Raw genomic sequence first — 56,588 nt, forward strand, 5'->3', positions numbered from 1 at the left:
CGGAATAAACTCCTGTTGCAGGGTGCGGCTACGGTCTTTGCCATACCAGCCATGCAGTTTTTCAGCCATTTCTTTAAAGTCCATTTGCTGGGCTTTAGCGTCTAACACCAGTTGCTGGGCAGGTTCCGGGCGCGGCCCCCAGGTACCTAACTCTTGCAATGTTTCAGCATCCAGGGCAATCAGTTTTGGTATAGAGCGGCCACCGTTGGTCAGGTAAGCATCCATTACGTCCAGGTGTTCGTCGCGCAGCAGTAGTTTAACTTCTATCATCGGGCTGGCTTCGGCTATTTTAACTATAGCCGGCACATTCTGGGCGGCATCGCCACACCATGCTTCTGTCAGCACTACCCATATCATTTTGCGGTTTACGCGTTGCAGCACGGCCTGCATTTCCTCGCTCAGTACAGTCGATTTCTCCATGCGGCGCATGCGGTGCAGGTTCATACGCGTATAGTCAACCAGATCGGTAGCCTGGTTTGTGCCTGTGGTTTTATTTTCTGCCAGCAGTTTTTCGGTAAGCGTAATATATTGGCTATAGGTCAACGCCTGCGCTAAGTGCGCGTTGGTAATAATCTGTTCTTTCTTCATTTCTAATTTCTAAAAAATGCACGCTATACTATAGGTGTATAGTTAAGCCATGTAGTTACAGAACACACTACCTGCTGAAATGTTTCCGGGTTAGCCTACAGGCTGTTAATGGCCTCCTTCAAACGCTTTTTCGCCGGCCGGTACAGGTATCGGCAAAAAGTTCTGCTTAGGTGGCAACGGGCAGGTAGCATAGGTTACAAAAGCGCAGGGCGGGTTATAGGCTTTATTAAAATCTATAGTTACGTTGCCGTTGGCATCGGGCAGGTTGGTGTACAGGTAGCGACCGGCGCCGTAAGTTTCGTTTCCGTTGGTTTTATCGGCAAACAGTACAAACAGTTCGTTGCCTTCTTTCATTACATCCAGTTTATACTCTTTTCCGTCAACCTTAAAAACAAGTGCGCCCGGTGTGTCTTCGTTACTGGTCTGGCCCAGCACGTTGGTTATAGCAATTTTACGGCCTGTGGTGTTAGGTTCCAGTTTGGCTTGCAGTTGCCAGTCGGGGTTTACCTCGTATCGGTCTATGCCTGTAAAGTTTTTGCGTACTTCGCTTTCCGTATCGCGTAAGCGTATGCCATACTTGTCGCCGCGCTGTATTACAAACCAGGTAAGTGAACCATGGGTCAGTTTCGGAGAATCATCCGACCCCGCAGTATACACTACAGCGTCCTGCACAGGCTTGCCGTCCAGTTTCACTTCTGCGCCGTCGTTCAGTTTAATTTTTACCTTGTCGCCTTCCAGTATAAAAGCGCCCGCTTCAGCAGCTATTTTGCCTTCCGGAAAAACCAGGTCATTATCAGGGCCACTGCCAAACGTATTTATGCCAGGCTCCAGCCAGAATAAACCCGCCAGGGCAAGCCAGCCATCTTCTTTTTTAAGGTTCGTGATGCGCTCTTTGTGCCACTCCTCTATGCTTACTTTGTAGGCAGCCGGGTTGGTCTGGGCAGTTTCAACGGTATCGGGGGTGCTGTTGCAGGCTGATATAAACAGGGTGGCCAGGCTTAGGGCCATGCCTGTAACTATAGTTCTTTTCATCATACTCAAAGCTATACTTTATGAACGAAGATGACGCCATGCGGCACTATTTTTTAACGTATACTTTTACGCACTCCTCAAACAACAGGTCTTTCAATCACCTCACCATCAACCTAATAGCACATTTAAATCAGTAATTACTTGCATTCATGATTTTATATTTAGATATTTGTCTAAATACCTAACAAAAACAGTGAATAAAGTATTTAAAGCCCTGAACGATACTACCCGCCGCGAGATCCTGGATCTGCTAAAGGAGAAAGACCTGACTGCGGGCGAAATTGCCGAGGCTTTTAACATTACCAAACCCAGCATATCGCACCACCTCGACATCCTGAGCCAGGCCGACCTGGTTACTTCGGAAAAGCGGGGCCAGTTTGTGATCTACTCCCTTAACACGACCGTGCTGGATGATATTTTATCGTGGATGATGACTCTTAGAAAATAATACGATGCAAAAGAAAAGCAGCTTTTTAGAGATTCTGATCTGGGGCATGGCGCTGGTGCCGCTCGCTTACTTGTTTATAGTTTGGGAGCAACTCCCCGACCGCGTACCCATCCATTTTAACTACAAAGGCGAGGCTGACGATTGGGGAAGCAAAAACTTTCTGGCAGGTCTTATCCTGTTCATAACTGTTGGCCTAAACCTATTGTTGCTGGCCATACCCACCATAGACCCGAAAGATAAAATTGCACACATGGGCAGCAAATACCACCAGTTGCGGTTTATGATGGCACTTTTTATGGCGGCGCTGGCAGTGTTTATAGTTTACAGCGCTAAAGCCGGAAGCCTGGAAAGCAGCAACTTTGTAAATGTACTGGTGGGCGCGCTGTTCATCTCGTTTGGCAATTATTTTCAAGCACTTAAGCCAAATTACTTTATCGGGATACGCACCCCCTGGACCTTGGAAAGTGAAACCGTATGGCGCAAAACACACCGTATGGGCGGCAGATTATGGATAGCAGGTGGCGTGGTGATGTGCCTTTCTGCACTGCTGCAGAACCCGCTGGTGCGGCTGGTTATATTTTTAGCTACAGTAGCTATAGTAGTGCTTATCCCGGCTATTTATTCTTTTTTAGAACAACGTAAAGAACGCCAGCAGGCAGCTCGTTAAATATCTCAAACTATAACAACTATGAAAAAATACCTGCTACTTATACTTGTAACGCTACTTGCCGGAGCCAACTGCCTGGCCCAACACCCAGCCCAAACTATAGCCGGAAGCTGGAACGGTGCCTTAACCATAGGCGGTACCAAACTCAGGCTGGTCTTTCATATACAGGATAACAAAGGCGCACTTACTGCCACCATGGACAGCCCGGACCAGGGCGCAAAAGGTATTCCGGTAACTTCGGTAAAGCTGGTGCAGGATAGTTTATTTCTGGATATACAGGCCATACGCGGAACCTATGCCGGCAAACTAACCGGCCCTGCAACTATAAACGGCTACCTGAAACAAGGCGGCCAAACCATGCACATACCCCTCGCCAAAGGCGAAACCGAAGTTGCCCATCGCCCACAGGAACCCATAAAACCTTACCCGTACCAGGAAACCGAAGTAACTATAGAAAACAAAACAGCCGGCATAAAACTGGCTGGCACCCTTACCTTGCCTATAAAAAACGCCAAGGCACCGGCAGTTATACTTGTTAACGGCTCAGGCCCTCACGACCGCGACCAGCCCATAATGGGACATAAACCCTTTCTGGTGCTAGCCGATTACCTTACCCGGCAAGGTTTTGCTGTACTAAGGCTGGATGACCGTGGAGTAGGAAAATCAGAAGGTAACTTTGCAACCGCCACAACCGATGATTTTGCTACTGATATAGAAGCTGCTTACACCTACCTGAAAAACAATAACGTAATTGAGCCGCAGAAAATTGGATTGATAGGCCATTCCGAAGGCGCATTGGTGGCAGCCAAAGTAGCCGCAAAACACCCCGATGTAGCTTTTGTAGTGTTAATGGCCGGAACCGCCGTACCCGGAACTGAATTGCTGATTGCCCAGAACAAAGCCCTACTAAAAGCCGCTGGTGTACCGCAGGCCCCACTGCAAAAGTACCTGCAACTCCGCAAAGCCCAGTTTGAGGTAGCCGCCACCGAAACCGATTTATTTAAAGCTTCCGATAAAATAAAACAACTGGAGCAAACCGCTAAAACTAACCTGACCGAGCAGGAACAGAAACAACTGGGCCTTACCCCACAAAGCCAGCAAGCTATAGTTGCCCAGCTCAGCTCGCCTTGGATGCGCTATTTTTTAAAGTATAATCCTGCCCCTACCCTGCAAAAACTAAAAATGCCGGTGCTTGCGCTTAACGGAACCAAAGACCTGCAGGTGCCTTACCAGCAAAACCTGCCCGCCACCGAAAAAGCCCTGAAAGCCGCAAGCAACAAAAAATATACGATCAAAGAAATGCCCGGCCTTAACCACCTCTTTCAGACGGCGACAACTGGTATGATAAACGAGTATGGCCAGTTGGAAGAAACTATAGCCCCGGCAGCTCTGGAAACTATAAGTACCTGGATAAAGGGAGTAGTAAAGTAAGCGGCTACTTTACAAATTATAGCTATTATTACAGTAACATTAAGTTGGTTTTAATGAGCTCTAGTAAAGGTTACTATACGTCAAATAATTCCAACATCTGGTAACACAAATCAGTCCTTTAAAATCAGAATAATGAACGATAGCCTATACCCGTGTTTGTGGTTTGACGGACAAGCCAAAGCTGCTGCAGATTTCTATTGCTCTGTTTTCAAAAACTCAAAAATATTAACCAATACGCCCATGGTGGTTACATTTGAGTTAAACGGGAACAAGTTTATGGGGCTTAATGGAGGGCCAACTTACAAATTTAACGAAGCGGTGTCTTTTGTTATTACTTGCGAGACACAGGATGAAATTGACCATTACTGGAATAACCTGACAGCAGGCGGACAAGAGGGCAAGTGCGGCTGGCTTAAAGATAAATTCGGGGTGTCGTGGCAGGTTGTACCCACCATCCTGAGCAAACTGATGAGTGACCCTGAGAGATCATCGCGGGTAATGCAGGCATTCATGACAATGAAGAAATTTGATATTGAAACGTTACTGAAGGCTTAAACTCAACCAGCCTGAAAAAGATTGAGCCAGTTAACTATACATGCTTAAGTACCAGGGAAACTATAGTTTAGATAATACCTGGCCTGAGGCACTTGTAAAATACAAAGCATATCTGATCACTTTTCATAACCTACAAACATGCACCCGATTCTTAGAAACATTTTGGCCATCGTTGCCGGCTTTGTCATTGGCAGTTTTGTAAATATGGGTATTATTATGATTAGCGGTTCCATAATTCCTCCTCCGGATGGTGCCGATGTTACCACCTCTGAAGGCTTAAAAGCTTCCATGCATTTATTTCAGCCAAGGCATTTTATTTTCCCGTTTCTGGCACATGCCCTGGGTACTTTTGCAGGCGCACTGGCAGCTGCGTTAATTGCTGCAACTCATAAAATAAAGTTCGCACTGGCCATCGGCGTCTTGTTCTTAGCCGGCGGAATTGCCAGTATTTTTATGCTTCCGTCACCTGCCTGGTATACTATAACAGACTTAGTTGGTGCCTACTTACCTATGGTTTACCTTGCTATACTTGCAGCCAGAAAGCTTCAGTCAGATAACCTGCAAAAGTCAGCTTAAGCAGGCTTAATAAGCATGACACTTCCTTTTAAAAACTATGGATAGCATGACCTTAGACAAACTAAAGTTTCCGATCGGTGAGTTTGAAAAGCCAGAAACCATTACGGAAAATATTTTAACAAACTGGATCTCAGTTATAGCCCTTTTTCCGGAAAAGTTAACAAGTGAAGTGAACAACCTGACCGATTCGCAGCTTGATACACCTTACAGACCAGGCGGCTGGACCGTGAGGCAGGTGGTGCACCACTGCGCAGACAGCCACATAAATAGCTTGACCCGATTTAAATTAGCCCTTACGGAAGACAACCCAACTATAAAACCTTATTTTGAAGACCGTTGGGCAGAACTACCAGACAGCAAGACATTACCTATAGACAGCTCCCTGAAAATACTGGAAGGCATACACGCACGTTGGATTACACTACTGAATAACCTGACAAACCAGCAACTTAAGCGAACATTTGTTCATCCGGAAAAAGGCAAGGCACTTAGCCTGGACGAAGCTACAGGCTTGTATGCCTGGCATTGCAATCATCATTTAGCGCACATTACTACCTTAAAACAACGTAAAAACTGGTAGCAACCTCTAAAACAGCCAGTAAATTTCTATTGCTACCAAATCTTAACCCAACTATAAACATTTGACTTAAGCTTTGATCCGCCCCTACACTTCCTCCGACAAAACTGCACTTATTGATCTGCTAAAACTTAACACCCCGCTATATTTTGCAGAAGCCGAAGAAGCTGACTTTATTGAGTACCTGGAGCAGCACCTGGAAGACTATTTTGTAGTGGAAGAAGCCGGCGCTATAGTTGGGGCGGGCGGTATCAATTACTTCTCAGATGATAAAATTGCCCGCCTCTCCTGGGATATAGTGCACCCTGCTTACCAGGGCAAACGCATCGGCTCACAGCTTACACAGCACCGCATCAACCACATCAAAGCTAACCCAGGTATAAATACTATAGTGGTGCGCACCACGCAGTTGGCATACCCGTTTTACCAGAAAATGGGCTTTACCTTAGTAAAAACAGAAAAAGACTACTGGGCCAAAGGGTTTGATTTGTACGAGATGTACCTGTCGCTGGCAGGTAAACTATAGTTGCAGCTATAGCTTATAAATCCCGAAACGGTGCATAAGCGCTTAGCCTTTCATGGGCTCCATTTCCAGAATTATAGTTTCGGCAGGTTTCTTTTTGAGCAGGCCATTTATCAGGTTGAAGGCGGTAAGCATGTCTTCTTTGCGCTTATAACTATACAGCGAAAAAAACTCTTCGCCTTTAGTTGCTTTCTCTACAACATACAGGTTATGCGCGCTTGAGTCAAAAAAGGTAAGCGAGCAGTTTTCAACACGTTCGATATCTACCAGAGATATATAAGCTATTTTGGAGCCCTGGGGTGCAGGAATTTTGATATTCATGTTGCCTATGTCAGACTTGAGAAAAACTTAGGCGCAAACCGTGAGTACGGCTTAAAGCAAGTGCAGTTTACTATTTTGATTTCAAAAAACCGAATAAAAATTCACTTTATGCTGTGCGTAGCTGAGCCCGTATAGTTTAAAATGCAACTTTGTTTCAGGGCACCGGGTCGTAGCCGCTGCTGCCCCATGGGTGGCAACGGCCAATTCGTTTCAGGGCCAGCCATCCGCCTTTAAACGGGCCATGCTTAGTAACTGCCTGCAACGCATACGTAGAGCAGGTAGGAGTATAGCGGCAGGTAGCAGGTTTCAGTGGGGATATCATGTGCCGGTAAACCCAGATCAGGCCAAGCAGTAGTTTCTTCAGTAGCCAGGTCATGTATTAAATATTAGCCATACTTAACATCCTAACACCTGTTAGGAGCGTAAATTTTTATTAAATTGCAGCAGTTTAACTAATCTAAACAAATTTCCATGTTAAAAAGAATCCTTTCACTCCTACTTTTAGTTGGCCTGAGCACGCCCTTCGCTGCCAAAGCCGACGAAGGTATGTGGTTGCCGATGCTGATAAAGCGCCTGAACCACGCCGATATGCAGAAAAAAGGACTTCAGCTTACTGCCGAAGAGATCTACTCTGTAAACAATTCCAGCCTGAAAGATGCCATTGTGCAGTTCGGTGGTTTTTGTACAGGTGAGTTCATCTCTAAAGAAGGTTTGCTGCTTACCAACCACCACTGTGGTTACGGTGCTATCCAGTCGCACTCTACACCGCAACACGATTACCTGACAGATGGTTTCTGGGCAAAGAGCCACGCAGAAGAGCTTCCGAACGAAGGTCTTTTTGTTGATATACTGGTACGTATGGACGATGTGACCGGCAAAGTGCTGGAAGGCATTGACAACAACACACCGGAAACAGAACGTGCCCAGAAAGTTGGCCAGCGTATGCAGGCACTGGCTAAAGAAGCCAGCAACAACGGCGAATACGTAACCTATGTGCGCGATTTCTTTAACGGTAACGAATATTACCTGTTCGTTTACAACCGCTTTACCGACGTTCGTCTGGTAGGTACGCCTCCATCATCAATCGGTAAGTATGGCGGCGACACCGACAACTGGATGTGGCCACGCCATACCGGCGACTTCTCTATGTTCCGTGTATACATGGGCAAAGACGGCAAGCCGGCCAAGTATAGCAAAGACAACGTTCCTTACAAGCCAAAGCACCACCTGCCAATTAACATTGCAGATAAAGAGCCAGGCGACTTCTCGATGGTATTCGGTTTCCCGGGCCGCACCAAGCGTTTCATGACCTCGCAAGGCCTGCAGCTGGAAGTAGACCAGCTGAACAAATCGCGTATTAAACTGCGTGAGAAAAAGCTTGACCTATGGAAGCAGGATATGGACAAAGATGCAGCAACCCGTATCAAGTATGCGTCTAAATATGCATCTACTGCCAACTACTATAAATACTCTATCGGCCAGAACGAAGGCATTAAGCGTATGAAAACCCTGGAAGGTAAACGTGCTGACGAAGCAAAATACCAGACATGGGCTAATGCCGATGCACAGCGCAAAGCCCTTTACGGCAACGTACTTTCTGATATTGATGCTTCTTATAAAGAGATCGAAACGTATAACTTAGGTTCTATTTACCTGAACGAGGCTATACTTGGCACCGAATCGCTGTTGATGGCGTACCGCCTGATGCCGCTTTACACTACCCTGAAAGGAAACGACGCAGCTGCTACCCAGAAAGCTGTTGAGGACCTTTTACCACGCGTGGATGCGTTCTTTAAAGACTATAACATGCCAACAGACAAGAAAGTGTTTGCTGCCATGCTGAAGTTCTACTCTGAAGACATCGCTAAAGACCAGCAGCCAGCTGCTTTCAAAAACCTGGTAGCTAAGTATAAAGGCGACTTCAACAAACTAGCGGACCATGTATACAGCAACTCGTTTGTGGTATCAGAGCAAAAACTGAAAGACTTCCTGAAAAACCCGACTGCCAAGAAACTGGAAAACGATCCTGCTTTCGCTATCGTGCAGCCGATCATGGAGAACTTCCAGACGAACATTGCTCCTAAAATTGGTGCAGCCAATGCAAAACTGGCCACTGCTAACCGCCTATATGTTGCCGGCCTTCGCCAGATGAACCCGAACTTTGTATACTACCCGGATGCAAACTCAACTATCCGTTTAAGCTACGGTGCTGTAAAAGACTATAGCCCACAGGATGGTGTACTATACAACTACTACACGACCATGGAAGGTTTAATGGCAAAAGAAGACCCGACCAACGAAGAGTTTGAAGTACCGGCTAAGTTAAAGCAACTATACCAGGCAAAAGACTACGGCCGCTATGCCAACGACAAAGGCGAAATGGTTGTTAACTTTATCACAGACAACGACATTACAGGTGGTAACTCAGGTTCGCCAGTAATTAACGGTAAAGGTGAGCTAATTGGCCTTGCATTTGACGGTAACTGGGAAGCAATGACTGGTGACCTGGTGTATGATGCAGACTACAAGCGTTGCATTAACGTGGATGCCCGTTACGTACTGTTCATTATCGACAAGTATGCAGGCGCTAACAACCTGATCAGCGAGATGACGATTGTAGACACAGACAGCCCAGGTGCAGGCGATGCTGCCAAAGCAGAAGCTAAAACACCACAGGCCGAGCTACTGAACGCCACAATGACCGAAGCCCAGGAAAAACTGCGTGCCGGTAAAACTGAGTTCAAGATCGAAAAGAAAAAAGGCGACGCTAAAGTTAAACTACAGGTTAAAGACTAAGCACCTTTTAAACTATAAACTGAAAAGCGCTGAGAAATATCTCAGCGCTTTTTTTATTGTCTGGATCAGGATTTGCAGGATGAGTAAGGATAAACAGGATGACAGGATTAACCTCACAGTGTTTTTTAAACCTGTGAGCGTTATTGTTTGCTATGTAGCCAGACACTCACAGGTCTGGAAGACGCTGTGAGGTCTGCAGCCTAATCTTTAAATCTTAAAAATCTTAGTCAGGTTGGCATTTTACAGTAATCCTGCTTATTCTTGGTATTCAAATTTTTGCCTGATGCTGAGACCTGCCATACTTCTACTTTCTATACTTTCCATACTTATACTTCCGACAGCGGCGCAGTACAGGTCTTTTTCAACTGTCTCGCTGGTTCCACGGCCCCAGCATGTAAAGGAACAGCAGGGTCATTTTATACTGAACGCCAACACCCGCATCTACCTGAACCCCGACCAGCAGTACCTGGAGTTTACAGCACAGCAACTGGCACAGGAGATAAAAAAAATAACAGGTCAGCAACCACAAGTGCTTTTCAAAAATCCCAGAAAACGAGGTTCCAACTTTATTTACTTAACCTTAACTAACACCCCCGATACGCTTGGTCCGGAAGGCTATAGTTTAAAAGTGGAGCCGACCAAAATTATACTTGCAGCCAACCAACCGGCAGGTATAGCCATGGGTTTACAAACTATAAACCAGCTGTTGCCATTAACTCAAACCTTAGCACCTGTTACCATACCTGCTTTGGAGATTACAGATAAGCCCCGCTATAGTTGGCGGGGGTTGCATTTAGATGTGGTCCGTCATTTCTTCCCGGTTGCTGATGTAAAAAAGTATATCGATTACCTGGCCATGCACAAGCTGAACACCTTCCACTGGCACTTAACCGACGACCAGGGCTGGCGCATCGAAATAAAAAAATACCCGAAGCTGACTGAAGTCGGCGGCTGGCGCGACGGAACTATAATTGGCCATGCCCTGGAACGCCCTCAGCAGTTTGATGGCAAAAGGTATGGCGGCTTTTACACGCAGGACGAGATTCGTGAGGTGGTGCAATATGCCAAAGACCGCCACATAACTATAGTTCCGGAGATAGAAATGCCAGGCCATGCACTAGCTGCGCTGGCTGCTTACCCCGAGCTGAGCTGCACTGGTGGTCCGTTTAAAACAGAGCAGGCCTGGGGCATTTTTGAAGATGTATTTTGTGCCGGCAACGAGCAAACCTATAGTTTTCTGCAGGATGTTTTAAGTGAGGTAAGTGCCTTGTTTCCGGGCCAGGTAATACACATTGGCGGCGATGAAGTACCCAAAACCCGCTGGCAGGCCTGTCCGAAATGCCAGGCTAAAATAGCCGCCGAAAACCTGAAAAACGAACACGAACTACAAAGCTATTTTATAGAACGTATCGGTAAATTCCTGAAAACGAAAGGCAAGCGCATTATTGGTTGGGATGAAATTCTGGATGGCGGCATACCGGGCAATGCACTCATTATGTCGTGGCGCGGTACGGCCGGTGGCATAAAAGCCGCAGAGCAACAGCACGGTGTAGTAATGACGCCTACCTCGCATTTATACCTGGATTATTACCAGGGCGAGCAGCAACTGGAGCCATTGGCATTTGGCGGCTACACACCGCTCAGCAAAGTCTATAGTTTTAACCCCACTCCTGATAAACTTACCGCATCAGAGCGCAGGTTTATTTTGGGTGCCCAAGCCAACCTCTGGACCGAATACATCCCGACGTTTAAGCACGTAGAGTACATGTTGTTCCCGCGCATTGCCGCTGCCTCCGAAGTGTTCTGGACCAACCCGGAAAACAAAAACTTTACTGACTTTGCCGAGCGCATGCAGCAACAATACCAGCGCTACGAAGCTTTAGGCATAAACTATAGCACCAGTGCCTACCAGGTAAAGCAACATATAGCCATCGATACTGCCCAACGCCAGGCAACTATAGCTTTTACATCAGATGCTACAGGCGCGCAACTTTTCTATACTACGGATGGCTCTTCGCCTACCCAAGCGTCACAACTATATACTGCGCCATTTACAGTTAACAAAACAGCAACTATAAAAGCAGCATCTTTTATGGATGGCCGGCTGATGGACGAACCAACCACCACAAAACTAACGCTACACCAGGCTTTTGCCAGACCAGTAAAATTACAGAACAAACCCAGTCGCTACTTTCCGGGGCAGGGCGCTGCAACTATAACTAATGGGCTAAACGGCTCGCTTAACCAGAACGACGGCCAGTGGCTAGGTTTTGCTACCGATAATCTGGAAGCCATAATTGACCTGGGAAAATCCACGACTATAAGCCGCATCAGTAGTTCGCATTTACAAAATATGTTGGCTAATATTTTCCTGCCCACACAGTTGGAGTTTGCTGTTTCGGAAGACGGCAAGAAGTTTAAAACTGTTAAAACTATAGTTAACACTACCGACCCGTTGAAAGGAGGCATTTTTACACAGGCTTTTACCGCTGAGTTTGCACCAGTTAAAGTCCGATTTGTGAAGGTGATAGCCCGTAATATTAAAGTATGTCCACCCAAGCACCGCTCTGCCGGCAAAACCGCCTGGTTATTTGTGGATGAGGTGGTGGTGGATTAGTTTTCTCTTGGTGAGTTTGAGATAGATCTCTCACTTTGTTCGAGATGACATTAATACTTTAATCATCCTGTATTTCCTGATTCAGGAATTTCCAGAATGGATTTTGAAAATTGATTAAGTTTTCTTTTTTCTCCCTGCTCCATTTCTTTATCTCTTTTTCCCGCTCTATGGCATGTTGCACCTGCGTGTGACGTTCAAAATATACAAGATTGTAGCAATAGTATTTTCCAGCAAAAGTAGATGCATCTCCACAGTTCATAAAGTGCTCCTGAAGTCTTCTTGGCAGATCGTTTGTAAGACCTACATAAAGAGTCGTTCTTTTAGGGTTAGTAGTTATATAGACAAAGTAATTATGTTCCCTCATTTTTTTGTCATTTCGAGCCAAAGCGAGAAATCTATTTCAGATACTACCATTAACAATCATTCAGAGTTGCCTGAGCTGCCCTAAGCAAAATCTAACTTAATCACTCACCTCCCGTAAATCCTATTTCACTAAGTATAAAAGCCTTACGAATGGGATAACTTTACTGCGCTATACTTTATACTGCTTTATTCTTCTGATCCCTTTCCTGGCGAAGGCGCAAACTGATGTACCTTTCGGAGCGCGGGCCGCTGCACTTGGTAATGCATCTGTTACCCTCCCCGACCTCTGGGCGCTACACAATAACATAGCTGGTATTTCTTCACTAACACAACCCCAGGTTGGGGCATATGCCGAGAACCGTTTTGGTGTGCGGGCTTTTACAACTGGAGCGCTGCTGGGTGTTTACCCTACAAAAAAATATGGCGTTTACGGTATAAGCCTTAGCCGTTTTGGCGACGAACTATACAGCAGGCAACACGTTGGGTTAGGCGCGGCGCACAAAGTTGGGCAGTTTAGTTTAGGCATAAAAGCAGATATATGGCAGGTTGCGGTGCAGGGTTATGGCAGCCGGAAAGCAGTAACCTTAGCCATTGGTGGTCAGGCCGAAATTGTACCGGGTTTATACTTTGGTGCACATGCCTACAACCTCAACCAGGCCAAACTCTCCGACTTTGAAGACGAACGTTTGCCTACCATCATGAAAGCCGGCCTTAGCTACATACCTTATAAAAAGTTGTTATTATTAGCCGAAACTGAAAAGAATATAGACCATAACGCCACGTTTAAAGCTGGCATAGAGTATCAGCTCTTTCCAGATAAATTTATACTTCGCAGCGGGTTTCAGTCGCTTACAAACACGCTTACTTTTGGGGCGGGTTTTAGAGCACGGCAGTTTATAGTCGATTACGCTTTTGGCAACACCACACACTTAGGCAACAACCACCATCTTTCGTTTTCTTATAGTTTCGGAAAGCCGGCTATAGTTACCACCACCCCACCTGTAAACCCGATGTAATATGGTGCGGGCTATAGTTGTATTGTTGCTGATCCTATACTTACCATCAAAACTGAAGGCACAGGATTATCCGCGGCAAACAATAGACTTCGACCTTTTTGTGCAGGAGCTTTTTGCGCAACAGGAAGACGAAAACATTTCCTATGAAGACCTCTACGAAACACTTTTCCAGTATTATCAGCAACCTATTAATCTGAACAACACTACCCCCGAAGAGCTGGCTTCACTTTTTATACTCTCACGCCCACAGATCGCTTCTTTCTTCAAACACATACACGACAACGGCAAACTGCTCAGCATTTACGAACTACAAGCCATCCCTGATTTCGATTTGATCACTATTTACCAGCTGTTGCCTTTTGTAAAAGTTGATGATGCCGGGTTATATGCTGATTCGCGGCCGTTGTGGCAACGCATGATAGGTGAAGACAATAACGCACTTATACTTCGGTATGAACGAACCTTGCAGGAACGGCACGGCTATAGTTCAGTAGATTCCAGCAGTCGTTCACAAAGTCGTTACCTGGGCTCGCCAGACAAACTATACCTGCGTTACCGGAATAGCGTGGCGCAGGACTATAGTTTTGGAATTACCGCCGAGAAAGACCCCGGAGAAGACTTTACCTGGGACCGCAGCACGCGCCGCTATGGTTTCGATTTTTACAGTGCGCACTTTCAACTCTACAACAAAGGCAGGTTTAAAACCATAGCTATCGGCGATTACCAGTTACAGATCGGGCAGGGTTTGCAGTTGTCGTCGGGGTACAGTGTGGGCAAAGGCAGCGAAACCATAATTACACTCAGCCGCGCAAATCTAGGTATCCGGCCATACAGTTCGGTGCTAGAGTCAGCATTTTTCAGGGGTGCGGCAGTAACGTACAGGTTAACAGATGACCTGAACCTTACAGGCTTTTACTCTAACAAACGCGCCGATGCCAACCTACAGGGCGATACTATTTCGGATGATTTTACAGAAACGTTTACCGGCATCCAGACCTCAGGTTTCCATAGAACAACAACCGAACTAGCTAATAAAGGCCAGGTGCGGGAGCAGATCTTCGGGAGCAGTTTGCAGTATCATAAACAGGCTTTTACACTTGGCTTTACAGCGGTTGGTACCAACTATAGTTCTCCTATCCAGAAAACCGATGTAGCTTACCAACACTTCGAATTTAGTGGCGAAAGCAACTATACAGCCGGCGCCAACTATAGCTATACCTGGCAGAATGTGTACCTGTTCGGGGAAACGGCCATGAGCAAAAGCGGCGGCGTGGGCAGCGTTAATGGGTTGATCGCGAACCTGTCTAACAAAGCGGAAGTAGCCATGCTGTACCGCTATTATAGTCGCAGTTTCCATAGTTTGTATGGTGGAGCATTTGGGGAAGGCAGCCGGAACATAAACGAACGTGGTTTTTATACCGGCATCAAACTAAAGCCCATTGCCCGCTGGGAGCTAACCGCTTACTATGATCGCTTTACGTTTCCTTGGCTACGCTACCGCGTCGATGCTCCCTCCTATGGCGACGAATACCTGGTGCGACTATACTTTAAACCCAACCGCCAAAGTGCCCTTTACGGCCAGTTCCGTACCGAAAGCAAAGGCCTGAATGCACCCAACAACACCACAGCTATAGATTATGTAGCCCAGGCCCAGCGCCGAAGTTATTTGCTATACTATGAGTTCGCTCCTACTCCGGCCCTCAGTTTAAAAAGTCGTGTACAGTTCAGCAGTTATGACCACGAAGCACCTAAACAAACCGGTTACCTTATCGCTCAGGATATAAACTATACTTTCAAAAATATCCGACTCAGTACCCGTTACGCCCTTTTCGATACTGACAGTTACGATACCCGCCAGTATGTGTACGAGCGCGATGTGCTCTATGCATTTTCTATTCCGGCGCTAAGCGGCAAAGGGACACGTATGTATGCGCTGCTGCAGTTTCAGCTGATCCGGGATCTGGATGTGTGGGTAAAGTATGGCATCACTAACTATAGAAATGTGGACACCATTGGTTCAGGACTGGAAACTATAGCTGGCTCCACGAGATCGGATGTTAAAGCGCAGGTTAGGTATAGGTTTTAAGTCAATAGCCATCGCAATGAATTAATGGTCTTTCGTCCTGAGCGATGTAAAAATCAATTCGAACAGAATCTCCAGCCTGAAAGATAACAGGCGTAGTTTCAACATTCAAATACCCCACATATCTACTTACCAATGGATAACCAATACTATATGGTCTTGTTATTAAACTATAGTTACCCAATTGATCCCCATAGTAATTACAACCATAATTTACTACTGCACCCTCTAAAAGCTCTTTGGTAACAATATCATAAACACTACCACCGATATAAATACTATCCTGCGCTGCCAAATACTTGCTCTTGTATACTTTAAAAGTATAACCTCCCTTATTGTATGTTGGAGTCAAAGCCAACTGTTCCGTTTTGCAGCTAACAAAGAGAGCAGAAATTAACAGGTAAAATAGCAGGTTCTTCATCTTTATGCTTTAGTTTAGTTCTTACTATACTTAGATGCTAAACTTTGCCTTTTTCCATAAGTTGAATTAAAAATTTAACCCTCATGCTGCTGCAGTGGCTTACAACTGTCTTTTATACTTGCGGCAACTATACTTCCATCGTGGCTGAATTCGAGGTGGCAGCATTCTATGAAAAGGGCTTTCAGTTTTTCGCGGCCGCGCTGTACTCTTGATTTAGCTCCGGAATACGAAATACCCAATCTTTCCGCAATCTCCTTTTGGCTAACACCTTCCAGCTCGCTCAGGCGCAGGGCTTCGGCATACTCTTCAGGCAATAAGCTGATCAGGGGTTCTACCAGCGCTTCTACATCGTGGCGGGTGTCGTCAGGTAGTTCTTCCAACTCTACATCGGTTATACTTTGGTACTTACTGTTTTCCCTGAAAAAATCGTACACGGCGTTGCGGGTTATCTGGTAGAGCCAGGCTTTCATGTTCTTTACCTCGGGCAACTGCTCGCAATGTTTGTATACTTTCAGGTATAGTTGCTGCAGTATGTCGTTGGCTTCATCTTTATCCAGGATGCGCTTCTGTACAAAGCCTTTCAGTTGGGCCTCGTAAGCCAGGAAAACAGGCGCTACTGCCGCACAGGTGTCAGCAGAAAGATTGTTAAGTTTTGGGGTGTGGCAGCAGCTATCCATGTAAATATAAAGTTAAGGTTTCTGTTATCTAAGTTAAACTCCTACAACGTTGCTTCTTCTTTCCATCAGACAGATGTCGCGCCACTGGCCATGTAGCTGGCCCAATCGTTCGCGTACACCTAAAATCCGGAAGCCGCATTGTTCGTGCAGTTTTATACTTGCTTTGTTCTCGTTCAGGATGCCGGCCTGCAGTGTCCAGATGCCTTCCTGCTCTGATGCCAACACCAGCTTTTGCAGTAACAATTTACCAATACCCTGGCCTTTAAAATCCGGATGAATGTAGACACTGTCTTCGGCCACGCCGGCATAAACGCACCTACCCGATACCGCCGTAAGCGCAGCCCAGCCTGCTACCACGCCATTTTGCAAGGCAACCAGCCGACAACTTTTCATATACTTGGCATCCCACTCTTCCCAATCAGGGGCTTTGGTCTCGAGGGTGGCGTTGTTGGTAGCCATGCCCAGTTCATATATCGCTTTTACCTGCGGGTAATGCTCCGGCAGCATGTCGGTAACTATAACTGATGTTGTGATGGTAGTTTCCATTTGCGAATTAATTTACAGGAAAACAACAACAGCGGCAAGTATAAATTTATACCTGCCGCTGTTGGCTTATAGTTTTATGTTGTACTAAACGGCTGCTTCGGTTTTGCGTGCGTTGGCACCTTCGCCGTACACAGTTGCCTCTCCAAAAGTATAAAAAGCTTCCCAGTCTACGCCCTGCGGGTCAGTTATCCACGACTTTTCCGATTTGGCATAACAGCAGGTACATTTTCCTTCTTCCCGGATGGCGCCTTTTGCTTTTTTCAGGTTGCCGTATACTTCTGCCAGTTCTTCTTCGCTCTCGGCCTGTATGCCTAAGTGCTCAATGCCGGCATTCTCTGGGTGCAACGATATGGCGAAATTTATGCGCGGGTTTTCCAGCATCCATTTAGCGTAATCTTCTTTTAGCACAGTTGGCTCGGTGGCAAATAAGGCAGTATAAAAACCTACTGATTCTTCCAGGTTTATTACTCTTACATTAACGTGAAATCTTTTCATGACTTATGTTTTTTTAAGGTGTTTTATTTCGTTTACACCCTGATGACGGAGCCACTTTTAAAAAGACGCAGCCCACAGAATATATTTTTTCTGTGGGCTGTGGGTTATTTTGTTGGAGGAGGTTTAGCTGTAAGAATATGTTAAAAAATGGATTTAGGGGATACTTTAATAAAGTCAAGAAAAAATTCAAGATTATTAGAAACTCCAGCAAGCGCAATGAAAATGCCGTTATCCAATGTTTTGATAGTGACAAAGGACCTTTGAGCGTAAGCAGCACTGTAAACACTTCCTTTTGTCAGCCTTTTTACCTCGTTTCCATTGGCATCTAACACCATAATGGTTACGTTACCAATTTGGTCAAAATAAGTGCAGATGAAGTGTTTCATATCATAATTCATCACATTAATGGCTTTCAACTCCGATATAGGCCACAGTTGATCTAAAGTCTTATTCCATAATTCGTTCCCATGTTCGTCGAACCTTACAAGCTTAGGTGCAGTTGAGACGCCTGCTCGGCCCGTAACAGCTAAAAAACCATTATCTGGCAATGCTACAACTTTAATTCCTTTATAGAGTTTAGACCAAAGTTTCTTACCACCAGCATTGAGTTTAATTAGGTATTCATCATTACCGGAGTAAAACCAACCGCCTATTGCAATATAATTGCCGTCATTAAGTTTCGAGATAGAGCAAGCACTAGGGTAGTTCCAAAAAGTTTGATCCCATTGTTTTTCTCCGTTCATGCCGATTTTCCTGAACAGCATATCAGAATTACCTCTTCCGGCAATAACAAAATTGTTATTATCTTTAATGATATCAAGCCCAACAAAATCAGTATCAATCGATACTTCACTTAAAACTTCTCCAGTACTGCTGAATTTTACCATGTGTGGAGCTCTGCCACTCTCATTGCCAAAACTTTGAGTTCGAATGCCAACATACCCATTTACATCTGCGAATAGTTCCTCTATTCCTCTAGGAGTAGATGTATTTTTCATAATACTCATCCACTCTCTTTTACCAAATTTATTTAATTTGATAAGTACATTCCTATCAAAACTTCCATCGTATCGAATCCCGCCTGCAATAGCATAACTACTATCACTCAACTGAACAATGCTATTAACAGTGAAAAGTGAGTCTTTTGTGTTATTGTATTTTGTAAATGCAGAAGTGGGCTCTTTTGGAGCAGATGGTTCAGGCGCAGAATTATCTTTAGTACAAGATGTGTTGAATATAAATACAATAGCACATATTAATTGCAAATAATTGATTCGTCTCATAGAACTTAGTTTAAATTTTCAGAACTGAGTGTTAATGGAAAAAACAGAACATATGGATATCTAATTCTTGCTAACTATAGTATAAACGAAAACATACGCTTAACTGCACTATAGCTGTAATTATTAAAATCTATTATCAACCAAAACTTACTGCACATTCTTTACAAACACCAGTTGCTGGCCGTCGGCTTTTACGATGTTATTCATAAACTCGAGCATCTGTGCATAAGCTTCGGGCTTAAAGCGGCCTTTGTTCATTTGCAAGGTTCGCTCATAGGTTACTTTCTGGCCGTCTACTTTGGTAATAGTTTTAAACGTACCGAACTCAGTTTTATAGTTGGTGTCGGTGGGTTTGTATTCTAAAGTATAGCCGGCCGGCATTTCGTAGGTAACTATATCGGTGTTGGTATAAGCTGATGCGCGCATTACATCCCATTTGCGGTTCTCCACGGCATTGGGTGTGCTGTCCCATTTGTTCATCAGGTTTGGCGCCAGGAACATGCGTTTTCCGCTCAAAGTTGCCACCTGGCGCAGGCTTAATTCCAGTTTTTCGTTTACTTCCGGCAGCTTGCCCTTCTTCAGTTCAAAGGCAAAATTCTGTATCTCAAAAGCCGGGATATCGATGTTTTTATACAGCCATTTGCGCTGGTTTTCCGGGGAGGCGTTTTGCATTACATCCCGGTGGTCTTCGTGGCTCAGGCCGGTGTAGCGTGTTTGCACATTGGCGGTGCCGTTACCTTTCTCATCTAGCTTTACAGTTGCGGTGCGGTACTGGGTATTTTCGGTAGCCGTATACGTTGGCGTGCTTACCAGTTTACCACCTTCTGGGGTTACAAGCAGCGCTTTGCGGTTGCCGGTAAAACTGCCCGTGTAGCCCGCCGACTCATGCTGGCTGGTACACTCCAGCCACAGCGTATCCTTTTCCATCGGCACCGAAAGTATAACGTGGTTAAACTGTTGTCCCGGAAAGTCCGAAAGTATAGGTGCTACATCATCCCCGGCGCGTATCAGGGCATGATACGAGTCTATACCTACTGTTTTCAGCATGGCTTGTGTATAGTTGGTTAGTGCCTTGCAATCGCCGTAGCCTTTGCCATCTACAAAACTAGCCTCAAAAGGTTGCCACCCACCTATACCCAACTGTATGGAAATATACCTGGTGTTATTCTGGAGGTAATTATAGATGCGCTTGGCTTTTTCTTCGGGGGTTTTGGCATCGGCAACTATAGCTGCGATTTTGGTTTTGGTAGCTTCGGGCAATACATCGCGGCCGGCATTCAGTTTGTTTATCCACTGGCCATAATTCAGCCAGGTTTCCATGTTGCCGGCATATCCTTCTACTTCAAAATCGGTTGGGGCGGTGCGCACCATCGGTACCAGCTCAGCCATTGGCGGCATATAAGGTTCCGACTTAAAAGGTGCCAGGTTACTAACCTCCCAGGTAAAGATCTGCTGTCCTGCTTCGGTGCGCATGGCAACGGGCTGTTGCAGGTTTGCTTCGCGGTAGCGTAGTTTCAGGCCGGCAGGTATAGTTACCGTAAACACAGATTTCTCAACCGAAAGGCTTTCTTCATCTAACGGGGCCCAGGTAGGGTAAAACAGCATGTTAGTGGTTGTAACCTGGTACTCAAACTCAACTGTAAACGGGTACATGGTATGCGACAGGTTTGCGATCTTTACGCGGTTATCTGCAAACAAGGAGTTATCGGTTATAGCACTGACATCAACAATATCGCTGTTTTTCAGGGTCTTTAATTTAACGCCATACGTGTCGTAAGAGGTACCTTTTACATATACTACTTTGGTGAGCTTGTCGTAGGGCACGTATAGTTTGGCGCGGTGCAGTCCGTTTTCGTTTAGTATGGTTATGCGGGTTTTAAAAGTGGTAGTGGCACTGCCCCGCGATGCAACCGCAAACACGGTTTCTTCTTTATTAATTATTACATTGGCCCCTTTTTTCAGATCTATAGGGTTGGTTTGCTTTGCTGCAAAGGCAGCGAGCGACGAGATAGCCAGCCAAAGTATGAGAGGCAGCAACGTAGTTTTTTGTTTCATAACTATAGGTTTGGAAAGAGCAGCAGCTTACAAAGGAACACTTAATTTGCCTTTGCAAGCTGCCACCCGGAAATGCTATACTTAGTTTGCGGTGCCTTTTTTTAGCACGATCTGTTCGGCGTGTTTGGCGATTATCTGATTGTAAAATTCTTTCAGGTAGGCGTACTCCTGGGCGTAAAACACAGGTTTGTTGATGTTTATTCTGCTTAGTACCTGCAACGTATTGCCTTCCTGCTGCACCAAGTAAGTAAACTTGCCGCCGTTGTTGGGCAGCGATACCGTTACATTTTTAGGTGCTTCATCTATCACATACCCAGTTGGTATCGTGTAGTTTGTAATAATGGTCTCATCTACCGGGGTACCGAAATCGACGGGGTAAACGCGCTCGCTTACTTTAAAAGGGTTGTCGGTTTTGGCATGGCCTACCAGCGGGCTCAGGTAAATAATATGATTGTCCTGTCCGTTTCCGCTGGCACTGATGCTGTATTTTATCTTCAGGGCTTCGGTAAGTTTGTCTTTATTCTCGATCATGGGCTTGCCTACTTTATAGTTAGCTCCGCGCTTCAGGCTCTCCGAAAACTTTTCCTCGCCGTTATCGCTCAGGCTTTTGCGCACCGAAAATGCATAATACCCACCTGCTGATTCCGTTGCCTGGCCATCCATGTCTCCGTTAGCTTTCAGGGCAAGGTCGGTGGTAATAAACTTAGAGTACACAACCGGCTTTAAGGCTACCCAGCGGTGCTCTTTCTTTTTTATCAGGTAACCTTCGCCGTTCAGGGCTCTTACCGGCAACATGCCAAATGGCATCAGGGGTTCGGTGGCATCCAGCAAATACGATACACCGTCGATCTCAACATGGCAAACCACATAGTTAAACTTATTAACCAACGGCGACTGTTTGGGCGGGCGGCCATTTTCGCGGGTACTCACCAGCACCGGCGATGCCTCCAGGCCGGCTTCCTGCAGCATGGCTGTCAGCAACAGGTTAATATCGGCTACGTTGCCAGTGCGGGTTTCGTAGGCTTTGCGTGTAGTAGTGGTGGCCAGGTAGGTATACTTTCCGTTCCAGTTCATCCGGCTTTTTACCTGGTCGTAAAGCGCCTGCGCCAGTTGCAGCGGCGTTTTATGCTGGTTCATGGTATAGGCAACCTCACTTTTAAAGAAACCACTGCGGTTAAGCTGCGCCCCGAAACGCTCGCTCATCATCAGGTCGCTGGTCACGTCGTCCCAGTTGCCGCTCATCTGGCGGGCAGCCTGCCCCGGATATACGATCTGCTGCAGCTCAAACTCGATCCTGGACTGGTAATCTTTTATAGTTGTGATATACTTTTCCTCTTTCAGGGCAGGTACGTCTTTCATTATCCAGACGTAGGCGTTGTTTACGAGTTCTGGCTTGGCTGAGGCGGCTATGTTTTTATCATTACTATACAACGGATGGTAGCCCTGCATCAGAAACTTATAGTCGTAATAAGAGGGTATTTCGGCGTGGTATTCGCTCCAGAGCGTAGGTATAGTTGTCTGAAATTCCCACTCGCGCAGGTTGTACACAAAATCAGAAGTTATCGTATAGGCCACATCTATCACCGAGCCTTCTTTTACATTGGGCATCGTAAACTTTTTAGAGAACCAGTTCTCGCTGTGCTGCTCCTCAAACACTGCCCCCGACTCCAGTTTTGATTTCTGCACCTGCCCGTTCTCCAGGTTATAAGTTACGCCTTTAATGCTCGACACGCGCTCTCGGTCGCCGCCTTTTACATAAAACGGTACATCTATAGTTGCCCAGTCGTAGCCGGACTTTTTAAGTATTTTGATGCGTATGTGGCGCTCTGTAATTACCTGTACTTCGTGGTTAAAAGAAAACCGGGTGTAACCGTAATCTGACAGTACGATGGCCTCTGCTGAGGTATCCTGTGCAAACCGGGTCATTTTTAATTCGGCTTCATTTACTTTTCCGTATTTGGCTACCTGTGCAAAAGCGGAGGTTGCAGCAAACCCGAAAACTAAAAGAAAGAGCATGCGAAGGGTAAAATTTGTTCTCATAGGCTAAAAATTAAATTTGATGGCAGACTGATGATAAGCTACAGGCTGATTAACTATAGCATCTGTAAGTTTATACATACAAATTAAACTATATTTTCTACATTCTGTAACTTTGCAGCTTCTAAAATTCTAACATTTAAGCGCTATACTTCAATTTGCAGCAATCAAGCAGCCTGTGTTATGCTTTTATGCAAGATGCTGGATAAGGCTTGTCACTCCTGCCACAGATAGATTCCCGTTAACTTTTGCTATAACCAGTTTGTAAACTATAGCCACAACTATAAACCTACCCCTCGCCTGCTCTATTCTGCTTTTATGAAAAAGATCTGTTTCCTGGTTTTTATGCTGATAAGTATAGCCGCCAACGCTCAGCAAATTGCGCCTGATGCCAGGGCAACTATAGTTAAAACTGCAGTTATGAATGCCGTTGGTGGAGGTAAAGCGATCAAAGGAATCAGCCACTTTAGCTACACTATACACAAGACCACCTATAGTTCGGACACGACTGTTACCCGCACAGCTTATACACTGGATCTGAACCGCAAACACATACAGGAAATACAGTTTACAGCTGCTGATACTATTACAAAATGGATTGGAGAAGATGGCGCCTGGCTGCAGAAGAATGGCATCAAAAACCACATTACCAGAAACGGACAATATAAGGCTACAACATATTTTCCTGACCAACTTTATACCGATGCTGCAAAACGACAGCCTGGTGTATGAGTATAAAAAATCTGTAGTTTATAAAGACCGTGAAGCCCAAATTGTGCAGGTGTATACGCCACAAAAAAAGGCCCTGCTCATGGACATGTTTGTTGACGCTAAAACCGGGAAGATACTCACCTCTTCTAAACCTGACCCTGAAACGGACAACTATAATTACTTTGCTGATGAACTGGACTACCAGCCGATCGGGAAGGGTGTGATTTTTCCGTTAGTATACCAGGTATGGGTAAAGGGTAAGCTAGTAACAGAAGGGAAGTTTTTAAACGTAGTGGTGAAGTGATAAAAGAAAAACAGAGCGGCAGCCTAGGGTGTGATGGAGGCCTGCCGCCCTGCAGTTATACTATAGGTAGGTTGCAAAATTATCGGTGTTCTGCCAGAATTCGCGGCAGGCTTTTCGCTGTTCTTCTAAAAATTCAGCGTCTTTTTTTAGTTCTCTCCAGTTGCCGTAGCCCAAGCGCTCGCATAGCCTGAAGAAGTTGTCGCCCTGGTTCTTAAAGCCTTTGGTGCTAACCAGTGCGCTTAATAAGGGTCTGCCCTCCGAGTGTTCCTCTTCCGAGATCTCGTCTATCACTTCAATCAGCTCTGCTTTTTCGTAAGTGTTATCTAGGTTTAAGCCTAATTCGGCCTCGTAGATAAGGTTTTGGAAGGTCATTTGGTTAGCTCTGCCGCGAGCTACCTGAATAAGTTTTTTACGTACGCGTGTATTCATATGTGCAAAAACTATAACTAAAGCCGCAGATCGTGGTAAGACCACTTTATGCATTAGCAGGTTTTCTGCCGCTTGTTTTAAAATAAATATATAGTAATGCTTACGTGCAGCGTACACCGTATGTTACAGGTGAGTGCAATTTTCTGCTCCTTTTTTCGGAACAAGGTTCGTTTTGGGGTTATGCCTGCATGCGTGGCTGTTTTTCGGAAAGATATTTCCAGTAACGTTTGGGAATATGCCTTAGGTGCAATTTCGGGTTTTTACGCTCCGGTATGTTTACGTGATCAAAGTATACCTGCCATAATTGTTTGTATGTATGCTCTTCTTCCATTACTGCCGACTCCGGCAACACGCCTATACCTTTTCGGGGCGCTGCATCCAGTGTTATAAAAGTTGTAGTGTGCAGATCGTAGTAGGCACCGTACCGGCGACGCGTGTCGTAAATGGCCCAAAGCTGGTCGGCGTAGCGTTTCGTAAAATGGCTGATGATAACGGGCAGCACATTAAAGTCAGGCTCAATGTGCGCATAGTATAGCTCTTCGGTTGTCTTCTGGAAACGCACAAACGCTTCCATGCGGTGTTTTTCGCGGTGCAGTTGTTTAGCTGCCTGTTGCACCTGTAATACACACGGGGCTGTATAGTTGCCTTCTATACTTTCAGAGTTATCAAACGCGAGCTTAATATAACTGAATATGGTTTGCTCAAAACCGGGCTGCTCCCACAGGTAAGTATAGTATAGCTCTTTAAGTGCGCTGGCAGATAAGCGCTTCTGCAATCCTTTCCATACTCTTCCGGCTTTCTCCTCATCAGCAGTAACGGCTATAGTTGTCCCGAAAATACCTGGCTGCGCCAGCTGCTCCTGCTCAATGGCAGTAGGCCAGGCTTTGCGCTCGTAGGCTTCGAACACTACCGTCAGCAGTCCTTCAAAAGAGCCGTCGTAAGTATAGAAATGCATTTAAAGCTTACTGGTTGTTGTTGCGGGCTTTCTCCTGTTTGCGCTCGGCCTGCATGCGCTGCAGGTGAGGTACCAACATGTTCAGTTTGCAATAACAGGATACGCGGGCAACTTTGTTATTCTTTCTCATCACTTTTACTTTTATCGTTTTTATCTTTTTTGTTTCTGATTCTTGATCTGTAGCAACTGCTTTATACTTCTGTGCCATAGCTATACTTGGTTTTATCAGCCCACTTGCCGGAACAGGTCCAGCTGCTGGGTAAGCAACGGGCTCCGTACGGCACCATCTCCAAACAATATCTTATTCCTGATGCGCTGCGAGTCGAAGTCGTAAGGTTGCAGGCTTTTGTGGTTACAGGTTATAAAGTATTTTGCCCGCTTCAGCACCACGCCCATCTGCCGTAGATGTTCAAAAGTAAGAGCAGCAAACCTGCGCGCCGACACAATCTTCTTGGCCGACTTCACCCCAATTCCGGGTACTCTCAAAATCATTTCATAGTCTGCCGTGTTCAGCTCTACCGGGAAAGCATGGCGGTTGCGTAGCGCCCAGCTCAGTTTCGGGTCAATGTCCAGGTCAAGGTGCGGGTTGCTGTCATCCAGTATTTCCTTTACATCAAAGCCATAAAAGCGCATAAGCCAGTCAGCCTGGTAAATGCGGTTCTCTCTTATAATTGGTGGCTCCGTGATGATCGGCAAACGGTTATCGGCACTTACCGGCACGTAACCCGAATAATACACGCGCTTCAAACTATAGTCTTTGTACAGCTGGTCCGATAGCAACAGGATCTGCTGGTCGTTCTCGGCGGACGCACCAACTATAAGCTGTGTACTTTGGCCGGCCGGTGCAAAAGTTGGCGCCGACTTAAAAAGCTTCTTCTCTTCTTTGGCCTGCATCAACTGCTGCTTAATGTTATCCATCGGCAGCAGTATTTCAGAGTAGCTTTTTTCCGGAGCTAATTTTTTCAGACTGTTTTCAGAAGGCAGTTCAATGTTTACGCTCAGGCGATCGGCATACAAACCGGCTTCTTTTATCAGTTCTTCGCTGGCACCCGGTATAGTTTTCAGGTGGATGTAGCCGTTAAACTTATGTTCCTGACGCAGCTTTTTGGCAATGCGTACCAGGCGCTCCATGGTGTAGTCGGCATTCGAGAAAATACCGGAACTCAGGAAAAGCCCCTCGATGTAGTTGCGGCGATAGAAGTTTATAGTTAAGTCTACTACTTCCTGCACCGTAAAGGCAGCTCTTTTAATGTCATTACTTTTGCGGGTAACGCAGTAAGCACAATCAAAAATGCAGTGGTTGGTAAGCAATATCTTCAGTAACGAAACACAACGGCCGTCTTCAGTATAACTATGGCAAATGCCCATCCCTTCCGCATTACCCAGGCCTTTGTTCTCGTTCTTCCGCTTTCCGCCGCTCGATGAACACGAAACATCGTATTTCGCAGCATCTGCTAATATCTTTAGTTTCTCTGTTATTCTGCTATCCATTCAGGCTATAGTTGTCTGCTTTAATGTTTTAAAGGTAGCACTTGATCAGCAATACTCCTAACAATTTTAGCAAAAACTTATAAACACGCTTATCAACATCTACATAAATACTAATTTAATTAGCATGCAGATTATGCTATAAAAGCGCCTATATCCATTTTAAGCGTATTGCGTAAGTGTTCTGCGCTTAAAAACCGTTATCTTTAGAAGGCTATACTTATTTTGTACCTCCTGTAAACTTTATGCATCCCTGCTCCCCTAACTATAGTTTAGCTTTGCGGCCGTTACTGCTGGCACTGCTTCTGCTATTTACTACAGGGTTAGCCGCACAAAAAAAACCGACTCCCAAGCCCGTTTTAGTTAAGCCCGATACTACCGTTATTATAACAGATACCACCCGCCATTTTGAAGAGCGCGTAATGCAGAACCTGAAGCAATTGTCGGAGCGGAAAACGATAATGGGGAAGTTGCTGAACTCGTTGCTGGAGTTTGACCCTAAAGACGAAGTACTGAACCTGGATGCAGAACTGATAGAGCGTGAATACGAACGCCACAACTATAAAGTAGTGCGCAACATACGCATCGTTACGCAGGATGCTTTTGGCTATTCGATACAGGACACCACGCTGGTACCGGATAACTGGCTCGAAAAAACGGGCAATATCTTCCATGCAAAATCGAAGCGCAACCTTGTCCGGAACAAGCTGCTTTTTCAGAAAAACAAAGTGCTGGAACCGCTGGCGCTGGTAGAATCGGAGCGTTTGCTGCGACAAACGGATTACATACTGGATGCCCGCATAATAGTAGACGAACGCACCACCACCGACGACAGCCTGGATGTGATTGTCATTACCAAAGACGTATTCAGTTTAGGTGGGTCCGGTTCTTTTTCCCCCTCGTCTGGGTCAGGAAGGGTAACGGTTCGCGAGCTTAACTTTTTAGGCCTGGGCCATCAGCCAGAGATCACGTACCGCTTTAACCAGGAAAAGCCACGCCCCTGGGAGTTTGCCGGGCGCTATAGCATAGAGAACATTGGCAGGTCGTATATTACCGCCGATGTAGCCTACATTAACCAGAATTACTACAAGGAGAAAAGCGCCTTCCTGCACCGTGATTTTTATGCGACCAATACCCGTTATGCCGGTGCTGCAGGTATAAGCCAGGTAGATGAGCGCATACTGCTGCCGCCTACCAGTGCAGATACAGTTCCGCAGTTTGGTAACCTGGGCTATACACGCCGCGATGCCTGGCTTGGTCGTGCCTTTAAATTCAAAACTTATAACCTGGGCTACGAACCGCGCGGCCGCATGATCATTGGTCTACGTGTAGTGGATACAAAGTATAACACCACCCCTACTGCAAACTTCCAGAGCAACCAGCTATACCTGGGCAGTATAGGTTATAGCGTGCGTAAGTATTATAAAGACCGCTACCTTTTTGGTTTTGGCCGCACAGAAGATATTCCAGCCGGAAGCATCGTGTCGATTACCACAGGTTATGAAGATGGCACCGTTAAAGACCGCCGCTATTTGGGAGCATCGATAGCGTATGCCCGGTACAGCGCCAACTTTGGTTACCTGTATGGCAATGCATCTTATGGGTCATTTATTCGGGATGATGCCTGGGAACAGGGTATGTTGCAGGTGCAATCGTTATACTTTACCAGGTTGTATGAAAACGGCAACTGGAAACTGCGCCATTATGTACAGGGTCGTGCTACCTTTGGCCTTAACCGCAACCCCGAAGAGTTGCTTACTATTAATAACAACGAGGGCCTGCGCGGGTTTAACTCTGCCATGTTGCGCGGCAGCAAACGCTTTACGGTTAATTACGAGGCTAATTTATATACTCCTTTTTCTTTTCTGGGCTTTAAACTGGCGACTCTTGCCTTCGCTGATGTGGCCTGGCTCTCGGCCGGCAATAAAGCGAATCCGTTCAACTCCAAACCTTATACCGGCTATGGGTTAGGCTTCCGGTTCCGGAATGAGTACCTGTCTTTCAGTACGATACAGATCCTGTTCAGCTTTTACCCGCGCCTGCCTGCCAACGAAGACATCAGCAGTTTTAAAGTATACGAGGTTTCGCGCCCCTATTACGACTTCACTGATTTCCGTTTTGAGCGCCCGGGCGTAGCCGAATTCCGCTAAGCTTTTCAAATCCTTTTCTGCGCTTTTTCGGTAAGTATAGCTGTATAAATACAAACTATACCTATGGAAAAACTAAGAGAAAAATCAGAATATGAAGGCAACCCGGTAGGGTTATCAGATAATACAGCAAAAGTTATGGCCCGTGAACTGGACCGCCACCTGGCTTCTTTTATCACGCTGTTTAACCAGTATCATAAGCACCACTGGATGGTAGAAGGCCCGCAGTTCAGAGACCTGCATTTGTTCTTTGAAGACCACTACACCCAACTGCACGAGCAGTACGACGCTATTGCCGAGCGCCTGACCGTAATGGGTTACTGCCCGACCTGCCACCCTAAAAAGCAACTGGAGCTATCTTACATAGAGCATGAAGAGGAAGGTGTTTTCAGGATTAGAGAGATGCTGGCCAAGGACATGGACGATGAGAAGAACATTGCCATAGAGCTCCGTAAAACTATAAAACTTGCGTTCCAGCACGAAGATTTTGCAACCAAAGCTCTGTTGGAAGGAATCCTGATCAAAACAGAAGACCGCTGCCATCACATCGAGCACTTTTTAGGTGAAGATGGTTTATCTATAGGCCTTATTGCCAAACCCGAAGATATTATGGATGAAGAGGATAAGAAAAGCCGCAGCAGCAAACCTGGTTTAAGAGTAACAGCCAAAAAAGCTCCTGCAAAAGCAAAGGCGAAGTAAGTATAAAGTATAGATTTGAAAGGCGATGCAGCAATGTATCGCCTTTTTTGTTTGTCTGAATCAGGATTTGTGGGATTTTAAAAGATGTATAGGATTTTATAACTTATAGTGGGAGGTTATATGGGGTCTTGGCTTAGAATTAATAGACGCTCCGAGGTGCAAGCACGCTCGGAGATCGGCTATAGCTATAGTTATGGCTTTAGTTTTATAGTTACCGTTTTACCTCACCCCAGCCCTCTCCTAAAAACAGGAGAGGGAGTTTTCTGACATTGCTCTAATTGAATTTATAGGTACAAACAAAGAGCGAATAGGTCGCGACCTGTCCCTACGGAACTACAACCACGATCAATCTCGAAGCAAACAAGTTTCATATCAACTATAGAAGTAGCTATCGAAAGATCTCAGTCTTTGGGTTGAGCGCCTTGTAGATTTCTGGTGGCGCAGCCATTGCGAGGAACGAGCAAAAGAAATGTACACCGCGCGATGCCCGAAGACGGGGCCTCCCGGCCGTGAGGGAGCTAAAGTAACTATAAAACTATAGGCAAGTAGAGCTCCCAGGATGAAAGGGTAATTGAAAGTATAGCTTGGTTCAAAGAAGTATAATTACCAGCTATAGGACAAATAAGATTTCTCGGCTAGCGCTCGAAATGACAATAGAGATACTATAGCAAAGACGCTAGCAGGAGCTTCGCACGCTGCTAGTTCACCTTCTTTTTATACTTAACCTACTCCATATTATACTTTACCTTAAATATATAGCCGATAAGTTTTTAACCGCTGTTACAACTTTTAAAGCCCCCTGCTTTTTATTAGATTTGTTACACAACACAAACAACAACAGGTATGGTAGATTTAGGCAATTACAACGAGCTCGAAATAGCCCGTGAAGTAGACTTTGGGGTGTATTTAACTTCTGAAGACGGCGACATATTACTGCCTAAAAAATACCTACCCGAAGGCGCTCAGGTTGGCGACTTTGTACGCGTGTTCGTGTACCGCGACTCGGAAGACCGTGTAATTGCTACTAACCTTACCCCCTTTGCTACTGTCGGCGAGTTTGCTGGTTTATTGTGTAAAGATGCCTCCGGTTTTGGAGCTTTTATGGACTGGGGACTGGAAAAAGACCTGCTGGTGCCGCTCAATAACCAGAAAGACAAAATGATACCGGGCCGCAAATACTGTGTGTATGTCTATCTGGATGAGGCATCGGACCGGATTGTAGGTACCTCCAAAATTAATAAATACCTGAATACGGATACTTCCCAGTTGAAAGAAGGCGAAGAGGCACAGCTTTTAATTGCAGAATATACTGACCTGGGTTATAACGTCATCATCAACAACGAATTTAAAGGCCTGCTTTACCGTAACGAGGTTTTTAAAGACCTGGAGATAGGCGATAAAGTAACAGGCTACATTAAAACTGTCCGCCCGGATGGTAAGGTAGACGTAACGTTGCGCAAGCCAGGTGCAGATACTTTCAGTGAGATGGATGAGACGTCAACTATAGTTATGCAGCTGCTGGAAGAACAGGGCGGCACCCTGAACCTGTCGGATAAAAGCGAGCCGGAAGATATTTACCGAATAGTGGGTGCCAGCAAAAAAATGTTTAAGCGTGCTATTGGCAACCTGTACAGGGCCGGTAAAATCGAGATCTTCGATACCTATATTACGCTTAGGCGCTAGCAAGGCTATACTTCCGCAAACACCTAACTAAAATCAGACTTACAACTTATTGCAGCAGCGCTTTTCCAGGGCGCAGTTATATTATGTTACACAAAACCATCACCTTTGCTTTAACCTTTACATTATTAACAGGCAGCGCTTCAGCTACCGATAAAGATAAGAACAAGGATCCCGAAGCTGCCGAGCTTAACCGCAAAACTACCATTGCGGCGCGTGCTGCCAAAGCCCCGGTGCTGGATGGCTACCTGGAACCTGAAGTTTGGCAAACGGTTACACCAGCTACTAACTTTGTGCGCTACGACCCACATAACGGCAAGCCCTCTTCGCAGAAGACCGAGGTATACCTGTTGTATGACAACGAAGCCGTTTATATTGCCGCCAAATTACATGACACAGCCCCTGACTCTATACTTACCCAGCTAGGTGGCCGCGACTCCGGCGAGAATAACTCGGATATGTTTGCTGTGTACCTGGATACCTACAACGACAAGCAGAATGCTTTCTCTTTTATGGTTTCGGCGGCAGGTGTGCAGACAGATATTAAACTATCGCAGGGCCGCGAAGACTGGAACTGGGATGCCGTGTGGGCCAGCAGCACCAAGCTAACTGACGATGGCTGGGTGGTAGAAATGAAAATACCATACGGTGCTATCCGCTTCCCCGAAACCGAAGTGCAGACCTGGGGCGTAAACTTTATGCGCATTATCCGTCGTACCCGCGAAAAATCATACTGGAACCATGTAAATAATACCGTAGAAGGTTTTGTAAGCCAGGAAGGCCGCGCCATAGGTATTGAGGGTATAAAATCGCCGGTACGGTTGCAGTTTACGCCATATGTTTCGGGGTATGTAAACCACTACTCCGGCGATACCAAAGGCAAGAGCCCGTATAGCCGTGCCGTAAACGGCGGTATGGATGTGAAATATGGTATTAACGATGCTTTTACCCTTGATGTAACCTTAGTACCCGATTTTACCCAGACACAATCTGATAACCAGGTACTGAACCTTGGGCCGTTCGAAGTGAAGTATGGCGAAAACCGGCAGTTCTTTACCGAAAGCACCGAGCTGTTTAACAAAGGGGGCCTGCTTAATTCGCGTCGTATTGGTGGCACACCTATCCTTAAAAACTATGTTGGGCGCCAGATATCTGAAACCGAAACTATAGTTGAGAACCCGAACATTAGTGGTTTGTTAAATGCCGCTAAACTATCAGGCAGAACTATAAAAGGCTTGGGTATAGGCATACTGAATGCTTTTACACGCAACATGTATGCCACCGTACAGGATAAGGAAACAGGTGAAACCCGCGAGGTATTGACCGACCCGTTTACCAACTATAACGTATTTGTGCTGGACCAGACGCTGCCACGCAACTCGTTCATTACGTTTACCAATACCAATGTTACGCGCACCAAAGATGTTTATGATGCTAACGTATCGGGTTTACAGGTGCGCTTTGCTGATAGAAAAAACAACTTCGCGATACGTGCGGGCGGTAACCTGAGCCAGTTATTCGGTAACAATATTATACTTCGTGGCGATACGCTGCCTGAAAAACTACACTTGGGCCACCAGTACAACGTAAACCTGAGCAAGGTAAGTGGCAACCTGCGGTATGGCATTAACCACCATGTAGAGTCCGATACCTACGAGATTAACGACCTGGGCTTCCTGAGCAGTAACAACGAGATCAGCAACAGTGCCAGCATCAGCTACAACTTTTATCAGCCTGTCTGGAAGTTTTTAAGCTGGGGTAGCAGCATGAGCGTGAGCCAAAGTATGCTGTATGCGCCACGCGAGTTTGTAAGCACCAGTATGGGCGTAAGTACTAATGTGCGTTTCCGTAACTTTATAAGTGCATACTGGAGTTTTGGCCTACGCCCGGGCAACGCCTACGACTACTTTGAAGCCCGTGTATTTGAGCGAGTGTTTGTAAAACCCCCGGCTTTCGATACCAACATGGGTATCAGCACCGACTACCGCAAACGCCTTGCCCTGGATGCATCTTCCGGGTTCTGGCGCTCGAACCGCTACAACCAGTTTAGCTGGTGGGGCAACCTGAGCCCACGTTTCCGGGTTAACGATAAATTCTCGTTGGTAAACAGCAACAACTATCGCCAGGAAAAACGAAATATTGGTTATGTAAAGCATGTTGGCAACGACATTACTTTCGGAGATCGCACCATTACCACTTTTACATCTACGCTGTCAGGAGCCTATATCTTTAACGAGAAAGCCGGTATAACCCTGAACATGCGCCATTACTGGTCTAGTGCCGACTATAAACGTTTATTTAACCTGACCGAAGACGGCTTACTGAGCGGAGAAACGCCAGGCGGCAATGGCAACAACATCAACTATAATACTTTTAACATAGACCTGGTATATAGCTGGCGCTTTGCACCTGGCAGCGAACTAATGGTTGTCTGGAAAAATGCGATAGAAGACAGAAACAAAGAAGTAGAACCCAAGTATATCGAGAACGTGGGTAAAACCCTGCAGGCACCGCAGAACAACAATTTCTCGGTTAAATTATTATACTACCTCGACTATATAGCACTGAAAAACGTATTCTCAGCATAAGCTTATTTATACTTATGCACAAAACCCGAAATGCACTGATTGCCGGTGCCAGTGGCCTGGTGGGCGGGCATTGCCTGCGCCTCCTTTTAAACAGCGAACGGTATAGCCAGGTCATCTCGGTAGGCCGCCGCGACCTACCGCTAATACACCCCAAACTGGACCAGAAAGTTATTGATTTCGATAACCTGAAAAAGTACGGGGCCGAACTTGCTGCTGATGATGTATACTGCTGCCTGGGCACTACTATAAAAAAAGCGGGCTCGAAAGAGAACTTCTCTAAAGTAGATTATACCTACGTGGTAGAGCTGGCAAAGCTGGCCGCTTCTAAAAATGCGTTACAATTTCTGGTGGTTTCTGCTATGGGTGCCGATGCCGGTTCTATGTTCTTTTACAACAAAGTAAAAGGCGAAATGGAGCGCGATGTGCAGCAACTGGATTTCAGGGCGGTGCATATTTTCAGGCCTAGTTTGCTGTTGGGTGAGCGCGAAGAAGAACGCACCGGCGAAGAACTGGCCTCTAAAATAATGAAACCGCTGAGCAACCTGATGGTTGGCCCGTTACGAAAGTATAAGCCTATACCTGCCGAGGATGTGGCCAAAGCCATGCTGTATGCCGCTTCTCAAAAAGCTTCCGGAGTACATATTTATCCATCAGACCAATTAGCCCAAATGGCTGCCAAACTATAGCTTAAGCCCTGCGTAAAGGCTAGACACTAAACTATAGTTTAACTTTATGCAGCAGCGCCAGTTACGGCACGTTTTCCCGAAAGCCACCCAGTATGACCCCGAATGGGTGCGCAAGCACTCGATGGGCGAAAACGTACTTTTTAACCTCGAAAGTCTTACCAAATCACTGCAACTGAAACCGGGCATGCGTGTGCTCGACTTGGGTTGTGGCAAAGCCATCAGTTCTATTTTCCTGGCTAAAGAGTTTGGAGTTACGGTTTGGGCCGTAGATGAAGCCATATCAGCCAGCGACAACTATGAGCGCATACTGGAAGAAGGCTGTGAAGACAAAGTTATACCTATTGAGGCCGATGCCCGCTCGCTGCCCTTTGCCGAAGAATACTTTGATGTCGTGATTGTGGTAGACTCCTATACCTATTTTGGCACCGACGAAAAGTACCTGCCCTACATTGCCCGCTTCGTAAAACCAGAGGGCTACATTGCTATAGTTGATGTTTGCTTTACCAAAGAGATAGTGAACCTGGCGCAGGTACCAAAATTTCTGAAACGTGATTACCAGAACTACTGGTACTTTATACATAGCATTGATTGGTGGCGTAAACTATGGGAGAAAACCGGATTAGTACAAATTGAAGCTGCAGAAGAACTTTCCGAAGCCGACCTGGTGCGCGAGCATTACATAAAGGATTTTGAACACGAAAAAAAACCGGACGCCTTTGCCAAAGCCTTAAAACATGACGATCAGCGGTTTATCTCTTTTTTTAAACTGATCGGTCGCCGAACTCAGAAAACTGCCTACCTGCAGAGCTATAAAATTGCACCGAAAAACTAAAGAAGGCGTACAATAATTAGTTAACTCTACGTTAGTTGTTTTAATTTTACGCAACCCGGAAACATACATCCGGTTGCACTTTTAACTTTTAACCTTTTCATGAAAACGTTTATTCGAATTTCCTTTGTACTGGCGCTGGTGTTAACAGTAGCTTTTAGTGCAAATGCCCAGAGCGGCTACAAAACAGGTATAGGCTTTAGAGGTGGTATTGCATCTGGCTTAACTGTAAAACATTTTATTAAAAGCGATGCTGCTATAGAAGGTATCCTGAGCACCAGCTTCAGGCACCGCGGCACAGTTATCACCATTCTTTACGAAAAACATGCGCAGGCTTTTAACGCCAAAGGCTTGCAGTGGTACTATGGTTTAGGTGGTCACGTTGGCTTCCATGACGGTCACCATTACTACCACAAAAACCACGAGCATTACGACGATGACCATGTGGTAGCAGTAGGTATAGACGGTGTGCTTGGCCTGGAATATTACATCCGCGATATTCCGTTTACGATTGGTGCCGATATTAAGCCATACATAAACATACCAAGCGGCGGCGGCTACTGGGACTCAGCACTGCACGTACGTTATGTATTCTAAATAATTGCCTAATAGTTAAATTTACTTAACTGTTATCTATAAAAACGGCCCTGCTATAGTTTAGCAGGGCCGTTTTGTTTTAGCAACTATAGTTTACAGTAGTATTCAGCATCTTGTTTAGTCTGATTCTAAATTTCTGTAAAAGCGCTTTATATAGTAAACCAGCGTTAATGGTGGCAAGTATAACGTAAGAGTTACATCAAGACAAACTATAAACCTACATAACTATGGAAGCAACATGCAATCACTGCAACCACTGGGAGCAGGACCCCAATAAGGTACAACTACAGAATAATAATTTTGGCGTTTGCGATGAATTGACCGGGCAACACGCCATGGACCCATCGTATGTACTGCCACTGGTACACGAAGCCTCCGCAGACCTAAAACCAAAACGATTTGAAATGATAACCGGCGCCGAGTTTGGTTGTAACCACTTCAGCGAACGCAAAACCTGGGTATAACCTATAGTTTACCTATAAAAGCAAAGGCCTGGCTATAGTTGTAGCCGGGCCTTTGCTTTTACCAGACGCTGGCAGGAGCTGTGCACGCGGTCAGGTCTAAAATCCTGCAGCCAAATTAAAACGCAATATGCAGCAGCGCATCGCCCTGGTTTACAACTGGCATGTTATTTAACCCTACCACGTAGCCACTTGCAGGTGCATTAATACGTAACTCCATTTCACCGTAAGGGTCGGTTATGCTGCCAATGTACTGGTTCTTTTTTACAAACTCCCCTATCTGTATAAAGGTACGCCACAAGCCTGCATTTTTAGCCCGCAACCAGATATCCTTCATACAAACTACACTTGGCTCTGTTGGTTCGGTGTGGTTGGCCATCATGCCCAGGTGGTGCAGTACGCGGCAGGTACCTTCAATACCGGTTCGTATGCCTTTCTCATCGAAGCGCAGGCTTTCGCCGGTCTCATATACCAGTATAGATTTGCCAAGTTTGCCAGCCTCTTTGCGGAGTGAGCCCTGGCGGTAAGGAGCGTTAAGTATAAAAGGTGCAGCAAAAGCTTTGGCAAGTTCTTCGTTTACATGGTCGCCGAGTACACAGCGTATCTGCGGATAATTAGCACGGCTGGAGCCACCCGTATGGAAATCGAGGCCATAGTCCACATAAGGCATTACTTCTTTCATGAACCGGTGCGCTACGCGGCTAGCCAAGGATCCATCGCGGTTCCCCGGGAAACTTCGGTTCACGTCTTTGCCATCCGGCACTTCCCTGCTAAAGTTCAGGAAACCGTAAATGTTAAGGATCGGCACAGCAATTATGGTCCCTTTCAGCGGGTACAGCATTTTTTTGGAAAGCATCCTCCGGATAATTTCCGTACCATTCACTTCGTCGCCGTGCATACCGGCCATCAGCAACACCACCGGCCCGTCGTGCACCGACCTGAAAACATAAATTGGAATTTCGATTACAGTGCCGCTGGGCAGTTTACTGATCACCAGTTTGGTCAGCACTTTTTCACCACGGTCTATGCTGCGACCGTTGATAACTATAGTTTCGGGCATTTACTCTTTTATTCGCTTCTTGGGCTTAGTCTGGGCTAGGCTCTCCACGTACTCAATTATTTTACCGGCAATGTCTTTTTGGGTCGCTTTCTCAATACCTTCCAGTCCAGGCGAGGAGTTTACTTCCAGGATCAATGGTCCGCGTTTAGATTGCAGCATGTCTACCCCAGCTATACCTAATCCCAACGATTTGGCAGCCAACAGAGCGGCAGCTTTTTCGGCACGCGTAAGTTTGATAAGTGTTGCCTTTCCGCCACGGTGCAGGTTAGATCTGAACTCCCCTTCTTTGCCCTGGCGTTTCATGGCACCCACTACTTCGCCGTTAACTATAAAGGCACGAATATCGGCACCGCCAGCTTCTGAAATAAACTCCTGCACTATAACACGCGCCTTCAGGTTATGGAAAGCTTCTATTACCGATTCGGATGCTTTTTTGGTCTCAGCCAATACTACACCAAGGCCCTGCGTACCTTCCAGCAGCTTAATTACCAGCGGCGCTCCGCCCACTTCTTTTACCAGTTCTGAGGTTTCTTTGGAGTAGTTTGTAAAAGCAGTTTTAGGCATCCCCAGCCCGGCACGGCTCAAAATCTGGAGGCTGCGCAGTTTATCACGGGACCGAACTATAGATTGCGAATCTACGGCGCTTTTCACTTTCATCATCTCGAACTGGCGCACCACCGCCGTACCATAAAACGTAACCGATGCCCCGATACGCGGAATAACGGCATCAATACCGGTCAGGCGCTCGCCTTTGTAGAGTATATGCGGGTCGCCCTGCTCTATAATAAGGTCGCAACGCAGGTGGTCGAGTACCATGGCCTGGTGCCCCCGCTGCTCTATGGCCTCTACCAGGCGGCGGGTAGAGTATAGCTTAGGGTTGCGGGAGAGAATGGCTATCTTCATAAATTCGTGTGTTTCTGCTGTTGTTTGATCTTATACTTCTGAGAGACATTTTTGCGGGAAACATCTACTATAAACCTGCCTTTTAACAGCTTACGCCCGATCAGCACCGGGTACTTCATATCGCTGCGGTCTGAAAGCGAAAACTCGGCCTCTATTACCTCGCCGAAAAGCGCTATGGTTGTACGGATAACATAGCGCTGCTGCACCTCCCCAAACGAACTTTTTATGTCGCGCAGGTCGTAATCTGCAAAACGCAGCTTTTTATGGTTGTATTGCGGATGCGATGGATCGAGCAACTCTACACAAATTACTTTTTTACCATCTGCATTGGTTTCCTCGTGTATATCCGAACAATGTATGGCCGATGTAAACGCACCGGTATCTATCTTGGCTTCGATCTCCGTTATATCCAGGTCGGGTAGGGCAACCAGCTCGCGGCGGCCTATCACACGTTTCTCTGGTCTGGGAGTAAGGGCTTTTTCCTCTTTCATCAGCAGCGAAAATAGGGAAATTAAGTAATGAATAGGTAGTAATGAGGAATGAATAATGTGAATTACTAGCAACTATAGCTTGCACATCCATTTCAGACAGGTGGTCTACTTATAAACTTATAGATTACATTCTTTCTTATTATTCATTAGTCATTCTTCATTACTCATTATAAGAGATGCGGTAAATGGCATTGTTAGTATCGTCAGATACAAGTATAGCACCGTCGGGCATTACCATTACATCTACAGGGCGGCCCCAGGCTTTGCCATTTTGCAGCCAGCCTTCGGCAAACGACTTATAGTTAGTAGCTTTTCCGTTTTCATCCAGACTTACAGTCATCAGGCGGTAACCGAGCGGTTCGGAGCGGTTCCAGGAGCCGTGCTGCGCTATGATAAGCTGGTTCTTATACTGTTCCGGAAACATACTGCCTGTATAGAATTTCAACCCAAGAGCAGCTACGTGCGGGCCAAGCTTTTGTACCGGTTTTACAAATTCATCGCAGTTGCGGTTCTTGCCAAATTCCGGATCGGGTATTTCGCCCTCGTGGCAGTACGGAAAACCAAAGTGCATTCCCTTTTTTGGTGCGTGGTTCAGTTCGTCGTTCGGGATGTTATCGCCCAGCATATCACGGCCATTGTCGGTAAACCATAGTTCTTTGCTAGTAGGGTGCCACGTAAAACCAACGGTGTTGCGCACACCTTCAGCAAAAATTTCCATGCCCGAGCCATCCGCGTTCAGGCGGGTTATAGTGGCGTAAACGGGGTTCTCTTCTTTACACACATTGCAGGGCGCACCCACTGGCACGTATAGTTTGCCATCGGGCCCAAAGGCGATGTACTTCCAGCCATGGTGCGTATCGCTCGGGTACTTGTCATACACTACTTCATATTTGGGGTTGTTGCGCATGTTCTGCTCTATCTTCGGAAACTTGATAATGCGGCTGATCTCGGCTACGTACAGGTCGCCATCCTTTAAAGCCACGCCGTTCGGCGAGTTCAGTCCTGAAGCTATCGTTATTGTTTCGTCTGCTTTGCCGTCTTTGTCTTTGTCAACTATAGCAAATACTTTGTCGTTGCTGCGCGTGCCTACAAACAACACTCCCGACGGACTTAACGCCATAGAACGCGCATTTTCTACATCCCTGGCATAATAAGCGATCTTAAAGCCATCGGGTAGTTTTATTTTGGCAAGGCTGCTGTCAACGGGTTCACTGGGTTCGTCGTTCTTTTCAGTTGATGCGGCCTGTTCATTTTCGGTTTTGGTTTCTTCTTTAGTGTCACTGGAGCAGGCTGAGCCAAAGACCATTAAAGCAAAGCTAAAAGCCATAGCGCGGTTCAGGTATTTCATAGTGTGCAAAGTTGGGGTTAATGAAAACTATAATTAGTTGTAAGTATACTAAGCTGTAAAGGTATTGTTGTCAGAACCACAGATTAATGGGGATTTAAAGGATTCCTTAATCGTGCTGTTCCAGTGAGTTAGCATTAATCCAGGTTCAGGCTTTTGCGTTTGTGCAACAGATCTGCCACATCCTGTATCAGGTTAGAGTGGCCGGTCTTCAGTATAACCAGTTCGCCTTTGTCCAGGGCATCCATAAATACACGCACGCGCCGCGGCGAAATAATCTCGTCGTACTCGCCCAGGAACATGGTTACCGGTATTTTATGGTTATTGAGCAGCTGCACTATCTGGCGAATATCGAAATTCAGGTCCCGGAAACCGATCCAGCTGCGGTACACGCGCAGGCGCTTGGCTGTGCTGTCCATCTGGAAATGCGCAAACCGGATCAGACTTTTGTGTGCCAGTTTATACTTGTGCAGTACTTTCAGAAACTTAAAAAAAGGCTCTGGTTTAACAACAGTGCGTTTAAAAAGCTGCTGCATCCAGCCGGGGTAGGTAGCAATGTTATACCAAAAGCTAGTTTTAATTCCATCTGGCGCAATCAGGTATAGTTCTTCCATCCGGTCTGCCATCTGCTCTACCAGCGCCAGCGCAAACTTACCGCCCATGCTAAAACCCATCACCGAAAACTGCTCAATGTTATACTTCTCCAGCAACTGACTGATCATCCTCTTCATAAACTCTTTAGTGAGAGGCATATCGTCTTTGTGCAGGCGGCTGCCCCCATGAAAAAAGAGATCGAAGGCATAAATGGTATAGTCACGACCCAGGGCATGCTCCATGGGGTGGTAATACAGGCTGCTCTGCCCATACCCATGAAACGCCAGTAACACTTTACCCCCACTCCCGATTACACGGTAATGCAGCTTCGATTTATCGCATATCAGGTAAGGCACTTTTTTAAGTATGAGTTAAGATTGGTGAAGTAAAAAGGAAAACATTAAACTATAGTTTATTCGTCATGCATACAATTTTGTTGTCAGAACCGCAGATTAAAACTGATTTTATAGATTAAATATGATTAATAGTAATAGATTTCAACCAACTCTTCTTTTTAAGTAAGTTATGTCGCAAATTTAGCGGTAGCGTAACCTGTGGTTTTGTATGGCAGCAAGTTTGTAACTTGATTTGCTTTAAAAAAGCAATGGTAACTATAGTTTGATAGTTGCAGAAAGCCAGTTACAAACTGGCACCAACTATAACCACAGGTTACGCTAAAACTAAACTGCGGCATGTACTTTTTAATCAAATTAATCCTTCCAATCCTGAAAATCCTGATTCAGACAAAAGATGCAAAGTATTGCGTCTCTACAAAATATATCAAATCTGTTAAATCCCCACTGATCTGTGGTTCAGACAAACTATAGCCGCGACACACCACCCGACACAATAAATTTCATGACATCGGAGCTGGGCATGTTAAGGTAAGTTACATTGCGTTGCGGCACCAAAAAAAGTTCGCCCGAAAAGTTATAGGAGTGCGGAAAGTATACGGCTACTTTATCGGCTGCATCTATATTTTCGAGCACGTCCTGCGTTACAAAACCCAGTTTATAGTTCTCCGAGTCTTCGCTCATCTTTACCATTACCGGTTTGTTAAATTTCTGATTATCGCCCACAAAGGCATCAAACAAGTCGCGGATGCTGGAGTAAACGATACCTATAAGTGGTACTTTATGAAAAATGCGCTCGGTAAGGATAATAAACGGCTTTACCAGGAACGAGGAACCCAGGAAACCAACCAGTGTGAGCAGCACCACCATCAGTAAAATGCCCAGCCCCGGTATGCCCAGGTCAAACATATCGTTCAGCCAGTCAATAATCGCCACCACTATCCAAACGGTGATGGTAAAAGGTGCAATGATCAGAAGTCCGTTAAGGAAATAGCTGAATAAACGTCTCATGTTGTTGTGTTCACAAAAAAGGCCTTGCCGAAGCAAAGCCTAAATGTAGCAAAAATGCTTATATTTTGTAATTGCTATACTTAGTGTGTTACCGAAGTCAGGTTGGCAATACCGTCTGCTACCTGTTGCATCAGCCACATCGGCGTAGAGGTTGCCCCGCAAATGCCTACACTTTCAGCGTTCGCAAACCAGCTCTCGTCTAGTTCGGTCTCGTTCTCTATAAAGTAGCTGTTCGGGTTGTGCTGCTTGCATACGCTGTACAAAGCTTTTCCGTTCGAGCTTTTTTTACCACTTACAAATATCAGTACATCGTGCTCAGTCGAGAACCTGGCCAGTTGCGGCTCACGGTTCGATACCTGGCGGCAAATGCTGTCATTGGCGTCAAACTCAGGTTGAGTGCTGTCTGCATTGGCCTGCTTGATGCGTTCTTCTATAAGCGCTTTAATATGATAAAAGCCTTTGGTGCTTTTGGTGGTCTGGCTGAAGAGCGCTACCGGGCGTTTAAAGTCGATCTTATCCAGGTCTTCTTCGGTTGTAACTATAATAGCTTCGTCGCAGGTCTGGCCAGCTAAACCAATCACTTCGGCGTGCCCAACCTGGCCATAAATTACCACCTGCCCATCATCTTTTTTAATAGAATCGAAGGCATGTTTTACGCGGTTCTGCAGTTTTAACACTACCGGGCAGCTGGCATCAATCAACTCTAAATTATTCTCCAGTGCAATCTGGTACGTCTCAGGCGGTTCGCCGTGCGCACGAATTAATACTTTGCAGTCGCGTAGGTTGCGCAGTTCTTCGCGGTCTATTACCCGAAGGCCTTTTTTATAGAGGCGCTGCACTTCCATGCTGTTATGTACGATATCGCCGAGGCAGTATAGTTCTTCCACATGCTCCATTTCGTCCTCTGCCATTTGTATGGCAAACTCTACCCCGAAACAGTAACCGGAATTTTTATCTATCGTGATATTCATAATCTACTTCCCTTCTTAGTTCTGCTCTACAGCAGTATACTTTTGTTCAAGCAACTTAGATGCCACCTTGTTCATTACAAACTCTACCTGTTCATCAATGGTCATGTGCGAGGTATCCAGCAAATGAGCATCATCGGCGCGGCGCAACGGACTCTCGGCTCTGGTTGAGTCTATCAGGTCGCGCTTCTGCAGGTTTTCTTTTATTTCGTTCAGATTTACCAGCTGCTTTTTTACCAGTAGTTCCTGCTGGCGGCGCCTGGCTCTGGTGTCTACATCGGCCGTCATAAAAATCTTTACCTCCGCATCCGGAAAAACAGCCGTACCTATATCGCGTCCATCCATTACTACACCGCGGCGCTTACCCATTTTTTGTTGCTGGGCTACCATAGCATGGCGTACGGCAGGCACCACACTTACCTCACTCACCTGGTTTGAGATGTACATTTTGCGTATCTCATCTTCCACGTTCAGGCCGTTCAGGTAGGTTTCGTTGCGCTGCGTTTTTGGATTATAATGGAATGTGATGTCGATATTTTTCAGGGCATCGCTTACATCTTTAGGGTTTGTAAGCGCCACATGATGATCGAGGAAGTATAGCGTAACCGCCCGGTACATAGCGCCGGTATCAATGTAAGCGTAGCCCAGTTCGGCTGCCACTTGCTTGGCCGTTGTGCTTTTGCCGCACGAGGAATGGCCATCTAACGCGATCACGATTTTCTTCATAAAAACAGGGTAAGTATTAATTAGAATCGCAAGGACAAGGAGCTTTGCCGCGCTTGCTCATTTTCTGGTATTTAGCCGTTTTTTTCTGCTGCGCTGTTTTCTGGCTGCAACCCGCTAAAGAGCCGGATGCCAACACGCACGCTATCACCAGGTATGAAATTATCTTTCTCAAAACGACTGAATTTAATGCAAATATAAAGTAATTTACGGGTTCAAGCCCCATTTACAGGCAATTTAATAAACTAATACCAGATACCATGCAGGCAGCCTATTCTGTTTCCGGACGCATTATAGACATACACAACAAAGAAATATTTGAAGGTACAGTTCAGGTTGAAAACGGCCGTATTTCTAAAATAGTTCGTGAGGCAACCAATGCCACAAATTATATTTTACCCGGTTTTATAGATGCCCACGTGCACGTGGAAAGTTCGATGCTGGTACCCAGTGAGTTTGCCCGCCTGGCTGTACCCCACGGAACTATAGCCACCATCTCAGATCCCCACGAAATTGGCAATGTACTGGGCGTGAAAGGTGTGGAGTATATGATCGAGAATGGCAAAAAAACACCTTTCAAGTTTTACTTCGGGGCGCCGTCATGCGTGCCGGCCACTCCTTTTGAGACGGCTGGTGCCGAGATAACGGCTGCCGACATAGAAGAATTGTTTAAGCGAGACGAGATTGTATACCTGGCCGAAATGATGAACTGGCCCGGCGTGCTGCACCGCGACCCTGTGGTGATGGAGAAGATTGAACTGGCAAAAAAGTATGGCAAAGCTGTAGATGGCCACGCGCCCGGGCTAATGGGCGAACAAGCCAAGCTATACGCCTCTGCCGGCATCACCACCGACCACGAATGCTTTACCGCCGAAGAGGCCCTTGACAAACTGGCCGTTGGCATGAAGATATTGATACGTGAAGGTAGCGCCGCCAAAAACTTTGAAGCGCTTATTCCTTTGCTGCCAGAGCACTATAGCAACATCATGTTCTGCTCCGACGACAAACATCCGGATAACCTGGTGGAAGGACACATCAACCTGCTGGTAAAACGCGCACTAGCTAAAGGCAACGACCTGTTTCATGTGCTGCAGGCTGCTTGTATAAACCCGGTAGTGCACTATAAAATGAAGGTGGGTTTGCTAAGAGAAAATGACCCTGCCGATTTTATAGTTGTAGACAACCTCGATAACTTTAATGTGCTGGCCACATACATTAACGGCGAAAAAGTAGCGGAGAACGGAAAGTCGAACATCGCCTTTACCCCAAGCGAAACTATAAACAACTTTAACACCAGCCCTAAAACTATAGCGCAGTTCCGCATTCCTGCTGCCGATGCGCATAAGATACGCGTGATTGAAGCTTTTGACGGACAATTGATTACCAAAGAAGGTATAGTTGCGCCTAAAGTGGAGAACGGTTTTATAGTTTCGGATGTGGCGAATGATGTGTTGAAAATAACCGTAGTGAACCGTTATGAAGATGCCGAACCTGCCGTAGCTTTTATCAAAAATATTGGCCTCAAGTCCGGCGCTATTGCTTCGTCGGTGGGGCATGATTCGCATAACATTATAGCGGTGGGTGTGGATGATGAAAGTATCGTTCGTGCAGTAAACCTGATCATCGGTGCAAAAGGTGGCGTATCAGCAGTAGATGGCAAGAAAGAGCAGTTATTGCCGTTGCCGGTAGCTGGTATTATGTCGGCGGAGGATGGTTATAAGGTAGCCCAAGCATACTCAAGTATAGATAAGATGAGCAAGGAAATGGGCAGCAACCTGGCCTCGCCGTTCATGACGCTTTCATTTATGGCACTGCTGGTTATTCCATCGCTAAAGCTCAGCGACAAAGGTTTATTTAACGGCGACACGTTTTCGTTCGTACCTGTAACAGCACCTTAACAAAACCCCGTTGCCAGGCGCACGGCAGCAAATGGAAGAATTACTTATCTTCTTTATTGGTATACTTGTCAGCGGGTTCGGAACGGTGATCGGTTTTGGTGGTGGCGTATTTATGGTACCCATTCTCATCATCTTTTTCGGGTTTAACATCGAAATCGCGATTGGATCAACGATGGCGGCACTGGTTCCGGCATCGTTCATCGCATCTGTCTTTAACCTCCGCGATAAAACCATTGATTACCTGGTGGGCACGTTAATCCAGATTCCGGCTATAGTTGGCACCGTGCTGGGTGCATTTCTGGTTGCTTTTTTACCGGTGTTTAAGCTGCAGCTGATTTTTGCGCTTTTTGTTATTGCTGTAGGTATTGCCATGGTGCTGCCCCAAAAAAATAAACCCACTACCAGCCATGCCGGGCTAATGTACCGCATGCGCCGCGTACCTACTACCTTTATCCGGAAAAATAAAGAAAAGCACCTGGCTTACAGGTTAAATGGCGGTGTAGTATCTACGCTGGGGTTTGTATCTGGTGTTATGGCAGGCTTGTTTGGCATCGGCGGTGGCTTTGTACAAACACCTATGATGATTAAACTCTTCCGGATTCCGGCACAGATCGCGACATCTACCTCACTGTTTATACTTGTTATCACCAGCTTTACGGGCTTTATAAGTCATTTTTTGCTGGGCAATGTGCTATGGAGCCGCTGCCTGCCTTTGATAGCTGCATTTGCATTGGGTGCCCTGGCCGGCAACCTTTACAAACGCAAACGAGGCAAACTTAATAACATGGAAATTCTTATTGGGCTCGGGCTTTTCCTGGCTGGCTTAGGTGTGTTATTAAACCTTGCCATTAAAGCACATGTGGGTGTCGGGTTCTCGTTTTAGCAACAAAAAAGGCCACTGTATTTACAGTAGCCCGGCAAATGCATAAATCAAACTCGGTCACTATACTTTATCAGTTTGCATGTTGGGGAAGTATTTCTGCAGCAATCTATTCATTTTATCAGCCGTAAGCGGTTTAGGGATATATTCGGCTGCGAAGGTTTCAACTGCATCTGTATCCTGTGGGTGCGAAGATGTCGTTAATACCACCATTACAATACCTTTCCGGAATTCCGGGTCCAGGCGCTCGTACAGGTCCAGCATCTCAAACCCATCCATCACCGGCATGTTAATATCCAGAAAGATAAGTTCGGGCTTAAAGTATTCAGAGCTCCCCTTTTCGTAATTGTTATTGCTTACATTATACAGGTAATCAAATGCTTGCTTGCCGTTTACAAACGTATGGATATGGTCTGTTATCTGCAGCCTGTCGAGCAGGCGCTGATTCAGAAAATTAGTGGTTTCATCATCATCGATGAGCAGTATGCCAGCTATTTTTTTCATTAGTTGATAGGTACGCCAGACCAACAAGTGTTCAGGGTACTTGTAAATATACTTATTTATGCTTTTAAAAACAGCACCTTACTATCGCTGATACTCAAACTGTGCTGGTCTGGTTTATAAAAGTCAAAAATAAAATCATATAACTATAGTTGCAATACCCGGCGCTTGCAGCCTTTAACCAACCTGATCACAAAGCTAACCAACTAACACCCAAGCCCTGAAGCACCAAAAACAGAAAGCCCGGAGATACACCCCAGGCTCTCTGAAATTTATAGTCTATAGTTTGTCTTAGTCAATGTAGCCCTGGGCACGCATCCAGTCGTCGTTGTAGATCTTGCCCAGGTAACGCGTGCCGTGGTCTGGCAATAAAACCACGATCACATCCTCTTCGGTCAGGTTGTTTTCGCGGGCATACTCCAGGGCGCCAAACACGGCTGTTCCGCAAGACCAACCCACAAACAGGCCTTCTTCTTTCGCCAGTCTTCTGGTCATTACAGCACCATCCTTATCCGTCACTTTTATAAACTGATCAATCAGATCAAAATCTACGTTCTTTGGCAGGATATCTTCGCCAATGCCTTCTGTAGCGTAAGAGTAAATTTCGTTCTCGTCGAAAATACCGGTCTCTTTATACTTTTTAAACACAGAGCCATAGGTATCGATACCGATCGTTTTAACTGCCGGGTTCTTTTCTTTCAGGTATTTTGAGATGCCGGTTACCGTACCGCCGGTACCAACGCCTGTAATAAAGTGCGTTACCTTGCCTTCGGTCTGCTCCCATATTTCAGGTCCGGTGCTTTCGTAGTGCGCTGCCCAGTTCGACATGTTATCGTACTGGTTAGGGTAAAACGAATTCGGGATTTCCTGGTTCAGGCGCTTTGCCACCGAATAGTAAGAGTCCGGATGATCTGGAGAAACATTGGTCGGGCACACAACCACTTCGGCACCCACTGCACGCAGTATGTCCATTTTCTCTTTGCTTTGCTTATCAGCCAGTGTAAAAATACACTTGTAGCCTTTGGCAATAGCAGCCAGCGCTAGGCCCATACCGGTGTTACCAGATGTGCCTTCAATTATAGTTCCGCCTGGCTTCAGGATGCCGGCTTTTTCGGCATCTTCAATCATTTTTATGGCCATGCGGTCTTTTACAGAGTTGCCCGGGTTCAGGTACTCTACTTTTGCCAGTATGGTCGCTTTTACGCCTTCGGTTACGTTGTTAAGCTTCACCATCGGGGTGTTACCGATCGCTTCAGTTATATGGTTCAGGTACTTCATCTGAATTCGTTTTGGATTCGGGTGCAAAGGTAAGTAATTTAAATTATGTTTTTTACAGTGGTGCCTGGCATAGCCTGCCCTGCATATCTAACAGTTTAAACAATGCATCGCGTTCCGGTAACTATAGTTTATGCTATCCTGTGCAGCAAACTACTGTAATGCTCCCTGCAACCTGTAACCACCAAAAGCCTGATACCCCCAAACTCCCGACTATATTAGCTTTAACTATTTTTTGTACGCGCCATAAAAAAGCCTATTTTTGCACATCTTTATTATTAGACGGTCTTTATACAACTAAATAAGATACACATGAGTGTTTTAGTAAATAAAAATTCGAAAGTGATCGTACAGGGCTTCACAGGTTCTGAAGGTTCTTTCCACGCATCTCAGATGATAGAGTATGGCACTAACGTAGTTGGTGGTGTAACTCCGGGCAAAGGTGGCAACAACCACTTAGACCTGCCTGTTTTTAACACAGTAGAAGAAGCTGTAAAGAAAACAGGTGCTGATGTATCTATCATTTTCGTGCCGCCGGCTTTTGCTGCTGATGCCATTATGGAAGCTGCAGATGCAGGTATTAAAGTGATTGTGTGTATTACAGAAGGTATTCCGGTAAAAGACATGGTGACCGCTAAAAACTACATCAAGTCTAAAAATGTAACCCTTATCGGACCAAACTGCCCGGGTGTTATTACGCCAGGCGAAGCGAAGGTTGGTATCATGCCAGGTTTCGTATTTAAGCCAGGTCGTATCGGTATCGTGTCTAAGTCTGGTACGTTAACGTACGAAGCTGCTGACCAGATCGTAAAAGCCGGTTTAGGTATCTCTACAGCTATCGGTATCGGTGGTGACCCAATTATCGGAACACCTACAAAAGATGCAGTTCAACTGTTAATGGAAGACCCTGAAACGGATGCGATTGTAATGATCGGTGAGATTGGTGGTAACTATGAGGCCATGGCTTCTAAGTACATCAGCGAAACTGGTAATAAAAAGCCGGTAGTTGGCTTTATAGCTGGCCAGACAGCTCCGGCTGGTCGTCGTATGGGCCACGCAGGTGCAATAGTTGGCGGCGCCGACGATACAGCTGCTGCTAAAATGCAGATCATGCGCGAGAACGGAATCTTTGTAGTTGATTCTCCTGCTGAGATCGGTGAAGCTATGGTTGAAGCACTTCAGAAAGCCGGCATCAACGCGTAAGTTAGATTTAACTTTATTTTATAACGAAAGGCTGCTCTTTACAGGGCAGCCTTTTTTGTTTGTCTGAATCAGGATTTGCAGGATTTAAAAGGATTGACAGGATTTTCCTGCTGACGCTGAAATCTGTCCGGTGAAATGGTGTGAGTCTCCATACTTACTTCTCAACTATAGCCAGCGAGTCTGGAGACTCGCGCACACAGCACGTCGCCAGCTGGATGCTGGCGCCAGTGGAAACTATAGTTTATGGTTATGACCAGACGCTAACAAAGATTGCGCACGCTGCCAGGTCTCACAACCCTTAAACTTTCTAACTTCCCAACTTTCTAACTTACTTCACTCCTATTACCTGTTGCTTTTTTCGGTTAACTATAGTTTGGGGCACGGAGGCTACAATCTCTTTCTGCAGGGCTTCTACCAGCTTCTTTTTCAGGAAACTTTTATGCACTACCAGGCTAACCTCGCGCAAGGGCTTTGGCTCTTTAAATGCACGTACCAATCGCTTTTTATCTTCAGGCATTTCCAGCACCGATAGTTCAGGTAGCAACGTGAGGCCGTGTTGTGTTTCTACAATGCGTTTCAGGGTTTCAAGGGAGCCGCTTCTATAGTCTAAGTTGGTTCCTTCGGAGTTGCTGAGTTTGCCGCCACGGTTACAGATGTTCAGTACCTGGCTCCGGAAACAATGGCCTTCGTTTAAAACCCACAGGTCGTCGGGCAACAGTTCTGAAGGGTCTATTTCGGATTGTTTTGCCAGCGCGTGTTTCGGGTTTACATACACCATAAAGGCTTCGTAAAACAGCGGCAGTTCTTTTATAGTTTTGTTCTCCAAAGGCGTAACCAGCAAGCCAACATCCAACTGTTCGTGGTTTAGTTTTTCTACAATTTCAGATGTCAGGAGTTCCTGCACCACTACCCTTACCTGCGGATATTTTTCTAGGAAGTTTGTTATAAAAAGTGGCATCAGGTACGGGGCTAAGGTTGGTATCACGCCAATTCTAAGCTCGCCGCTCAGTTCCTGCTTCTGGTCCTGCACTATTTCCTGTATCTTCTTTGATTCAGCGAGCACGATACGCGCCTGCGCAATTATCTCTTTTCCTATTTCTGTTGGCCGCACCGGCACCCGGCTCCTGTCAAACAACTGCACACCTAACTCTTCCTCCAGCTTTTGTAGCTGCATGCTTAAGGTTGGCTGCGTTACAAAACAATTCTCTGCAGCGGTAGCAAAATGCCGGTAGGTATCCACAGCAATCAGGTATTCGAGTTGTACTAAAGTCATAGCTCAGATTTTATTTGTATTGAAGTATAGAAAAGCGCCTTACTACTCGCAAAGGTATGTTATAGTTTAAAGCTATCAAACTATAAAAACAATCAATTTGATTTATATGACTACCCGCAGCACTTTTGTATCACCTTAGCAACAGGAACCTTAAAACAAAAGACTATGACGAAACTGACAAATATCGGATTGCACAAAGAAGACTCGAAGCAGATTGCCGACAAACTAAATGAGCTGTTGGCTAATTACCATTTGTATTATCAGAACCTGCGCGGCTTTCACTGGAACATTAAAGGCGCTAACTTTTTCCAGCTGCATGCCAAATTTGAGGAACTATACAACAGCGCTTTGGCACGCATCGATGCCATTGCCGAGCGCATTTTAACTATTGGCCAGCCACCGCTGCACACTTTCTCTCATTATCTAAAGGTATCAACTATAAAAGAGGCAAGTAACCTGAGCAGCGATAACGAAACAGTAACCACCACGCATCATAACCTGACCGTTATCCTTCAACTGGAGCGCGAAATCATGAGCCTGGCCACAGAAACCGGAGACGAAGGAACTGTAAGCCTGCTGAGCGAAGACATTAACGAGATCGAGAAAACACTCTGGATGCTGAATGCTTTCCTAAGCTAATCTAATCTGTAAATCAATTTATAATTCACCCAATATACATATCATGACACAGAACAGAATATTATCTGTAGGATCTACTTTCCCGGCTTTCACAAAACAGGCTGTGGTATCATTAGAAAAAGGAAAAGAATTTGCTGACCTGACCAGCGAAGATCACAAAATTAACGACCAGTGGCTAGTGATGTTCTGGTGGCCAAAAGACTTTACATTCGTTTGCCCTACCGAGATTGCAGAGTTTAACAAAAACTACGACGAGTTCCGTGACCGCGATGCCATGCTGATCGGTGCCTCTACAGACTCTGAATTTGTGCACTTGGCCTGGCGCCAGAACCACGAAGACCTGAACAAACTACGCTTCCCGATGCTGGCCGACACTTCTAAATCGTTGGCTGAGGAGCTGGGTATTTTAGAAGCCAATGAAAAAGTAGCTTACCGTGTTACCTACATCGTGGACCCACAAGGTATAATCCGATGGGTGAGCCTGAACGACCTGAGCGTGGGCCGCAATGTGGCTGAAGTGCTGCGCGTGCTCGATGCCCTGCAAACCGACGAGTTGTGCCCATGCAACTGGAAAAAAGGCGAAGAAACTATAGCCGCTTAATAAACTATAAAATAAGGTGTGAGTGAAACAGAGGCGGAAGCGGCACAGCTATTTTGTGCTGCGACCGCACCTGTTATATTCTTCCCTAACTATAAACTATATGCTGACTGCAACACAAGAAACCAAAACCGACCTGCTGCGCGACCTGGGACTTTCAGAAGAAACAACATTTCAGGCTTTAGAAAAACTGACCGATACAGAATCGCGTTACCTGCGCGACCTACGTGTAAACCTTAAAACTGCCCTTGCCAGCGAGACCTTAACATTAAAAGAAGCTTACCTGCTTGCCCTTTCGGCAGCTGCCAACCAAGAGAACGATGTACTGAGCAAAGCTTTTGAAGAAAAGGCCTTAGAGAACGGGGCCGGACAAGGCGAAGTAGCCGAAGCTATTGCCTGTGCTTCGTTACTGGCTACAAATAACATTCTTTACCGCTTCCGTCACTTTGCACACAAAGATGTATATGAGCAACTACCGGCTCGCGTAAAAATGAATATTATGGCAAACCCTGTGCTCGGCAAAGAGTTTTTTGAGTTGGTAAGCCTGGCCGTTTCGGCCATTAATGGTTGCGAACGTTGTGTAAATGCTCACGAAGCATCCGTTCTGAAATTAGGAGCCACCGAAACCCGTATTTTCGATGCGATTCGGGTAGCTGCTGTGGTGGTCGGCTTAAGTAAGCTCATACGATAAAACCAAATACAACTAATCTATACTCCGAAAGCGCCTGTAGTTTCTGCAGGCGTTTTTTTTACTACATACCTGCCCTCTTCTAAAAACAGGAGAAAGAGTTTATTTGCTGCTGCTCATATTGTCATTTCGAACAACATGAGAAATCCGGGTTCAATAGTTAGCGTTTTAACCCACCCCGAACCCATCTCAAGAAGGGAATTTCTGCTTTGGCTATAGTTCTATAGTTCCCGTCCAGTCCCTACGGAACTATAGTCCGATTGATTTCAGTCCGATCAATTTTGAAGCTTACCGAGTCAAACTATAGTTGGTGGCTAAAGTTGAAAATTACAGTCTTTGGGTTGAGCGCCTTTGACTGGTGATAGGCAATCCAACGTACGAGGATAGCAAGAAGGAAGTAGCGCGATGTCCAGGGACGAGGCCTCCCGGCCGGCCAAATTGAAACGATAGGTTAGTAGAGCTTCCAGGAATAAGGTAATTTAAAAGGGTTACTTGATTCAATAATATAGGCTTGAACTATAAATCTCAGATTTCTCTTTTCGTCGAAATGACAAAGTAAGAACTGCAAATTTAAACTATAGTACAATTAAGATCCCTCGGCTTCGCCCGGGATGGCATAGAAACCAACTATAAATCTGCAGCTTACAAACTATAGCTCTACAAAACAAGCATCCAAACTATAGTTTGAAATTACCTAAACTATACTTACCTTTGCGGTTCTAAAAACTGGCGGACGGGTTCCGCCGACTTAACTTATTTATAAAAAATGGCTGTTAAAATCAGACTGGCCCGCAGAGGCCGCAAAAAAGCCGCTATCTACGATATCGTAGTAGCTGACGCTCGTTCGCCACGTGATGGTAAATTCATCGAGAAACTGGGTACTTACAACCCAAATTCAAACCCTGCTACAATTGACTTCTCTGACGAGAAGGCATTCCAGTGGTTGATGAATGGAGCGCAACCAACTGATACTGTAAAAGCTATGCTTTCTTACAGAGGTATCCTTTTCAAAAAACACCTTCAAATTGGTGTAAACAAAGGTGCTATCACTCAGGAAACTGCTGATGCTCGTTTCGAAGAGTGGAAGAACGCGAAAGATGCAAAAATTGCAGGTAAAGTTGAAAGCCTGAGCTCTGCTAAAGAAGCTGCTAAGAAAGCTGCTTTCGAAGCTGAGACTAAGAAGAAAGAAGCTCGTGCAGAAGCTATCCGTCAGCGTGATGCTGAGAAGGCTGCTGCTAACGCACCTGCTGCTGAAGCAGAAGAAGCTCCTGAAGCACCAGCTGCTGAAGGCGAGTCTACTGAGGAGCAAGCATAATTTATTTGTGCCATGAATATTGATGCTTGTTTTCAGCTTGGATACATCGTTAAGACGCATGGCATAAAGGGGCAGGTTGTTGCGTTTTTTGACGTAGACTACCCCGAAGATTACGAAGATCTGGAATCAGTTTTCCTTGAACAACAGGGAAGGCTGGTTCCATTTTTTATTGATGCCATGGAGGCCCAGCAGAAAGGGCGCTTCATCATTAAGTTTGAAGATATAAACACCATTGAGCAGGCTGAAAAGCTTCGCAACACGGCTTTATACTTGCCACTTGATGAATTGCCTGAATTGGAAGAAGACCAGTTCTACTTCCATGATGTGATCGGGTATACCGTAGTGGATGCAAATCATGGCGACCTGGGTATTGTAAAGGAATTTTACGACCTGCCACAGCAGCAATTAATGGCTATGGAGTACCTGGGCCAGGAAATGCTGATACCCGTGATAGATGAGATCTTCCTGCGTGCGGACCATGACGCCAAAAAGCTGCACATAAACCTGCCGGAGGGATTACTCGAAGTTTACACCCAACCTAGCACCCCTGATGATGCCGATGAAGCGGACGAGCGTGCGGAGGAGGAAAAATAATGCGTATCGATATTATCAGCTGCCAGCCAGACCTGCTGGAAAGCCCCTTCAGCCATTCTATACTTAAACGCGCGCAGCAAAAAGGCCTTGCAGAAATACATGTGCACGACCTGCGTAAGTTTGCCATCAATAAATATGGCCAGATAGATGACTATGCTTTTGGTGGTGGAGCCGGCATGGTAATGATGATAGAGCCTATTGATAAATGCATTTCCGGGCTGCAGGCTGATCGCACCTATGACGCCATTATTTACATGACGCCGGACGGGCAGACGCTGAACCAGAATATTGTAAATCAGTTTTCGCTGCTGCAGAACATTATTATACTTTGCGGACACTACAAAGGCGTGGATGAGCGCGTACGTCAGCGGTTTATAACTCATGAGATCAGCATCGGCGACTATGTATTATCGGGTGGTGAACTGGGCGCGGCTGTTTTGGCTGATGCCATTATCCGGATCATACCTGGTGTACTGAACGATGAATCTTCTGCCCTGACAGACTCTTTTCAGGATGGTTTACTGGCGCCACCGGTATTTACCAGGCCAGCTGAGTATAAAGGCATGCAGGTACCCGATATACTTTTATCAGGTGATGGGCCTAAAATTGAACAGTGGCGTTTTGAACAGGCCATTGAACGAACCAGGCAACGTAGACCGGATTTATTAAACGAGTAAGACTATAGTTTATGCTTTCGGTAACACGAGCCACTAACATATTATAACACAACAAAAAATATTTTTCGGAGCAATATTCTTAAGTAAAAAATATTTACATATCTTTGCAGTCCGAATTCAAGAAGATACTTTAGCTTTAGAACATAGCCATGAGCGAATTAATTAAACTTATCGAGCAGGAAAACACTGACAAACGCGCTTCTTTCCCTGTTTTCCAGGCAGGTGATACTATCAATATCCACGTTAAAATCCGTGAAGGTAACAAAGAGCGTATCCAGCAGTTCCAGGGCGTTGTTATTCAGCGCAAGAACGTTAACACAAACGGCGAAACTTTTACTGTTAGAAAAATCTCTAACCAGATTGGTCTAGAGCGTATCTTCCCACTTCTTTCTCCATCTATCGAGAAAATAGAGCTTGTTAGAAAAGGTAAAGTAAGAAGAGCTAGATTATACTATCTGAGAGGCTTGTCAGGTAAGGCTGCAAGAATCAAGGAAAGAAGATAATACCTGTTTTCACAAATTTTCCATAGTTAAAAAGGAGCCGTTCGAACAACGGCTCCTTTTTTATTGGCTATAGTTTAGAGGCAGCAACTATAGGTTTGACCTGTGCAGCTTTTTATATTTGTGTACATACCAGTTACCGAGATACTCCTTATGCCGCGCTCAACCTATACCCTGCTACTCATATTAAGCATCCTGTGGTTAACAAGTTGCCAGACAGATTATGCTACGTTGCCAACTTATTCCGGTGCCCGGCAACTACAGGCTGTTATCGAAACACCGGCAGGGTCCAGCCATACCGTAAAGTATAACCGCGCATCAAAAGCCTTCGAAAATGACAAGGAAGCAGGTCAGGATAGAGTAATCCGGTTTTTGCCCTACCCCGGTAACTATGGCTTTATACCTTCTACTGAAACGG

The 56,588-nt window shown here is 45.8% G+C and carries 60 protein-coding genes and 1 pseudogene (2 of these 61 only partly in view); 33 read left to right on the top strand and 28 right to left on the bottom strand.

Going from position 1 to position 56,588, the window contains the following annotated elements:
• On the bottom strand, positions 1-588 hold the 5' portion of the coding sequence (locus GWO68_RS04390; protein WP_162345204.1) for a thioredoxin family protein. Its footprint begins 54 nt before the window's first position; only the first 588 of its 642 coding nucleotides appear in the window; the start codon lies at positions 586-588; its stop codon lies off the left edge, out of view.
• A gap of 105 nt (positions 589-693) precedes the next feature.
• The gene (locus GWO68_RS04395) at positions 694-1,623 is read right to left on the bottom strand and encodes a DUF1684 domain-containing protein (RefSeq protein ID WP_235941930.1); all 930 of its coding nucleotides are present in this window, start codon (positions 1,621-1,623) and stop codon (positions 694-696) included.
• Between the two features lie 190 nt (positions 1,624-1,813).
• Between GWO68_RS04395 and GWO68_RS04400 the strand changes: the two genes are divergently transcribed.
• From GWO68_RS04400 to GWO68_RS04430, 7 genes are all read left to right on the top strand, one after another.
• On the top strand, positions 1,814-2,068 hold the full coding sequence (locus GWO68_RS04400; RefSeq protein ID WP_162345205.1) for an autorepressor SdpR family transcription factor: 255 nt from the start codon (positions 1,814-1,816) through the stop codon (positions 2,066-2,068).
• A gap of 4 nt (positions 2,069-2,072) precedes the next feature.
• A complete protein-coding gene (locus tag GWO68_RS04405) occupies positions 2,073-2,735 on the top strand; it encodes an SdpI family protein (RefSeq protein WP_162345206.1) in 663 nt (220 codons plus the stop codon).
• Positions 2,736-2,756: 21 nt separating this feature from the next.
• Positions 2,757-4,166 carry an alpha/beta hydrolase family protein gene (locus tag GWO68_RS04410; protein WP_162345207.1) on the top strand — a complete coding sequence of 470 codons (1,410 nt, stop codon included), beginning with the start codon at positions 2,757-2,759 and terminating at the stop codon, positions 4,164-4,166.
• Positions 4,167-4,298: 132 nt separating this feature from the next.
• Positions 4,299-4,721 (top strand): VOC family protein, encoded by a 423-nt coding sequence (locus GWO68_RS04415; RefSeq protein ID WP_162345208.1) that lies wholly within the window; start codon positions 4,299-4,301, stop codon positions 4,719-4,721.
• A gap of 138 nt (positions 4,722-4,859) precedes the next feature.
• Complete coding sequence (locus GWO68_RS04420; RefSeq protein ID WP_162345209.1) at positions 4,860-5,297, top strand: hypothetical protein; 438 nt, start codon at positions 4,860-4,862, stop codon at positions 5,295-5,297.
• A 46-nt stretch (positions 5,298-5,343) separates the two neighbouring features.
• Positions 5,344-5,877: a YfiT family bacillithiol transferase gene (locus tag GWO68_RS04425; RefSeq protein WP_162345292.1), complete on the top strand. Its 534-nt coding sequence runs from the start codon at positions 5,344-5,346 to the stop codon at positions 5,875-5,877.
• A 73-nt stretch (positions 5,878-5,950) separates the two neighbouring features.
• A complete protein-coding gene (locus tag GWO68_RS04430; RefSeq protein ID WP_162345210.1) occupies positions 5,951-6,400 on the top strand; it encodes a GNAT family N-acetyltransferase in 450 nt (149 codons plus the stop codon).
• A gap of 42 nt (positions 6,401-6,442) precedes the next feature.
• Here GWO68_RS04430 and GWO68_RS04435 read toward each other — a convergent pair whose 3' ends face one another.
• Together GWO68_RS04435 and yidD are read right to left on the bottom strand one after the other, a co-directional pair.
• Complete coding sequence (locus GWO68_RS04435) at positions 6,443-6,718, bottom strand: hypothetical protein (RefSeq protein WP_162345211.1); 276 nt, start codon at positions 6,716-6,718, stop codon at positions 6,443-6,445.
• A gap of 154 nt (positions 6,719-6,872) precedes the next feature.
• The gene (gene yidD, locus GWO68_RS04440) at positions 6,873-7,094 is read right to left on the bottom strand and encodes a membrane protein insertion efficiency factor YidD (RefSeq protein WP_162345212.1); all 222 of its coding nucleotides are present in this window, start codon (positions 7,092-7,094) and stop codon (positions 6,873-6,875) included.
• Between the two features lie 95 nt (positions 7,095-7,189).
• Between yidD and GWO68_RS04445 the strand changes: the two genes are divergently transcribed.
• Both GWO68_RS04445 and GWO68_RS04450 read left to right on the top strand, forming a co-directional pair.
• On the top strand, positions 7,190-9,514 hold the full coding sequence (locus GWO68_RS04445) for a S46 family peptidase (RefSeq protein WP_235941931.1): 2,325 nt from the start codon (positions 7,190-7,192) through the stop codon (positions 9,512-9,514).
• A gap of 283 nt (positions 9,515-9,797) precedes the next feature.
• Positions 9,798-12,131 (top strand): beta-N-acetylhexosaminidase, encoded by a 2,334-nt coding sequence (locus GWO68_RS04450; RefSeq protein ID WP_162345213.1) that lies wholly within the window; start codon positions 9,798-9,800, stop codon positions 12,129-12,131.
• A gap of 58 nt (positions 12,132-12,189) precedes the next feature.
• On the opposite strand, the gene GWO68_RS04455 is transcribed toward GWO68_RS04450, so the two are convergent.
• Positions 12,190-12,495, bottom strand: a complete 306-nt coding sequence (locus tag GWO68_RS04455; protein ID WP_162345214.1) for a GIY-YIG nuclease family protein — start codon at positions 12,493-12,495, stop codon at positions 12,190-12,192.
• A 367-nt stretch (positions 12,496-12,862) separates the two neighbouring features.
• Here GWO68_RS04455 and GWO68_RS04460 point away from each other — a divergent pair, with 367 nt between their 5' ends.
• Together GWO68_RS04460 and GWO68_RS04465 are read left to right on the top strand one after the other, a co-directional pair.
• Positions 12,863-13,510 (top strand): PorV/PorQ family protein, encoded by a 648-nt coding sequence (locus GWO68_RS04460; protein ID WP_162345215.1) that lies wholly within the window; start codon positions 12,863-12,865, stop codon positions 13,508-13,510.
• Position 13,511: 1 nt separating this feature from the next.
• Positions 13,512-15,596 carry a helix-hairpin-helix domain-containing protein gene (locus tag GWO68_RS04465; protein ID WP_162345216.1) on the top strand — a complete coding sequence of 695 codons (2,085 nt, stop codon included), beginning with the start codon at positions 13,512-13,514 and terminating at the stop codon, positions 15,594-15,596.
• Between the two features lies 1 nt (position 15,597).
• Here the strand turns inward: GWO68_RS04465 and GWO68_RS04470 are convergent, their stop codons facing one another.
• From GWO68_RS04470 to GWO68_RS04500, 7 genes are all read right to left on the bottom strand, one after another.
• Positions 15,598-16,014 (bottom strand): hypothetical protein, encoded by a 417-nt coding sequence (locus GWO68_RS04470; RefSeq protein ID WP_162345217.1) that lies wholly within the window; start codon positions 16,012-16,014, stop codon positions 15,598-15,600.
• A 74-nt stretch (positions 16,015-16,088) separates the two neighbouring features.
• Entirely contained in the window at positions 16,089-16,691 is a 603-nt protein-coding gene (gene sigZ / locus GWO68_RS04475) for an RNA polymerase sigma factor SigZ (protein ID WP_162345218.1), read from the bottom strand.
• Positions 16,692-16,724: 33 nt separating this feature from the next.
• On the bottom strand, positions 16,725-17,237 hold the full coding sequence (locus GWO68_RS04480; RefSeq protein ID WP_202923669.1) for a GNAT family N-acetyltransferase: 513 nt from the start codon (positions 17,235-17,237) through the stop codon (positions 16,725-16,727).
• A gap of 84 nt (positions 17,238-17,321) precedes the next feature.
• Positions 17,322-17,732: an ArsI/CadI family heavy metal resistance metalloenzyme gene (locus GWO68_RS04485; protein ID WP_162345219.1), complete on the bottom strand. Its 411-nt coding sequence runs from the start codon at positions 17,730-17,732 to the stop codon at positions 17,322-17,324.
• Positions 17,733-17,872: 140 nt separating this feature from the next.
• Positions 17,873-19,015 (bottom strand): hypothetical protein, encoded by a 1,143-nt coding sequence (locus tag GWO68_RS04490; protein ID WP_162345220.1) that lies wholly within the window; start codon positions 19,013-19,015, stop codon positions 17,873-17,875.
• A gap of 147 nt (positions 19,016-19,162) precedes the next feature.
• Complete coding sequence (locus GWO68_RS04495; RefSeq protein ID WP_162345221.1) at positions 19,163-21,070, bottom strand: DUF3857 domain-containing protein; 1,908 nt, start codon at positions 21,068-21,070, stop codon at positions 19,163-19,165.
• Between the two features lie 81 nt (positions 21,071-21,151).
• Positions 21,152-23,086: a transglutaminase domain-containing protein gene (locus tag GWO68_RS04500; protein WP_162345222.1), complete on the bottom strand. Its 1,935-nt coding sequence runs from the start codon at positions 23,084-23,086 to the stop codon at positions 21,152-21,154.
• Positions 23,087-23,425: 339 nt separating this feature from the next.
• Between GWO68_RS04500 and GWO68_RS04505 the strand changes: the two genes are divergently transcribed.
• Complete coding sequence (locus tag GWO68_RS04505) at positions 23,426-23,839, top strand: hypothetical protein (RefSeq protein WP_162345223.1); 414 nt, start codon at positions 23,426-23,428, stop codon at positions 23,837-23,839.
• Positions 23,811-24,122, top strand: coding sequence for a hypothetical protein (locus tag GWO68_RS04510; protein ID WP_162345224.1), 312 nt, complete (start codon positions 23,811-23,813; stop codon positions 24,120-24,122). Before GWO68_RS04505 ends, GWO68_RS04510 begins: the two co-directional genes overlap by 29 nt.
• Before the next feature lie 60 nt (positions 24,123-24,182).
• On the opposite strand, the gene GWO68_RS04515 is transcribed toward GWO68_RS04510, so the two are convergent.
• The 4 genes from GWO68_RS04515 to GWO68_RS04530 form a co-directional block, all read right to left on the bottom strand.
• The gene (locus tag GWO68_RS04515; RefSeq protein WP_235941932.1) at positions 24,183-24,551 is read right to left on the bottom strand and encodes a hypothetical protein; all 369 of its coding nucleotides are present in this window, start codon (positions 24,549-24,551) and stop codon (positions 24,183-24,185) included.
• 178 nt (positions 24,552-24,729) lie between these two features.
• A complete protein-coding gene (locus GWO68_RS04520; RefSeq protein ID WP_162345225.1) occupies positions 24,730-25,506 on the bottom strand; it encodes a TIGR03915 family putative DNA repair protein in 777 nt (258 codons plus the stop codon).
• Between the two features lie 7 nt (positions 25,507-25,513).
• The gene (locus tag GWO68_RS04525) at positions 25,514-25,714 is read right to left on the bottom strand and encodes a hypothetical protein (protein WP_162345226.1); all 201 of its coding nucleotides are present in this window, start codon (positions 25,712-25,714) and stop codon (positions 25,514-25,516) included.
• 17 nt (positions 25,715-25,731) lie between these two features.
• On the bottom strand, positions 25,732-26,997 hold the full coding sequence (locus GWO68_RS04530; RefSeq protein ID WP_162345227.1) for a putative DNA modification/repair radical SAM protein: 1,266 nt from the start codon (positions 26,995-26,997) through the stop codon (positions 25,732-25,734).
• 242 nt (positions 26,998-27,239) lie between these two features.
• Here GWO68_RS04530 and GWO68_RS04535 point away from each other — a divergent pair, with 242 nt between their 5' ends.
• The 8 genes from GWO68_RS04535 to GWO68_RS04570 all read left to right on the top strand — a co-directional run bounded on the left by GWO68_RS04535 (position 27,240) and on the right by GWO68_RS04570 (position 36,684).
• Complete coding sequence (locus GWO68_RS04535; RefSeq protein WP_235941933.1) at positions 27,240-29,144, top strand: hypothetical protein; 1,905 nt, start codon at positions 27,240-27,242, stop codon at positions 29,142-29,144.
• Positions 29,145-29,207: 63 nt separating this feature from the next.
• Complete coding sequence (locus GWO68_RS04540; protein ID WP_162345228.1) at positions 29,208-29,840, top strand: Dps family protein; 633 nt, start codon at positions 29,208-29,210, stop codon at positions 29,838-29,840.
• 843 nt (positions 29,841-30,683) lie between these two features.
• Entirely contained in the window at positions 30,684-31,523 is an 840-nt protein-coding gene (locus GWO68_RS04545; RefSeq protein WP_162345229.1) for a CvfB family protein, read from the top strand.
• 83 nt (positions 31,524-31,606) lie between these two features.
• A complete protein-coding gene (locus tag GWO68_RS04550) occupies positions 31,607-34,108 on the top strand; it encodes a DUF5916 domain-containing protein (RefSeq protein ID WP_162345230.1) in 2,502 nt (833 codons plus the stop codon).
• Positions 34,109-34,122: 14 nt separating this feature from the next.
• Positions 34,123-34,794, top strand: coding sequence for an oxidoreductase (locus GWO68_RS04555; protein WP_162345231.1), 672 nt, complete (start codon positions 34,123-34,125; stop codon positions 34,792-34,794).
• Positions 34,795-34,840: 46 nt separating this feature from the next.
• On the top strand, positions 34,841-35,626 hold the full coding sequence (locus GWO68_RS04560; RefSeq protein ID WP_162345232.1) for an SAM-dependent methyltransferase: 786 nt from the start codon (positions 34,841-34,843) through the stop codon (positions 35,624-35,626).
• Between the two features lie 99 nt (positions 35,627-35,725).
• On the top strand, positions 35,726-36,220 hold the full coding sequence (locus GWO68_RS04565) for a hypothetical protein (RefSeq protein WP_162345233.1): 495 nt from the start codon (positions 35,726-35,728) through the stop codon (positions 36,218-36,220).
• 227 nt (positions 36,221-36,447) lie between these two features.
• Positions 36,448-36,684 (top strand): hypothetical protein, encoded by a 237-nt coding sequence (locus tag GWO68_RS04570; RefSeq protein WP_162345234.1) that lies wholly within the window; start codon positions 36,448-36,450, stop codon positions 36,682-36,684.
• Positions 36,685-36,799: 115 nt separating this feature from the next.
• Here GWO68_RS04570 and GWO68_RS04575 read toward each other — a convergent pair whose 3' ends face one another.
• The 9 genes from GWO68_RS04575 to GWO68_RS04615 form a co-directional block, all read right to left on the bottom strand.
• Positions 36,800-37,741, bottom strand: a complete 942-nt coding sequence (locus tag GWO68_RS04575; RefSeq protein WP_162345235.1) for a succinylglutamate desuccinylase/aspartoacylase family protein — start codon at positions 37,739-37,741, stop codon at positions 36,800-36,802.
• Positions 37,742-38,644, bottom strand: coding sequence for a 30S ribosomal protein S6--L-glutamate ligase (rimK, locus tag GWO68_RS04580; RefSeq protein WP_162345236.1), 903 nt, complete (start codon positions 38,642-38,644; stop codon positions 37,742-37,744).
• Positions 38,641-39,135, bottom strand: a complete 495-nt coding sequence (locus GWO68_RS04585; protein ID WP_162345237.1) for an ATP-dependent zinc protease family protein — start codon at positions 39,133-39,135, stop codon at positions 38,641-38,643. The genes rimK and GWO68_RS04585 overlap by 4 nt, the downstream gene beginning before the upstream one ends.
• A 160-nt stretch (positions 39,136-39,295) precedes the next feature.
• Complete coding sequence (locus GWO68_RS04590) at positions 39,296-40,483, bottom strand: PQQ-dependent sugar dehydrogenase (protein WP_162345238.1); 1,188 nt, start codon at positions 40,481-40,483, stop codon at positions 39,296-39,298.
• 134 nt (positions 40,484-40,617) lie between these two features.
• Complete coding sequence (locus GWO68_RS04595) at positions 40,618-41,430, bottom strand: alpha/beta fold hydrolase (RefSeq protein ID WP_162345239.1); 813 nt, start codon at positions 41,428-41,430, stop codon at positions 40,618-40,620.
• A gap of 465 nt (positions 41,431-41,895) precedes the next feature.
• Positions 41,896-42,438, bottom strand: a complete 543-nt coding sequence (locus GWO68_RS04600) for a DUF502 domain-containing protein (protein WP_162345240.1) — start codon at positions 42,436-42,438, stop codon at positions 41,896-41,898.
• 80 nt (positions 42,439-42,518) lie between these two features.
• Positions 42,519-43,409: a 4-hydroxy-3-methylbut-2-enyl diphosphate reductase gene (locus GWO68_RS04605; RefSeq protein ID WP_162345241.1), complete on the bottom strand. Its 891-nt coding sequence runs from the start codon at positions 43,407-43,409 to the stop codon at positions 42,519-42,521.
• 15 nt (positions 43,410-43,424) lie between these two features.
• Complete coding sequence (cmk, locus tag GWO68_RS04610) at positions 43,425-44,132, bottom strand: (d)CMP kinase (RefSeq protein ID WP_162345242.1); 708 nt, start codon at positions 44,130-44,132, stop codon at positions 43,425-43,427.
• A gap of 16 nt (positions 44,133-44,148) precedes the next feature.
• Positions 44,149-44,304: a hypothetical protein gene (locus GWO68_RS04615; protein ID WP_162345243.1), complete on the bottom strand. Its 156-nt coding sequence runs from the start codon at positions 44,302-44,304 to the stop codon at positions 44,149-44,151.
• Positions 44,305-44,389: 85 nt separating this feature from the next.
• Between GWO68_RS04615 and ade the strand changes: the two genes are divergently transcribed.
• On the top strand, positions 44,390-46,027 hold the full coding sequence (gene ade, locus GWO68_RS04620; protein WP_162345244.1) for an adenine deaminase: 1,638 nt from the start codon (positions 44,390-44,392) through the stop codon (positions 46,025-46,027).
• Between the two features lie 31 nt (positions 46,028-46,058).
• Positions 46,059-46,910 carry a sulfite exporter TauE/SafE family protein gene (locus GWO68_RS04625; protein ID WP_162345245.1) on the top strand — a complete coding sequence of 284 codons (852 nt, stop codon included), beginning with the start codon at positions 46,059-46,061 and terminating at the stop codon, positions 46,908-46,910.
• A gap of 60 nt (positions 46,911-46,970) precedes the next feature.
• Here GWO68_RS04625 and GWO68_RS04630 read toward each other — a convergent pair whose 3' ends face one another.
• Together GWO68_RS04630 and GWO68_RS04635 are read right to left on the bottom strand one after the other, a co-directional pair.
• On the bottom strand, positions 46,971-47,411 hold the full coding sequence (locus GWO68_RS04630; protein ID WP_162345246.1) for a response regulator: 441 nt from the start codon (positions 47,409-47,411) through the stop codon (positions 46,971-46,973).
• Positions 47,412-47,702: 291 nt separating this feature from the next.
• A pseudogene (locus GWO68_RS04635) lies at positions 47,703-48,686 on the bottom strand (PLP-dependent cysteine synthase family protein); the annotation flags it as partial.
• 309 nt (positions 48,687-48,995) lie between these two features.
• Here GWO68_RS04635 and sucD point away from each other — a divergent pair.
• Together sucD and GWO68_RS04645 are read left to right on the top strand one after the other, a co-directional pair.
• On the top strand, positions 48,996-49,886 hold the full coding sequence (gene sucD / locus GWO68_RS04640; RefSeq protein ID WP_162345248.1) for a succinate--CoA ligase subunit alpha: 891 nt from the start codon (positions 48,996-48,998) through the stop codon (positions 49,884-49,886).
• A 140-nt stretch (positions 49,887-50,026) separates the two neighbouring features.
• Complete coding sequence (locus tag GWO68_RS04645; RefSeq protein WP_162345249.1) at positions 50,027-50,188, top strand: hypothetical protein; 162 nt, start codon at positions 50,027-50,029, stop codon at positions 50,186-50,188.
• Between the two features lie 26 nt (positions 50,189-50,214).
• On the opposite strand, the gene GWO68_RS04650 is transcribed toward GWO68_RS04645, so the two are convergent.
• Positions 50,215-51,159 (bottom strand): hydrogen peroxide-inducible genes activator, encoded by a 945-nt coding sequence (locus GWO68_RS04650; RefSeq protein WP_162345250.1) that lies wholly within the window; start codon positions 51,157-51,159, stop codon positions 50,215-50,217.
• Positions 51,160-51,324: 165 nt separating this feature from the next.
• Between GWO68_RS04650 and GWO68_RS04655 the strand changes: the two genes are divergently transcribed.
• The 8 genes from GWO68_RS04655 to GWO68_RS04690 all read left to right on the top strand — a co-directional run.
• Positions 51,325-51,798, top strand: a complete 474-nt coding sequence (locus GWO68_RS04655; RefSeq protein WP_162345251.1) for a Dps family protein — start codon at positions 51,325-51,327, stop codon at positions 51,796-51,798.
• A 43-nt stretch (positions 51,799-51,841) separates the two neighbouring features.
• Entirely contained in the window at positions 51,842-52,399 is a 558-nt protein-coding gene (locus GWO68_RS04660; protein WP_162345252.1) for a peroxiredoxin, read from the top strand.
• Positions 52,400-52,499: 100 nt separating this feature from the next.
• Complete coding sequence (locus tag GWO68_RS04665; protein ID WP_162345253.1) at positions 52,500-53,087, top strand: carboxymuconolactone decarboxylase family protein; 588 nt, start codon at positions 52,500-52,502, stop codon at positions 53,085-53,087.
• Between the two features lie 763 nt (positions 53,088-53,850).
• Positions 53,851-54,399, top strand: a complete 549-nt coding sequence (locus tag GWO68_RS04670; RefSeq protein WP_162345254.1) for a 30S ribosomal protein S16 — start codon at positions 53,851-53,853, stop codon at positions 54,397-54,399.
• 12 nt (positions 54,400-54,411) lie between these two features.
• Positions 54,412-54,993 (top strand): ribosome maturation factor RimM, encoded by a 582-nt coding sequence (gene rimM, locus GWO68_RS04675; RefSeq protein WP_162345255.1) that lies wholly within the window; start codon positions 54,412-54,414, stop codon positions 54,991-54,993.
• Positions 54,993-55,670, top strand: coding sequence for a tRNA (guanosine(37)-N1)-methyltransferase TrmD (gene trmD, locus GWO68_RS04680; RefSeq protein ID WP_162345256.1), 678 nt, complete (start codon positions 54,993-54,995; stop codon positions 55,668-55,670). Before rimM ends, trmD begins: the two co-directional genes overlap by 1 nt.
• A gap of 149 nt (positions 55,671-55,819) precedes the next feature.
• Positions 55,820-56,173, top strand: a complete 354-nt coding sequence (gene rplS, locus GWO68_RS04685) for a 50S ribosomal protein L19 (protein WP_162345257.1) — start codon at positions 55,820-55,822, stop codon at positions 56,171-56,173.
• Between the two features lie 150 nt (positions 56,174-56,323).
• A protein-coding gene (locus tag GWO68_RS04690) for an inorganic diphosphatase (RefSeq protein WP_162345258.1) crosses the window boundary here: on the top strand, positions 56,324-56,588 show its 5' end (the start). 326 nt of this gene lie beyond the right edge of the window; 265 of the gene's 591 nt are visible here — the first part of the coding sequence; it begins with the start codon at positions 56,324-56,326; its stop codon lies beyond the right edge, outside the window.

The organism is Pontibacter fetidus, from assembly GCF_010119545.1.
Lineage (GTDB): Bacteria > Bacteroidota > Bacteroidia > Cytophagales > Hymenobacteraceae > Pontibacter > Pontibacter fetidus.

Bases quoted from the DNA above. Each gene is read 5' to 3' on its own strand.
- GWO68_RS04395 (WP_235941930.1), bottom strand. From the start codon at position 1,623: ATGATGAAAAGAACTATAGTTACAGGCATGGCCCTAAGCCTGGCCACC.
- GWO68_RS04405 (WP_162345206.1), top strand. From the start codon at position 2,073: ATGCAAAAGAAAAGCAGCTTTTTAGAGATTCTGATCTGGGGCATGGCG.
- GWO68_RS04410 (WP_162345207.1), top strand. From the start codon at position 2,757: ATGAAAAAATACCTGCTACTTATACTTGTAACGCTACTTGCCGGAGCC.
- GWO68_RS04415 (WP_162345208.1), top strand. From the start codon at position 4,299: ATGAACGATAGCCTATACCCGTGTTTGTGGTTTGACGGACAAGCCAAA.
- GWO68_RS04420 (WP_162345209.1), top strand. From the start codon at position 4,860: ATGCACCCGATTCTTAGAAACATTTTGGCCATCGTTGCCGGCTTTGTC.
- GWO68_RS04425 (WP_162345292.1), top strand. From the start codon at position 5,344: ATGACCTTAGACAAACTAAAGTTTCCGATCGGTGAGTTTGAAAAGCCA.
- GWO68_RS04435 (WP_162345211.1), bottom strand. From the start codon at position 6,718: ATGAATATCAAAATTCCTGCACCCCAGGGCTCCAAAATAGCTTATATA.
- yidD (WP_162345212.1), bottom strand. From the start codon at position 7,094: ATGACCTGGCTACTGAAGAAACTACTGCTTGGCCTGATCTGGGTTTAC.
- GWO68_RS04445 (WP_235941931.1), top strand. From the start codon at position 7,190: ATGTTAAAAAGAATCCTTTCACTCCTACTTTTAGTTGGCCTGAGCACG.
- GWO68_RS04450 (WP_162345213.1), top strand. From the start codon at position 9,798: ATGCTGAGACCTGCCATACTTCTACTTTCTATACTTTCCATACTTATA.
- GWO68_RS04455 (WP_162345214.1), bottom strand. From the start codon at position 12,495: ATGAGGGAACATAATTACTTTGTCTATATAACTACTAACCCTAAAAGA.
- GWO68_RS04465 (WP_162345216.1), top strand. From the start codon at position 13,512: ATGGTGCGGGCTATAGTTGTATTGTTGCTGATCCTATACTTACCATCA.
- GWO68_RS04470 (WP_162345217.1), bottom strand. From the start codon at position 16,014: ATGAAGAACCTGCTATTTTACCTGTTAATTTCTGCTCTCTTTGTTAGC.
- sigZ (WP_162345218.1), bottom strand. From the start codon at position 16,691: ATGGATAGCTGCTGCCACACCCCAAAACTTAACAATCTTTCTGCTGAC.
- GWO68_RS04480 (WP_202923669.1), bottom strand. From the start codon at position 17,237: ATGGAAACTACCATCACAACATCAGTTATAGTTACCGACATGCTGCCG.
- GWO68_RS04485 (WP_162345219.1), bottom strand. From the start codon at position 17,732: ATGAAAAGATTTCACGTTAATGTAAGAGTAATAAACCTGGAAGAATCA.
- GWO68_RS04490 (WP_162345220.1), bottom strand. From the start codon at position 19,015: ATGAGACGAATCAATTATTTGCAATTAATATGTGCTATTGTATTTATA.
- GWO68_RS04495 (WP_162345221.1), bottom strand. From the start codon at position 21,070: ATGAAACAAAAAACTACGTTGCTGCCTCTCATACTTTGGCTGGCTATC.
- GWO68_RS04500 (WP_162345222.1), bottom strand. From the start codon at position 23,086: ATGCTCTTTCTTTTAGTTTTCGGGTTTGCTGCAACCTCCGCTTTTGCA.
- GWO68_RS04505 (WP_162345223.1), top strand. From the start codon at position 23,426: ATGAAAAAGATCTGTTTCCTGGTTTTTATGCTGATAAGTATAGCCGCC.
- GWO68_RS04510 (WP_162345224.1), top strand. From the start codon at position 23,811: ATGCTGCAAAACGACAGCCTGGTGTATGAGTATAAAAAATCTGTAGTT.
- GWO68_RS04515 (WP_235941932.1), bottom strand. From the start codon at position 24,551: ATGAATACACGCGTACGTAAAAAACTTATTCAGGTAGCTCGCGGCAGA.
- GWO68_RS04520 (WP_162345225.1), bottom strand. From the start codon at position 25,506: ATGCATTTCTATACTTACGACGGCTCTTTTGAAGGACTGCTGACGGTA.
- GWO68_RS04525 (WP_162345226.1), bottom strand. From the start codon at position 25,714: ATGGCACAGAAGTATAAAGCAGTTGCTACAGATCAAGAATCAGAAACA.
- GWO68_RS04530 (WP_162345227.1), bottom strand. From the start codon at position 26,997: ATGGATAGCAGAATAACAGAGAAACTAAAGATATTAGCAGATGCTGCG.
- GWO68_RS04535 (WP_235941933.1), top strand. From the start codon at position 27,240: ATGCATCCCTGCTCCCCTAACTATAGTTTAGCTTTGCGGCCGTTACTG.
- GWO68_RS04540 (WP_162345228.1), top strand. From the start codon at position 29,208: ATGGAAAAACTAAGAGAAAAATCAGAATATGAAGGCAACCCGGTAGGG.
- GWO68_RS04545 (WP_162345229.1), top strand. From the start codon at position 30,684: ATGGTAGATTTAGGCAATTACAACGAGCTCGAAATAGCCCGTGAAGTA.
- GWO68_RS04550 (WP_162345230.1), top strand. From the start codon at position 31,607: ATGTTACACAAAACCATCACCTTTGCTTTAACCTTTACATTATTAACA.
- GWO68_RS04555 (WP_162345231.1), top strand. From the start codon at position 34,123: ATGCACAAAACCCGAAATGCACTGATTGCCGGTGCCAGTGGCCTGGTG.
- GWO68_RS04560 (WP_162345232.1), top strand. From the start codon at position 34,841: ATGCAGCAGCGCCAGTTACGGCACGTTTTCCCGAAAGCCACCCAGTAT.
- GWO68_RS04565 (WP_162345233.1), top strand. From the start codon at position 35,726: ATGAAAACGTTTATTCGAATTTCCTTTGTACTGGCGCTGGTGTTAACA.
- GWO68_RS04570 (WP_162345234.1), top strand. From the start codon at position 36,448: ATGGAAGCAACATGCAATCACTGCAACCACTGGGAGCAGGACCCCAAT.
- GWO68_RS04575 (WP_162345235.1), bottom strand. From the start codon at position 37,741: ATGCCCGAAACTATAGTTATCAACGGTCGCAGCATAGACCGTGGTGAA.
- rimK (WP_162345236.1), bottom strand. From the start codon at position 38,644: ATGAAGATAGCCATTCTCTCCCGCAACCCTAAGCTATACTCTACCCGC.
- GWO68_RS04585 (WP_162345237.1), bottom strand. From the start codon at position 39,135: ATGAAAGAGGAAAAAGCCCTTACTCCCAGACCAGAGAAACGTGTGATA.
- GWO68_RS04590 (WP_162345238.1), bottom strand. From the start codon at position 40,483: ATGAAATACCTGAACCGCGCTATGGCTTTTAGCTTTGCTTTAATGGTC.
- GWO68_RS04600 (WP_162345240.1), bottom strand. From the start codon at position 42,438: ATGAGACGTTTATTCAGCTATTTCCTTAACGGACTTCTGATCATTGCA.
- GWO68_RS04605 (WP_162345241.1), bottom strand. From the start codon at position 43,409: ATGAATATCACGATAGATAAAAATTCCGGTTACTGTTTCGGGGTAGAG.
- cmk (WP_162345242.1), bottom strand. From the start codon at position 44,132: ATGAAGAAAATCGTGATCGCGTTAGATGGCCATTCCTCGTGCGGCAAA.
- ade (WP_162345244.1), top strand. From the start codon at position 44,390: ATGCAGGCAGCCTATTCTGTTTCCGGACGCATTATAGACATACACAAC.
- GWO68_RS04625 (WP_162345245.1), top strand. From the start codon at position 46,059: ATGGAAGAATTACTTATCTTCTTTATTGGTATACTTGTCAGCGGGTTC.
- GWO68_RS04630 (WP_162345246.1), bottom strand. From the start codon at position 47,411: ATGAAAAAAATAGCTGGCATACTGCTCATCGATGATGATGAAACCACT.
- sucD (WP_162345248.1), top strand. From the start codon at position 48,996: ATGAGTGTTTTAGTAAATAAAAATTCGAAAGTGATCGTACAGGGCTTC.
- GWO68_RS04650 (WP_162345250.1), bottom strand. From the start codon at position 51,159: ATGACTTTAGTACAACTCGAATACCTGATTGCTGTGGATACCTACCGG.
- GWO68_RS04655 (WP_162345251.1), top strand. From the start codon at position 51,325: ATGACGAAACTGACAAATATCGGATTGCACAAAGAAGACTCGAAGCAG.
- GWO68_RS04660 (WP_162345252.1), top strand. From the start codon at position 51,842: ATGACACAGAACAGAATATTATCTGTAGGATCTACTTTCCCGGCTTTC.
- GWO68_RS04665 (WP_162345253.1), top strand. From the start codon at position 52,500: ATGCTGACTGCAACACAAGAAACCAAAACCGACCTGCTGCGCGACCTG.
- GWO68_RS04670 (WP_162345254.1), top strand. From the start codon at position 53,851: ATGGCTGTTAAAATCAGACTGGCCCGCAGAGGCCGCAAAAAAGCCGCT.
- rimM (WP_162345255.1), top strand. From the start codon at position 54,412: ATGAATATTGATGCTTGTTTTCAGCTTGGATACATCGTTAAGACGCAT.
- trmD (WP_162345256.1), top strand. From the start codon at position 54,993: ATGCGTATCGATATTATCAGCTGCCAGCCAGACCTGCTGGAAAGCCCC.
- rplS (WP_162345257.1), top strand. From the start codon at position 55,820: ATGAGCGAATTAATTAAACTTATCGAGCAGGAAAACACTGACAAACGC.